Source organism: Anaerostipes sp. (assembly GCF_018381315.1).
In the GTDB taxonomy this organism is placed as follows: domain Bacteria; phylum Bacillota; class Clostridia; order Lachnospirales; family Lachnospiraceae; genus Anaerostipes.
In genome coordinates, this window is the sequence record NZ_JAGZSD010000014.1 from 1 (window position 1) to 57671 (window position 57671).

The 57671-nt window shown below is 44.2% G+C and carries 56 protein-coding genes and 1 pseudogene; 50 read left to right on the forward strand and 7 right to left on the reverse strand.

The features are described 5' to 3' along the window. From KH180_RS11145 to KH180_RS11190, 10 genes and pseudogenes are all read left to right on the forward strand, one after another. Positions 1 to 205: pseudogene (locus tag KH180_RS11145) on the forward strand (hypothetical protein); the annotation flags it as partial. A gap of 98 nt (positions 206 to 303) precedes the next feature. Then, positions 304 to 1140, forward strand: a complete 837-nt coding sequence (locus KH180_RS11150) for a class II fructose-bisphosphate aldolase (RefSeq protein ID WP_290760260.1) — start codon at positions 304 to 306, stop codon at positions 1138 to 1140. Positions 1141 to 1173: 33 nt separating this feature from the next. Then, complete coding sequence (locus KH180_RS11155; protein ID WP_290760261.1) at positions 1174 to 1695, forward strand: YjbQ family protein; 522 nt, start codon at positions 1174 to 1176, stop codon at positions 1693 to 1695. 16 nt (positions 1696 to 1711) lie between these two features. After that, positions 1712 to 2401, forward strand: a complete 690-nt coding sequence (locus tag KH180_RS11160) for a triose-phosphate isomerase (RefSeq protein ID WP_024729217.1) — start codon at positions 1712 to 1714, stop codon at positions 2399 to 2401. A 313-nt stretch (positions 2402 to 2714) separates the two neighbouring features. After that, positions 2715 to 3419: a ComF family protein gene (locus KH180_RS11165; RefSeq protein WP_290760265.1), complete on the forward strand. Its 705-nt coding sequence runs from the start codon at positions 2715 to 2717 to the stop codon at positions 3417 to 3419. 351 nt (positions 3420 to 3770) lie between these two features. Then, positions 3771 to 4823, forward strand: a complete 1053-nt coding sequence (gene mutY / locus KH180_RS11170; RefSeq protein ID WP_290760267.1) for an A/G-specific adenine glycosylase — start codon at positions 3771 to 3773, stop codon at positions 4821 to 4823. Between the two features lie 50 nt (positions 4824 to 4873). Next, entirely contained in the window at positions 4874 to 5689 is an 816-nt protein-coding gene (locus KH180_RS11175; RefSeq protein WP_290760269.1) for a MetQ/NlpA family ABC transporter substrate-binding protein, read from the forward strand. Positions 5690 to 5728: 39 nt separating this feature from the next. Further along, positions 5729 to 6526, forward strand: coding sequence for a basic amino acid ABC transporter substrate-binding protein (locus KH180_RS11180; RefSeq protein WP_290760271.1), 798 nt, complete (start codon positions 5729 to 5731; stop codon positions 6524 to 6526). A 25-nt stretch (positions 6527 to 6551) separates the two neighbouring features. Then, positions 6552 to 7229, forward strand: coding sequence for an amino acid ABC transporter permease (locus tag KH180_RS11185; RefSeq protein ID WP_009290044.1), 678 nt, complete (start codon positions 6552 to 6554; stop codon positions 7227 to 7229). Further along, positions 7216 to 7938, forward strand: coding sequence for an amino acid ABC transporter ATP-binding protein (locus KH180_RS11190; protein WP_290760275.1), 723 nt, complete (start codon positions 7216 to 7218; stop codon positions 7936 to 7938). Before KH180_RS11185 ends, KH180_RS11190 begins: the two co-directional genes overlap by 14 nt. A gap of 232 nt (positions 7939 to 8170) precedes the next feature. On the opposite strand, the gene gdhA is transcribed toward KH180_RS11190, so the two are convergent. After that, positions 8171 to 9505: an NADP-specific glutamate dehydrogenase gene (gene gdhA, locus KH180_RS11195; RefSeq protein WP_290760277.1), complete on the reverse strand. Its 1335-nt coding sequence runs from the start codon at positions 9503 to 9505 to the stop codon at positions 8171 to 8173. Positions 9506 to 9707: 202 nt separating this feature from the next. On the opposite strand from gdhA, the gene KH180_RS11200 reads away from it, so the two are divergent. The 19 genes from KH180_RS11200 (at position 9708) to KH180_RS11290 (ending at position 28749) form a co-directional block, all read left to right on the forward strand. Beyond that, positions 9708 to 10439, forward strand: a complete 732-nt coding sequence (locus KH180_RS11200; RefSeq protein ID WP_290760279.1) for a glycosyltransferase family 2 protein — start codon at positions 9708 to 9710, stop codon at positions 10437 to 10439. After that, entirely contained in the window at positions 10423 to 12981 is a 2559-nt protein-coding gene (locus tag KH180_RS11205) for a YfhO family protein (protein ID WP_290760281.1), read from the forward strand. Before KH180_RS11200 ends, KH180_RS11205 begins: the two co-directional genes overlap by 17 nt. A gap of 305 nt (positions 12982 to 13286) precedes the next feature. After that, entirely contained in the window at positions 13287 to 14162 is an 876-nt protein-coding gene (locus KH180_RS11210; protein WP_290760282.1) for a DUF1002 domain-containing protein, read from the forward strand. A 62-nt stretch (positions 14163 to 14224) separates the two neighbouring features. Beyond that, a complete protein-coding gene (locus tag KH180_RS11215; RefSeq protein ID WP_290760283.1) occupies positions 14225 to 14491 on the forward strand; it encodes a pro-sigmaK processing inhibitor BofA family protein in 267 nt (88 codons plus the stop codon). 187 nt (positions 14492 to 14678) lie between these two features. Continuing rightward, entirely contained in the window at positions 14679 to 16754 is a 2076-nt protein-coding gene (locus KH180_RS11220; RefSeq protein WP_290760285.1) for a BglG family transcription antiterminator, read from the forward strand. Further along, positions 16748 to 17023 carry a PTS sugar transporter subunit IIB gene (locus KH180_RS11225; RefSeq protein ID WP_290760287.1) on the forward strand — a complete coding sequence of 92 codons (276 nt, stop codon included), beginning with the start codon at positions 16748 to 16750 and terminating at the stop codon, positions 17021 to 17023. The genes KH180_RS11220 and KH180_RS11225 overlap by 7 nt, the downstream gene beginning before the upstream one ends. Positions 17024 to 17048: 25 nt before the next feature. Then, the gene (locus KH180_RS11230) at positions 17049 to 18329 is read left to right on the forward strand and encodes a PTS ascorbate transporter subunit IIC (protein ID WP_290760289.1); all 1281 of its coding nucleotides are present in this window, start codon (positions 17049 to 17051) and stop codon (positions 18327 to 18329) included. Position 18330: 1 nt separating this feature from the next. After that, positions 18331 to 19047, forward strand: a complete 717-nt coding sequence (gene trpA, locus KH180_RS11235; protein ID WP_290760291.1) for a tryptophan synthase subunit alpha — start codon at positions 18331 to 18333, stop codon at positions 19045 to 19047. Positions 19048 to 19084: 37 nt separating this feature from the next. Further along, positions 19085 to 19582, forward strand: a complete 498-nt coding sequence (locus KH180_RS11240; protein ID WP_290760293.1) for a prepilin peptidase — start codon at positions 19085 to 19087, stop codon at positions 19580 to 19582. After that, positions 19579 to 20388 carry a hypothetical protein gene (locus KH180_RS11245; protein WP_290760295.1) on the forward strand — a complete coding sequence of 270 codons (810 nt, stop codon included), beginning with the start codon at positions 19579 to 19581 and terminating at the stop codon, positions 20386 to 20388. The genes KH180_RS11240 and KH180_RS11245 overlap by 4 nt, the downstream gene beginning before the upstream one ends. Before the next feature lie 104 nt (positions 20389 to 20492). Continuing rightward, positions 20493 to 21668, forward strand: a complete 1176-nt coding sequence (locus KH180_RS11250) for a CpaF family protein (protein ID WP_290760297.1) — start codon at positions 20493 to 20495, stop codon at positions 21666 to 21668. Beyond that, a complete protein-coding gene (locus tag KH180_RS11255; protein ID WP_290760299.1) occupies positions 21592 to 22392 on the forward strand; it encodes a type II secretion system F family protein in 801 nt (266 codons plus the stop codon). Before KH180_RS11250 ends, KH180_RS11255 begins: the two co-directional genes overlap by 77 nt. A gap of 2 nt (positions 22393 to 22394) precedes the next feature. Continuing rightward, a complete protein-coding gene (locus KH180_RS11260) occupies positions 22395 to 23696 on the forward strand; it encodes a type II secretion system F family protein (RefSeq protein WP_290760301.1) in 1302 nt (433 codons plus the stop codon). Positions 23697 to 23733: 37 nt separating this feature from the next. Next, positions 23734 to 23895, forward strand: a complete 162-nt coding sequence (locus tag KH180_RS11265; protein ID WP_137329962.1) for a Flp1 family type IVb pilin — start codon at positions 23734 to 23736, stop codon at positions 23893 to 23895. Then, the gene (locus tag KH180_RS11270) at positions 23892 to 25346 is read left to right on the forward strand and encodes a DUF5702 domain-containing protein (protein WP_290760304.1); all 1455 of its coding nucleotides are present in this window, start codon (positions 23892 to 23894) and stop codon (positions 25344 to 25346) included. Before KH180_RS11265 ends, KH180_RS11270 begins: the two co-directional genes overlap by 4 nt. 143 nt (positions 25347 to 25489) lie before the next feature. Then, entirely contained in the window at positions 25490 to 26224 is a 735-nt protein-coding gene (locus KH180_RS11275; RefSeq protein WP_290760305.1) for a TadE family protein, read from the forward strand. Continuing rightward, entirely contained in the window at positions 26203 to 26610 is a 408-nt protein-coding gene (locus tag KH180_RS11280) for a hypothetical protein (protein WP_290760306.1), read from the forward strand. Before KH180_RS11275 ends, KH180_RS11280 begins: the two co-directional genes overlap by 22 nt. Continuing rightward, a complete protein-coding gene (locus KH180_RS11285; RefSeq protein ID WP_290760307.1) occupies positions 26603 to 27778 on the forward strand; it encodes a DUF6382 domain-containing protein in 1176 nt (391 codons plus the stop codon). Before KH180_RS11280 ends, KH180_RS11285 begins: the two co-directional genes overlap by 8 nt. 41 nt (positions 27779 to 27819) lie before the next feature. Further along, positions 27820 to 28749 (forward strand): rhomboid family intramembrane serine protease, encoded by a 930-nt coding sequence (locus tag KH180_RS11290; protein ID WP_290760309.1) that lies wholly within the window; start codon positions 27820 to 27822, stop codon positions 28747 to 28749. Here KH180_RS11290 and KH180_RS11295 read toward each other — a convergent pair. Next, on the reverse strand, positions 28715 to 29395 hold the full coding sequence (locus KH180_RS11295; RefSeq protein ID WP_290760310.1) for a sensor histidine kinase: 681 nt from the start codon (positions 29393 to 29395) through the stop codon (positions 28715 to 28717). The genes KH180_RS11290 and KH180_RS11295 overlap by 35 nt on opposite strands. A gap of 166 nt (positions 29396 to 29561) precedes the next feature. On the opposite strand from KH180_RS11295, the gene dnaX reads away from it, so the two are divergent. From dnaX to KH180_RS11360, 13 genes are all read left to right on the forward strand, one after another. Next, positions 29562 to 31160: a DNA polymerase III subunit gamma/tau gene (gene dnaX / locus KH180_RS11300; RefSeq protein ID WP_290760311.1), complete on the forward strand. Its 1599-nt coding sequence runs from the start codon at positions 29562 to 29564 to the stop codon at positions 31158 to 31160. A gap of 30 nt (positions 31161 to 31190) precedes the next feature. Then, the gene (locus tag KH180_RS11305) at positions 31191 to 31544 is read left to right on the forward strand and encodes a YbaB/EbfC family nucleoid-associated protein (RefSeq protein ID WP_290760312.1); all 354 of its coding nucleotides are present in this window, start codon (positions 31191 to 31193) and stop codon (positions 31542 to 31544) included. A gap of 15 nt (positions 31545 to 31559) precedes the next feature. Beyond that, positions 31560 to 32156 carry a recombination mediator RecR gene (gene recR, locus KH180_RS11310; protein ID WP_290760313.1) on the forward strand — a complete coding sequence of 199 codons (597 nt, stop codon included), beginning with the start codon at positions 31560 to 31562 and terminating at the stop codon, positions 32154 to 32156. A gap of 828 nt (positions 32157 to 32984) precedes the next feature. Beyond that, complete coding sequence (locus tag KH180_RS11315) at positions 32985 to 33401, forward strand: HIT family protein (protein ID WP_290760316.1); 417 nt, start codon at positions 32985 to 32987, stop codon at positions 33399 to 33401. Positions 33402 to 33409: 8 nt separating this feature from the next. Then, positions 33410 to 34009: a flavin reductase family protein gene (locus KH180_RS11320; protein ID WP_290760318.1), complete on the forward strand. Its 600-nt coding sequence runs from the start codon at positions 33410 to 33412 to the stop codon at positions 34007 to 34009. After that, the gene (locus tag KH180_RS11325) at positions 33987 to 34496 is read left to right on the forward strand and encodes a shikimate kinase (RefSeq protein WP_290760320.1); all 510 of its coding nucleotides are present in this window, start codon (positions 33987 to 33989) and stop codon (positions 34494 to 34496) included. Before KH180_RS11320 ends, KH180_RS11325 begins: the two co-directional genes overlap by 23 nt. Positions 34497 to 34680: 184 nt before the next feature. After that, complete coding sequence (locus tag KH180_RS11330) at positions 34681 to 35976, forward strand: UDP-N-acetylglucosamine 1-carboxyvinyltransferase (protein ID WP_290760406.1); 1296 nt, start codon at positions 34681 to 34683, stop codon at positions 35974 to 35976. Between the two features lie 18 nt (positions 35977 to 35994). Next, entirely contained in the window at positions 35995 to 36633 is a 639-nt protein-coding gene (locus KH180_RS11335) for a hypothetical protein (RefSeq protein ID WP_290760322.1), read from the forward strand. 78 nt (positions 36634 to 36711) lie between these two features. Continuing rightward, the gene (gene metK, locus KH180_RS11340; protein ID WP_290760323.1) at positions 36712 to 37902 is read left to right on the forward strand and encodes a methionine adenosyltransferase; all 1191 of its coding nucleotides are present in this window, start codon (positions 36712 to 36714) and stop codon (positions 37900 to 37902) included. 9 nt (positions 37903 to 37911) lie between these two features. Next, positions 37912 to 39582, forward strand: coding sequence for an adenine deaminase (gene ade, locus KH180_RS11345; protein WP_330624535.1), 1671 nt, complete (start codon positions 37912 to 37914; stop codon positions 39580 to 39582). Between the two features lies 1 nt (position 39583). Further along, positions 39584 to 40447, forward strand: a complete 864-nt coding sequence (locus KH180_RS11350) for a polysaccharide deacetylase family protein (protein ID WP_290760325.1) — start codon at positions 39584 to 39586, stop codon at positions 40445 to 40447. 285 nt (positions 40448 to 40732) lie between these two features. Beyond that, complete coding sequence (locus KH180_RS11355) at positions 40733 to 41260, forward strand: N-acetylmuramoyl-L-alanine amidase (protein WP_290760327.1); 528 nt, start codon at positions 40733 to 40735, stop codon at positions 41258 to 41260. A 90-nt stretch (positions 41261 to 41350) separates the two neighbouring features. Beyond that, complete coding sequence (locus KH180_RS11360) at positions 41351 to 42211, forward strand: AraC family transcriptional regulator (protein ID WP_290760329.1); 861 nt, start codon at positions 41351 to 41353, stop codon at positions 42209 to 42211. Positions 42212 to 42362: 151 nt separating this feature from the next. Here the strand turns inward: KH180_RS11360 and KH180_RS11365 are convergent, their stop codons facing one another. Next, the gene (locus KH180_RS11365) at positions 42363 to 43406 is read right to left on the reverse strand and encodes a ribonucleotide-diphosphate reductase subunit beta (protein WP_290760331.1); all 1044 of its coding nucleotides are present in this window, start codon (positions 43404 to 43406) and stop codon (positions 42363 to 42365) included. A 21-nt stretch (positions 43407 to 43427) separates the two neighbouring features. Next, entirely contained in the window at positions 43428 to 45629 is a 2202-nt protein-coding gene (locus KH180_RS11370; protein WP_290760410.1) for a ribonucleoside-diphosphate reductase subunit alpha, read from the reverse strand. 423 nt (positions 45630 to 46052) lie between these two features. Here KH180_RS11370 and KH180_RS11375 point away from each other — a divergent pair, with 423 nt between their 5' ends. Both KH180_RS11375 and KH180_RS11380 read left to right on the forward strand, forming a co-directional pair. Further along, complete coding sequence (locus KH180_RS11375; protein WP_290760333.1) at positions 46053 to 47609, forward strand: alpha-glucoside-specific PTS transporter subunit IIBC; 1557 nt, start codon at positions 46053 to 46055, stop codon at positions 47607 to 47609. 29 nt (positions 47610 to 47638) lie between these two features. After that, positions 47639 to 48121: a hypothetical protein gene (locus KH180_RS11380; RefSeq protein WP_290760335.1), complete on the forward strand. Its 483-nt coding sequence runs from the start codon at positions 47639 to 47641 to the stop codon at positions 48119 to 48121. Positions 48122 to 48196: 75 nt separating this feature from the next. Here the strand turns inward: KH180_RS11380 and KH180_RS11385 are convergent, their stop codons facing one another. Both KH180_RS11385 and KH180_RS11390 read right to left on the reverse strand, forming a co-directional pair. Continuing rightward, on the reverse strand, positions 48197 to 48436 hold the full coding sequence (locus tag KH180_RS11385) for a hypothetical protein (RefSeq protein WP_290760337.1): 240 nt from the start codon (positions 48434 to 48436) through the stop codon (positions 48197 to 48199). 122 nt (positions 48437 to 48558) lie between these two features. Further along, on the reverse strand, positions 48559 to 49479 hold the full coding sequence (locus KH180_RS11390) for an AraC family transcriptional regulator (protein ID WP_290760339.1): 921 nt from the start codon (positions 49477 to 49479) through the stop codon (positions 48559 to 48561). 237 nt (positions 49480 to 49716) lie between these two features. Between KH180_RS11390 and KH180_RS11395 the strand changes: the two genes are divergently transcribed. From KH180_RS11395 to KH180_RS11420, 6 genes are all read left to right on the forward strand, one after another. Next, the gene (locus KH180_RS11395; protein WP_290760341.1) at positions 49717 to 51051 is read left to right on the forward strand and encodes a 6-phospho-alpha-glucosidase; all 1335 of its coding nucleotides are present in this window, start codon (positions 49717 to 49719) and stop codon (positions 51049 to 51051) included. Positions 51052 to 51070: 19 nt separating this feature from the next. Beyond that, positions 51071 to 51556: a PTS sugar transporter subunit IIA gene (locus KH180_RS11400; RefSeq protein ID WP_290760343.1), complete on the forward strand. Its 486-nt coding sequence runs from the start codon at positions 51071 to 51073 to the stop codon at positions 51554 to 51556. A gap of 134 nt (positions 51557 to 51690) precedes the next feature. Then, complete coding sequence (locus KH180_RS11405) at positions 51691 to 52476, forward strand: MurR/RpiR family transcriptional regulator (RefSeq protein ID WP_290760345.1); 786 nt, start codon at positions 51691 to 51693, stop codon at positions 52474 to 52476. After that, positions 52454 to 53224 (forward strand): MurR/RpiR family transcriptional regulator, encoded by a 771-nt coding sequence (locus KH180_RS11410; RefSeq protein WP_290760347.1) that lies wholly within the window; start codon positions 52454 to 52456, stop codon positions 53222 to 53224. Before KH180_RS11405 ends, KH180_RS11410 begins: the two co-directional genes overlap by 23 nt. A gap of 53 nt (positions 53225 to 53277) precedes the next feature. Further along, the gene (locus KH180_RS11415) at positions 53278 to 54048 is read left to right on the forward strand and encodes a DeoR/GlpR family DNA-binding transcription regulator (RefSeq protein WP_290760349.1); all 771 of its coding nucleotides are present in this window, start codon (positions 53278 to 53280) and stop codon (positions 54046 to 54048) included. A gap of 185 nt (positions 54049 to 54233) precedes the next feature. After that, entirely contained in the window at positions 54234 to 55694 is a 1461-nt protein-coding gene (locus tag KH180_RS11420; RefSeq protein WP_290760351.1) for an ATP-binding protein, read from the forward strand. Between the two features lie 61 nt (positions 55695 to 55755). Here KH180_RS11420 and KH180_RS11425 read toward each other — a convergent pair whose 3' ends face one another. Beyond that, entirely contained in the window at positions 55756 to 57285 is a 1530-nt protein-coding gene (locus KH180_RS11425) for an ABC-F family ATP-binding cassette domain-containing protein (protein WP_290760353.1), read from the reverse strand. Positions 57286 to 57671: the final 386 nt, after the last annotated feature.

Sequence of the window (57671 nt, forward strand, 5' to 3'; positions counted from 1 at the left end):
AACACACGGATCAATCGCGGAAGCAAAAGAATCTGATGAAAAAGGATATGTACCATTCGGACTTGTGACAAACAAGGCAGTGATGAAGAGAGACGTGAAGAAGGGTGAACTGCTCACTTATGATGATGTTGAATTAGATAAGTCTACTTTGATCTATCAGCTGAGAAAAGAACAGGACGCTATGTACGGAAGAAACGTTTTATAGGCATAAGCCAGAGGCATAATTGACAGAAGCTGTGTCCGGGGAACCGGTGAAACGGCACCGTTCCCCGGGTGCACTTATATTTAAGGAGGAAAGAGAAGATGCTGGTAACTTCAAAAGAATTGTTTAAAAAAGCGCAGGAAGGAAAATTTGCAATCCCTGCACCGAACTTCATTGATCTGGAGTCTCTCCGCTGGCATGTGGAGACAGCTGAAAGACACAATCTGCCGCTGATCCTTGCGTTAGCTGAAGCCCATATCGGGGAAAACATTACATTGGAAGATGCAGCTTTGGTAGGAAAGAAATATGCTGAGGAAGCAAAGGTTCCGGTTGTGCTGCATTTAGACCATGGAACAACACCGGAAGTCATCAAAAAGGCAATTGATCTTGGATTTTCTTCTGTTATGATTGATGCCTCACAGGATACTTTTGAAGAAAATGTAAGAAAGACAAAAGAAATTATTGACTATGCACATCCGAAGGGTGTGGTAGTGGAAGCAGAAATCGGCCACGTTGGAGCCGGTGAAAATTATGAGAACCATGAGACATCTGATTCTCAGTATACAACAGTAGAGGAAGCTAAGAAATTTGCCGAGGAAACAGGCGTGGATTCTCTTGCGATCTCTATCGGTACAGCACATGGAATGTACAAAGGCATTCCGGAAATCAACTTCGACAGACTGAAAGAAATTGCCGCGGCTGTTGACACTCCCCTTGTCCTTCACGGAGGATCTTCTTCAGGAGATGAAAACTTAAACCGCTGTGCAGTAAATGGAATTACGAAAATCAATATCTTCTCTGACCTTTTGGTTGCAGCAAAAGAGGAGATTGACAATAATAAACCGGAAACTTATCTGGATATAAAAGCATTATCAAAACAGGGTATGCAGAAATGTCTGGAGCACTATTATGCCGTATTTGAAACAAAGGAAGCATAACCCCCAAAAGGTATTTAAGGAGGAACATCAATAATGACTGTATATAAAGAACAAATTAGTCTTGAGTCTCATGGAACAACACCGACTTACCTGGATATTACACCTCAGGTAAAAGAGGCAATTAAAAACAGCGGGATCAAAAGCGGAACCTGCACTGTTATTTCACCTCATACAACCTGCTCTGTTTTTTTTGAAGAGTTTGTCCATGATTATAATGAAGCCGGAGATGAATTTCTCCAGGAAGATTTAAACAATGTGCTTGAAAAGATCATCCCAAACCAGGATTCTAAAGATCTCTACATTTATCCGGGAGAAAAGCATTATGAGGCTGTGGAGGCATGGCCGAACGCTGCAGAATATCTGCCGGACGGGGACAGAAAAGCTCTCTGGAACTGTGATGCCCATCTGAAGGCTACGATACTCGGCTCCAGCCAGGTATTTGACGTGGAAGACGGAAAATTAGGTGTAGGATCCACCGGATATGTTTACTTTGTAGATTTTGACCGTACACGTGCCCGCACAAGAAAATGTAAGATCATTGTAATGGGCGAATAGGAAGGGATGGCATAGCATGAAGAAAGAACTTAGAGTACCATTTTTAATCGTCAATCCAAAAGCATATATTTATGGGGAAGAATCCCTGGAGCTTGCAAAAGTCTGTGACCAGCTTGCCGAGGAATATGATATTGATATTATCTTCACCGGGCAGCATGTAGATCTGAAGCAGATTGCACAGGAGACCAAAAATCTGATTGTGACAACACAGCACATGGACGGACTTGTTCCTGGAAGAGGAATGGGATTCATTCTCCCGGATGCCCTGAAAGCAGCCGGAGTGGACGGTGTTATTTTAAATCACGCAGAGCATCCGCTTTCTATGTGTGATCTGGATAAGACAATCAAACGTGCCAATGAGCTTGATATGATTACTATCGTGTGCTCTGATTCTGTAGAACAGACCAGAGCAGTTGCAGAGCTTGGTCCGGATGTCATGATCTGCGAACCAACCAGTCTGATCGGTACAGGAAGCACCAGCGATGATGCCTACATAGAAGCAACGAATGAAGCAGTGAAGTCTGTTAATCCTGATATTAAGATTATCCAGGCAGCCGGAGTCAGCACCGGAGATGATGTGTACAGAGTTGTTGTGGGCGGAGCTCACGGAAGCGGCGGAACAAGCGGAATCTTAAATGCCCCGAGCAGAAAAGGCAAGATCGAAGAAATGCTTCAGGCACTTGTAAAAGCAAAAAAAGAAATATAAGAATTAATTAAAATACTACCATGAATAAATCCTTAAAAGCCGGAGAACCTGATACCTTCTCCGGCTGTTTTTTGCTGAAAATTTCCCAACCACGCTGTATGCGAAAGTACTGATAAACCGCATAAAATCGCAGGTTTGAGATGTTGTTTGAAAAAATCATAAAAAGCACAATCGGTTGGGAAAAACAAAGGTAACGTTGATTTTATGGGGAAAAGTTACTATAATAAAAACAAGAAACCCACGTATTGTCTTTCGTAGAACCTGTTGTTATAATGTAAAAATAAGGAATTCCTTGCTTTCGGAAAGGAATTCTATGTTTTCTTTATTTTTATCCTGTTTATTTCCAAGGCGCTGTCCAATCTGCTGCCATATCTTAAAAAGTCCCCAAAATCTTATATGTCCAGAGTGTTATAAAAAAATCGAATTTGTCCGGGAGCCGGTCTGTTTTTGCTGCGGGAAACCGCTGGAAGACGAAGGAACAGAGTTCTGCAGTGACTGCAGAAAGCATCCAAAATCGTTTCAAAAAGGGGTGGCTTTGTGCCTGTATAACAATGAAGTTAGAGATTCTCTGGCAGCTTTGAAATATGAGAATCAAAAGGAGTTTGCCGAATTTTATGTAGAGGAAATCAGAAGGAAAAAGGCCGTTCTTTTGAAAAAACTCAACGCAGATCTGGTTATTCCTGTTCCGCTGCATAAGAGAAAAAAGAGACAGAGAGGGTTTAATCAGGCCATGCTGTTTGCAGAAGGTATTGGCAATATACTGAACTGTCCTGTCAGCGAATATGCGCTGATACGTACAAAGTATACCAGACCTTTGAAAACACTCACACCGAGAGAGCGCCAAGAAGCTATGGAACACAGCTTTTGGGCATCAGATGAAGTGAGAGGAAAAAGAATCCTTTTAGTAGATGATATTTATACTACCGGCGCCACGGCAGAGTGCTGTGCTAAAGAACTGAAAGACAAAGGGGCATCCGCGGTATATGTATTCTGCATAGCCATAGGACGGGGGTTGTAAAAGGTAGGACATGTTCCGCATGATTTCCGTTCGGCTCTTAGAATGCCTCACTCCAATCATGCAGAACATGGACGTAGTGTCTGCTGGATAATGATGACGGCTGAACAGAAGGTGCCATCCTGCGATAGTTTTTCTTCATTGTCGGAAGGAGGCCTTTCCAGAGCCGATTGGAGATAATGGAGAAAAGCTCATATCCACAGGGCATCCCGTATTTTATGCCCTTCGGGCAGGCGTGCTCCGCACGATAAGGTATAAGTTTTCAAGAATCTCACAGTAGAAAAATATCAGTTTCCCTGATATAATAAACCGTCGGAGATATTTGACTATATTTATATAGAAGGGATACTGAAAATGGAATTGACAAAGGAAATCGGAGAAGCTTTGCTTTTCTGGTATGATCATAATGCAAGAATCCTTCCCTGGAGGGCCGACAAGAATCCATACCGTATCTGGGTATCTGAAATTATGCTCCAGCAGACAAGAGTGGAAGCGGTAAAACCTTATTTTGACCGATTTATGGGCGAACTGCCGGAAGTGAAAGATCTGGCGGAGGTGGATGAACAGAAGCTGATGAAGCTTTGGGAAGGGCTTGGGTACTATAACAGAGCAAGGAATCTTAAAGCTGCCGCTCAGACCATCGTGGAGAAATATAATGGACAGCTTCCGGCTGACTATGAAGCATTGCTTGGCCTAAAGGGAATCGGCATGTATACGGCGGGAGCAATCGCATCGATTGCTTATGATATTCGGGTCCCGGCGGTGGATGGAAATGTGCTGCGGGTGATGGCAAGGCTTCTCGGAGACGATTCTGATATCCTGAAGGAAAAAACAAAGAAAGAGATGGCCGCCAGGGTCATGGAGATCATGCCGGCTCAGAGAGCAGGAGATTTTAACCAGGCTTTGATCGAACTGGGAGCCATTGTCTGTGTGCCGAATGGAGAGCCGAAATGCAGCGGCTGTCCGTGGGATACGGTGTGTACTGCGTACAGACAGGATCTGATCGATAAGCTCCCGGTAAAGAAGCCCAAAAAGAAGAGGAAAATCGAAAAGAGGACAGTGTTTGTTATAGAATCAGACGGCATGGTAGCTCTTAGCAAACGGGAGGATAAAGGGCTTTTGGCGGGCCTTTGGGAATTCCCCAATGTACTCGGAAAGTACAGCCAGAAACAGATAGATGAAAAACTGAGGAGCTGGGGAATGAACGACTGCACTTATGAATTTACCCACGAGGGAAAGCATATTTTCAGCCATATAGAATGGCAGATGACAGGAGTTTTGGTTTCTCTGAAAGAACCAGTAGAAGCAGAGAATCTAACTTGGGTCAATAAGAGGCAATTAGAAGAGGAATACGCCATTCCATCAGCGTTTGAAATGTTTCGGGAGTCTTTACAATCTGCCTATTAAAGGGTACAATTACAGAAGCTATATATTATTATAAGGTAAGGAGAGTAACAATGAAAAAGTTAATAGCAGTAGCACTGTCTGCTGTTGTCTGCTTTGGAGTGCTGGCCGGATGCGGCAGCTCCAAAAAAGAGGACAAGACAATCGTAGTCGGTGCAAGCCCATCACCACACGCAGACATTTTAAAAGTTGCAGCGAAGGAACTGGAAAAGGACGGCTATAAGCTGGAGATCAAAGAGTATTCAGATTATGTCCAGCCGAACAATGCATTAGGTTCAGGAGATCTTGATGCAAACTATTTCCAGCACATCACCTATTTGAAGAATTTTGCAAAGGAACATAAACTGGACTTAGTTTCAGCGGGAATGATTCACTACGAACCGTTCGGCATTTTCCCAGGCAAGGCAAAATCATTAAAGGATGTAAAAAAAGGTGCTGTAGTTGCAGTTCCAAATGACACTACAAATGAAGCAAGAGCTCTTCTGCTTTTGGAGGCTCAGGGGCTGATCAAGCTCAAAGACGGGGCAACTCTGACAGCAACGAAAAAGGATATTGTAAAGAATCCAAAGAACATCGAGATTAAAGAACTGGAAGCAGCCCAGCTGCCGCGTTCTCTGAAGGATGTAGATTATGCAGTTATCAACGGAAACTATGCACTGCAGGCTGGTATGACGGTCAACAAGGATGCTTTGGCTGTGGAAGACGAGAAGTCTGTAGGAGGGGCAAAGACTTACGGCAATGTAGTTGCAGTAAAAAAAGGCAATGAGGACAAAGACTCTATAAAGGCCCTGATCAAAGCATTAAAGAGTGACGCCGTGAAGAAGTACATGGAGAAAGAATATAAAGGTGCGGTTGTACCGTTATTCTAAATCCATTGCAATTAAATTAAGTTTAAGAAGGAGAAGATCATGAGAAAAATTTTAACTGTAGCACTGGCTGGTGTGTTAGCAGCAACAATGTTGTTTGCAGGATGCAGCAAAAAAGAAGAAGCAGCGATACCTGAAAAAATTATTGTGGGAACAAATGCGGAATTTCCTCCGTTTGAGTATGTTGATGATAACAAAAAAGTTGATGGTTTCGACATTGCGCTTATGAAAGAAATTGCGAAACGCATGGATAAGAAGATTGAAATCCAGAACATGGAATTCAAATCATTGATCGGATCTATGGAATCCAAGACAATTAATGTGGTTGCAGCGGGAATGACGAAGACAGAGGAACGTCAGAATGCAGTTGATTTCTCAGACAGCTATTATACATCCAATCAGGCTATCATTGTTAATAAAGACAGCAAGATCACAAAACTGTCTCAGCTGGACGGAAAGAAAATCGGCGTTCAGGAGGGAACGACAGGTGACCTTATTTCATCAGGAGACAAATTCGGTGAGCCGGGAAAAGAAAAAGTTGTTGTTAAAAAGGCAAAGGTAAAAAGATTTAAAAAAGGTGTAGATGCAGTCATGGATCTGAAAAACGGATCGGTAGACGCAGTTGTCATCGATGAAAAGCCTGCTCAGGAATTTGTAAAAAACAATAGCAAGAAGCTGAAATTAGTCATTGACTCTGCGGGAGCAGAATACTACTGTCTGGCACTTCCGAAAGGAAACGAAGAGTTCAAGAAAGAAATTAACAAGCAGTTAAAGGCAATCAAAGAAGATGGAACTTATGATAAACTGAAAGCAAAATACATCGACAATGCCAATAACTAGCAGACGGGAAAGGTAAGATATTGACATGTTAGATTCATATTATCGGGCTTTTATAGCAGAGCAGCGGTACCTTATGTATTTAGATGGACTTAAGATGACGCTGCTGGTATCACTGCTGGCAATTATTCTGGGAGTAGCACTGGGCACAATTCTTGCTCTGATGCGTATGACAGCAGAGCGGAGAGGGAAAAGTACACTTTTATCAAAAATTGCATATGTATATATTGATATCATCAGAGGAACACCTACAGTTACTCAGCTGTTAATTATGTATTTTGTAGTGCTGAAAGGGGTGGACGGTCTGATTGTTGGTACTGTGACCTTTGGACTGAATAGTGCAGCATATGTCGCGGAAATAATCAGGGCAGGGATTCTTGCAGTAGATCATGGACAGATGGAAGGTGGACGTTCTCTGGGCCTGTCTTATGGACAAACAATGAAAGATATTATCCTTCCTCAGGCAGTAAAAAATATTCTTCCTGCATTGGGAAATGAGTTTATTGTCTTAATTAAGGAAACTGCAATATTGGGATACGTATCTATTGTTGACCTCACAAAGGTCGCAGATTTTGTGACTTCACGGACATATGAAGCATTTGCTCCGCTGATCGGAACTGCAATTATCTACTATTTGGTTGTTAAGGTTCTGACCCTTGTTTTAGGGGCTGTGGAAAGGAGGCTGAGACAAAGTGATAAACGTTAAGAATTTACACAAATATTTCGGTTCTCTGGAGGTTCTTAAGGGCATTAACTGTCATATAGAAAAAGGTGAATGTGTTTGTATTATCGGCGCTTCCGGTTCTGGTAAAAGTACATTTTTACGCTGTCTGAATTTATTGGAGACACCGACAAAAGGTGAAATTATCATTGACGGCATGGACATTATGGAGAAAGGCTCCGACGTGGACGAACTGCGCAGGAAAGTAGGGATGGTGTTTCAGCATTTTAACCTTTTTCCGCATTTGTCTATTCTGGACAATGTAACGCTGGCTCCGATCAGACATAAGATGATGACGCCGGACGAAGCCAAGAAGAAGGCTATGGAACTTCTGAACCGCGTAGGTGTGGGCGATAAAGCAGACAGTTATCCTGTACAGCTGTCCGGAGGACAGAAGCAGCGTGTGGCCATTGCAAGGTCTCTTGCATTGTCACCGGATGTTATGCTGTTTGATGAGCCTACTTCAGCATTGGACCCGGAAATGGTCGGGGAAGTTCTTGAAGTTATGAAACAGCTTGCAAAGGAAGGTATGACCATGGCGGTTGTCACCCATGAGATGGGGTTTGCAAGAGAAGTTGCGGACAGAGTTTTGTTTATGGATGGAGGGATCATTCTGGAAGAAGGAACACCGGAACAGATCTTTGATCATCCGAGAGAAGACAGAACGAAAGAATTTTTAAGTAAAGTTTTGTAAGATTGTCATTTCATATAGACTATAAAACAAAAAACATGTTGTTATTTCGCAGCATGTTTTTTGTTTTTCAATAAATTTGTGTTAGGTGGCTGCTTTAACTTTATGCCCAATTAAAAAAGTGCCGAGGATACAAGTTTCCCCGGCACTTTTGTTGTTTAGTTTTTTAGTATAGTTTTTCTGCATTGTCGGAAGGAGGCCTTTCCAGAGCCGACTGGAGATAATGTAGAAAAACTTACACAATCCCCTGTGCTGTCATTGCATCTACAACTTTTTCAAATCCTGCAATGTTAGCACCTGCAACATAGTTTCCTTCCATACCGTAACGTTTTGCAGCGTCATCTAAGTTGTGGAAGATATTGACCATAATATTCTGTAATTTTCCGTCTACTTCCTCAAATGACCAGCTTAAGCGCTCGCTGTTCTGAGACATTTCCAAAGCGGATGTTGCAACACCGCCGGCATTGGCTGCTTTTCCAGGAGCAAATAAGATGTTGTTTGCCTGAAGGTATTCTGTTGCTTCCAGTGTTGTAGGCATGTTTGCACCTTCTGCCACAGCATAGCATCCGTTAGCAACTAATGTCTTGGCATCTTCAATGCCCAATTCGTTCTGAGTTGCACATGGAAGAGCAACATCACAGGCTACAGTCCAAACACCTTTTCCTTCATGGTATTCAGCGCTTGGACGTGCTTTTGCATATTCTGTAAGACGTGCACGTTTTACTTCTTTTACCTCTTTTAACAGAGCCACATCAATTCCATCTTTGTCATAGATCCAGCCAGTGGAGTCAGAAACAGTTACAACTTTAGCGCCTAACTGCTGTGCTTTCTGAGTAGCGTAGATGGCAACGTTTCCGGAACCGGAAATACATACCGTGGCATCTTTCAGGGATTTTCCATTACATTTCAGCATTTCATCTGTAAGATAGAGAAGACCGTATCCGGTAGCTTCTGTACGTGCAAGGGATCCGCCGTAAGACAGGCCCTTTCCTGTGAGCACGCCTTCGTATACACCGCGGATTCTTTTGTACTGTCCGAACATGTAGCCGATTTCTCTGGCACCTGTACCGATATCTCCTGCCGGCACGTCAGTGTCTGCACCGATATATTTGCAAAGCTCTGTCATAAAGCTCTGGCAGAACGCCATAACTTCTCTGTCAGATTTTCCTTTTGGATCAAAGTCAGATCCGCCTTTTCCTCCGCCGATCGGAAGGCCTGTAAGAGAATTCTTAAAGATCTGTTCAAATCCTAAAAACTTGATGATACCAAGATTTACAGACGGATGGAGTCTTAATCCGCCTTTGTAAGGCCCGATGGCACTGTTGAACTGAACACGGTAACCAGTGTTTACCTGTACCTGTCCTTTGTCATCTACCCAAGGCACACGAAATTTGAACTGGCGTTCCGGATTTACAAGACGCTCTAATAAAGCTTCTTTTCTAAACTTTTCCTCATTGGCTTCTACGACTGCGCGAAGAGATTCCAGTACTTCTTTGACTGCCTGATGGAATTCCGGTTCTGCAGGATTCTGGGCAACCACTTTCTCAATTACTTCATCAATGTATGACATTGTGTATCCTCCTTAAACAATACATTAGTATTTTGCTATGCGTGGACTTTTGTCGATAACATTATACAAGAAATGTTTTCAGAAAACAATAGTAAATTACTGCTTTAATGTGCTAAAGCAAATATAAGAAAGGGATGGGGAATTGTTTCATGTTTTATGAAGGGTATGATATAATAACAAAATATATGGAAAGGAAATAATTATGAAAAGTTCAGTTGTCATTGCTTACTATAATGGAAAAGAATATATAAAGGAACAGGCAGATTCTATACTCAGACAGCTTGGATCTGAGGATGAACTGATTATTTCTGTGGATTCTGACCAGGATGGATCTGGAGATCTGCTGAAAGAATTGGCCGAAAATGATGAAAGGGTTCAGGTCATCAAAGGGCCGGGACTGGGGGTCGTAAAAAATTTTCAGAACGGATTATTCCGCTGCACAGGGGATGTGGTCTTTTTGGCTGACCAGGATGATGTGTGGGTTCCTGAGAAAATTGAAAAGGTAACAGCCTGCTTTGAGGATCCGTCTGTCACCGTAGTGGTCCACAATGCACAGATTTCAGATGAGAATCTGAAAAGCCTGAATGAGACAACCTTTCAGTGGAGAGACAGCGGCCCCGGGTTTTGGAAAAATATAAAGAAGAACTCATATATCGGATGCTGCATGGCATTTCGCAGAGATATGCTGAAGCGCCTGCTTCCGGTGCCGGATTCTATCTGGATTCATGATCAGTGGATCGGACTGCTTGCTGAACAGCTGGGCAGGGCAGTATTTTTAGACGATATTCTGTTACTTTACCGCAGGCACGGCGGAAATGTAACAGAACTTACTCACGGCAGTGTCATATCCATGATGAAAAAGCGATATGCTATGATTATTGAAGTCAATCGGCGCATCAGGAGGTGGAAGAGAGAAGATGCCAAAACGAAATAATTTTTACCGGAGAAATAAATCTTTAATTTGGGCATTTCTTGCCCCATTTTTCATACTGGAAGGTATTGCAGTTGTGATGGGAGTACAGCCATTCGGAGACAACTCCTTTCTGATTGTGGATGCACTGCATCAGTATCTGCCGTTCTTTGCAGATTACCATGATAAACTGCGGTCCATGGACAGCCTGTTTTATTCTTTCCACGGGGGCCTGGGATATAATTTTCTGGGATTGTGGGCGTACTATCTGTCCAGCCCGCTGAATCTTGTAATCGTACTGTTTCCCAAAGAGATGCTGAATATGGTTCTCAGCCACCTCTATATTATAAAGATAGCCCTGTGCGGACTGACGGCAGCCTATTATTTCAGATCCAGGGATAAGAAAAGACAGGATATCAGCACTGCGGTATTCGGGCTTTGCTATGCACTGAGCAGTTATATTGTTGGATACAGCTGGAATATTATGTGGCTGGAAGTTATGATGATGCTTCCGCTGATCCTTGCCGGGACAGACCGTCTTATAAAAAAGCGGGACGGCAGGCTTTACTGTGCTGCGCTGTTCTTTTCACTGCTTTGTAACTTCTACATGTCATTTATGACCTGTCTGTTTCTTGTGTTATGGTACCTGCTGTATGACCATAAAAGGGTGAAGGACTTTTTTGTAAACGGATTGAAATTTGCAGGCTATTCCATTCTGTCAGCCATGATGGCAGGCGCGGTTCTGCTTCCGGCTTACCTGGGAATTATGAAAACATCTTCTGCTAAATGGGATTTCCCGAAGGATCTGTGGTATGGCAGCTTTGCAGATCTTTACTGCCGCCAGTTTTTAGGAACAGCCCCGATTACCAACTCTGTAAATGATGGGGAGATCAATCTTTACTGCGGCATCCTGACTCTGATCTTTGTGCTGTTTTACTTTATGGCGTCAAGGATTTCGTGGAAGACAAAGATCAAAAGAGCACTGCTTTTGCTTTTATTGTTTTTCAGTTTCAATATGCCGCTTTTGGGCTATATCTGGCATGGATTTCATAATCAGTACGGAATTCCGAACCGGTTCGCATATCTGTATATTTTTCTTCTGCTGATCATGGCTTATGACGGGCTTTTGGTCATAAAAAGAGAAGGGCGGCAGCAGGCGTGGAAGCTGTGCATATCCTGCGGTATTTTCTGCATGTCTGTGGGCATTGCCAGCCTTCTGAATACAAAGGCTTTTGACCGAAAGGTGCTGGCACTCACCACAGCAGCTGTGTTCCTTTATCTTGTTGTGTTTGCACTGTATGACAGAAAAACGCTTTCCAGGCGCGGAATGGTAGTGATCTGTTCTGTGGTGCTGGCGATAGAAGTGGCTGGCATGGCTGTTTACGGCTTTTCAGAAAATGGTCAGGTAATGGTCAGTGAATACTTCGGCGATACAAAAAACATCCAGAAAGTAAAAGATAAATATAAGACCGGGCCGGACCGGAGAATGGAACTGATGAAAGGGAAAATGCTGGATGAGAGTATCTGGCATACCTTGTACGGAGTGACCATGTTTGGTTCCACAGCTCTTGGAAATGTTGTGGATATAATGGATGATTTAGGGTTTTACACAGGCATCAATGAATATCTGTATGAGGGGGCAACTCCGTTTACCAATAATCTGCTTGGGGTGCGGTACAATCTTCTCAGGACAGCGGATACGAATACGACAGATTTTCAGTATCTGGATCGGATCGGAGACATCAATGTATATGGTAATTCTTACACCACGTCTGTGGGCTATGGCATGAAAAAGTCCGCATACAAATGGAAGTATGATGACGTAAATCCATTCCTGGTTCAGAACAGGCTGTCCGCCGATGGATTTGGCGGAAATGATATATTTCATATGATTAAGACAGCCAAGCCTAAGACCAATGCCTGTAAGATCACTCAGAGCAATGACGGGGAATATGTTTTTGAAAACACGGCCAGTCTTTCTAACAATATGATCTTTGAGATTCCGGTTACAGAGGACGGTAAGCTTTATTTCCATTTTGACGGAAGCCAGGTAGAGGATACGGTCATTTACCGCAATAATGAAGTGTATGCAAGCGGACGCCTGAATGCACAGTGCATTTATCTTGGAGAACTGAAAAAGGGAGATCATATCACAGTCAATATGAAGCTCAAACAGGATGACCTCATGTCCGGAGTGGTCAGGGTTACCCTTGCGTCACTGGATGAGGATGCTATGAAGGACCTGGACGGCAAAATGCAGCAGCAGGCATTCCGGTTAAAAAATTCCTCCAGCAGCACGCTGAAAGGATCTGTAAACATGGAAGAAGCAGGACCGGTATTCTTCTCTGTCCCTTATGACAAGGGCTGGAAAGTGCTTGTGGACGGTAAAGAGACAGAAGCAAAATCTCTTGGAAAGGCATTTCTTTGTGTGGATGTTTCGGAAGGTAAACATGAGATCAAGCTGGAATACTGCCCGGAAGGATTTAAGGAGGGTATTGTTCTGACGGCTTTGGGATGGCTGATATTTGCAGCTGTCTGCCTGAGAAAACGAAAAAAATCCGCCTAAGCGGAGAGGAAGCCGGGAACAGTTAAGTTCCCGGCCGGTTATGAAAAAATTTTAAAAGCCTAGCAATCAAATATGTTTGGTTACTATGATTTTAGTATAAGCGTAAAATGTGAGGGGAATTTGACAAGAATATGAACAAACTGTGAACACAAATATGATTTTTGCCGGTGCCGCTGTCCGCTTTTGCGCGGAAGGTTTAATATTTGAGACAGAAGTGTAAGAAAAAAATAAGTTTTTTATTGCTATTTGCGAAGAAATGATGTGTTAAACTAAGCGGGTAAGAATAATTTACGGAGGAAAATGAGATGAGAAAAAGAAAAAGTTTATTCAGAGCGGCGGCCGCAGTTATGGCGGCAGTCATGGCATTTTCATTTATGCCGTCGAAATTCGTTAAAGCAGACAGTGTGGATGGTGAACAATATCTGGCATTGGGAGCGGATTTAAGCTCAAAAGAGAAACAGACAGTGCTGGAATTGCTGGGCGTAAGCGATACAGCAAGCTATACGATGATTCAAGTCACAAATAAAGAGGAGCATGAATATCTGGGAGACTATCTGTCCAGCAAGGTCATTGGCAGCAGAGCGCTGTCTTCTGTCACTGTCAAGAAGACGGACAGCGGAAGCGGCGTCAATGTTCAGACAGAGAATATTACATACTGTACGGAAGGGATGTACAAGAACGCTCTTGTAACCGCAGGTATCAAAGATGCAGAGGTGAAGGTGGCCGGACCTTTCAAGATCTCCGGTACTGCTGCACTGGTGGGAGTTATGAAGTCCTATGAGGCCATGACTGGAAAGAAAATTCCTGAGAAGAGCAAGGATGCGGCAACAGATGAGCTGATCACTACCGGTGAAGTGGCAGAGAGCATCGGAAAAGAGGATGCAGAAAAGCTTATCGCCGATGTAAAGCAGAAGGTGGCAGAGGACAATTTAAAGACTCCGGAGGAAATCGGCAATGCGATCAACGAGTCTGCAAAGGATTTAGAGATCAATCTTTCTGAGGCTGACCGTCAAAAGATTCAGGATCTGATGGATAAGATCTCTGATCTGAACCTGAATGTGGATCAGTTAAAGGAGCAGGCAAAGGATATTTATAATAAACTCAATGACAGCGGTTTTTTTGAGAAGGTAAAAAACTGGTTTTCAGGATTTGTGGATACCATTAAAGGATTATTCAGCTAATTAAAAAAATTGGATTAACCCTCCTTATGTTTACATACATTAGACATAAGGAGGGATTTTTTATGGATCAGAATCAGATGCTTTTGTACATAATGGTGGGAGGCTGCGGCCTCTGCGTGCTTTACGGAATACTAAAGAGGCCGTCTTACCTCCTGGTCTTGCTTGCAAGAGGAGGGTTCTGTGCGGCTCTCGTATTTGTCATCCATGCCTATTGCCAGAAAAATGGAATCCATGCGCCTGTGGATTTAAATATAGCATCAATAGGGACAGGGGCTCTTTTGGGACTGCCCGGAATCGTAGTATTGTATGTCTTGGGATGCATCGTATGACATGCAGAACATGGACACCGTGTCTGCCAGATAAAGAGATCTGCTGTAAAATTTAATATCTGTTTCAGAAAACTGCACAAACCCGTGCAGTTTTTTGGCGTTCAGAGTATTGCAGGCGAACTTGAAAATATTTGGTTTTGCACGGATATGAATACAAACATATAATGATTTTAAGGAGGGGGAAGAAGTGAATAATCGATTAAAAACTATTTTCTTATTCTTAATACAAAATGATGATCAGCATGTGACAGTGAAGGACCTTTCACACAGGTTTTCGATCAGCATGAGGACTGCTTACAGTGACTTAAACCAGATTGACGATTTTCTTTTAGAAAACGGCTTTATGTCTCTGACCAGAGAAAAGAGCAAAGGAGTTATGCTGCAGCTGGACAGCCAGGCGAAAAGGCAGCTTCAGAAGATTTTATGGAGCGGTAAGGACACAAATTATTCTCCCAGGGAACGAAGTCTCCAGATTATCCGTTATCTGCTGGAAGGACCGGACTATATTACTATTGATGAGATATCCAACCATTTTCAATATTCCAGAAACACCATTGTCAATGATTTGAAAAAGGTGAAAAGCTGGCTGGATGGACATGATTTGAAATTGATGACGTATCCGTATAAAGGGATCTGCATTGAGGGCAGGGAACGTTCCGTGAGAGCTGCATGGACATCCTGCCTCACAGAAGACAGTGGAGTGAAAAATCTTACAAATGAGCTGAGGAATTTGAATAAAACCAAGAGTGAAGCTGAAGCATTAAAACTGATTCAGACCATATCTGATCTGGAAGAGGAACTGAACACAAGACTTTCGGATGAAGCCTATGGGCGGATCGTGCTGTGCCTTGGATTTTCCGTTTACAGAATCCGGAATGGAAAGGAAATAGAAAAGACATTCCTGTACCCGGGGTTAGAAGAATCAAATGAGTATCAGGCAGTCTCAGACAAAGGAAGTGAGATTGAAGAAGCTTTTGGCATACAGTTTTCCGGAAATGAAAAGGCTTATCTTGCCTCCCTTTTTATCGCCAGCAGTCTGCAGGATGAAAAGAATTTCGGTAAGATTGTGAACCAATGGCTGCCGCTTCAGATAGTGGTCAGAAAATTAATCATGGCTATGGAAGCAGAGCTGAATGCAGAATTTATGTCAGATCAGCAGCTGTTTTACGGCCTGCTGGCACACTTGCGGCCGGCATATTACAGAATTCTCTGTGGTATGCCCACCGACAATCCTATGTATGAATATGTCACAGAGAATTTCAGCCTGATCCATGAGAGCATGATGGACCGCATTTCTATTGCAGAGCAGGACCTTGGCATCACGTTTCCGGAAGAGGAGGTTTCCTTCTTGACAATCTGTTTTGCAGCAGCGCTGGAGCGGCAGAAAAAGAGAAAGAAAAGGCTTCCTTTTGTCATGGTGGTGTGCAGTACAGGGACAAGCACATCTCAAATGCTCTTATCCCAGTTAAAAAGCAGATTTCAGATTTCTCTTCTCGGTGCCTTTCCGGCAAGAAAAGCGGATGAAATCCTGCAAAAGCAAAAAGTTGATCTGATTATTTCCACAGTGGAGCTGATCCGGGATGATGTGAAGATTATCAACGTAAGTCCTGTGCTGGAAAAACATGATATAGAACGGCTGAGTGATGTGCTGAGCACTATTGATACAAACATCAGTATAGATGAAATTTTGGGAATCATGAAACGCCATGGATCCATTCAGGATGAAGGAGGGCTGAAGGAAGAACTTAGACAGTATTTTGAACCGGAGATGATAGATTCAATAAAGACAGGAAAGGACAGAGATCCAATGTTGATAGAAGTATTAAACGAAGACTTGATTGAGACAAACGCAGAAATACAGACCAGGGACGAAGCGGTCAGAGAAAGCGGGCGGCTTCTGTGCAGACAGGGGTTTGCCAGAGAAAGCTATGTGGAGGCTATGATTCAGAATGTAAAGGAGAACGGAACCTATATTGTCATTGCGCCGGGAATCGCCATGCCTCATGCCAGACCGGAATGCGGTGCAGAAAAAATAGGCATCAGTCTTATAACATTAAAAGAGCCGGTGGTATTTGGCCATAAGGTCAACGATCCGGTAAAAATCGTGATCGGCCTCTGTGCCATAGATCACCAGACTCATTTGACCGCACTTTCAGAGCTGGTGGAAATATTAAATGACAAAGAGAAGATAGATATGATCTTAAAAGCCGTATCACCGGAGGAAGTGATGGATGTAATAAAGAAAGGAGCAGCCTTATGTTAAATATAGTCACAGTTTGCGGAGCGGGAGTCGGAAGCAGTATGATGATGCGCCTCTATGCGCAGCAGAGCCTGTCGGAGGAAGGAATCGAGGCTGTTGTTGAGGCGGCGGATATCGGATCGGTCAATCCGGATGCCTACGATGTGGTAATCACTACATCTGATTTTGCAGACCTGCTGCACGCATCAAAAGCAAAAATTATAAGAATTGACAACATGATGGACAAGGGATACTTAAAGGAACAGCTTTTAAAGACGCTGAAAGAGCTTTAGGCGGGGATGAAAGAAAGGATAAAATATGAATATATTGATGTACTTGATCAACAACGTTTTTAATCAGGCGGTGTTTGTCATAGGAATGGTAGTTTTTCTGGGAATGCTTGTGCAGAAGACAGAGTTATCCAAAATTGTTGCAAGCACAGTAAAGACAATGATCGGATTTCTGCTCATAAACACAGGAGGGCAGACTCTCGGTGTGGCACTGCTGCCTCTGCAGCCTATGCTCATAAAGGTCTTTCATCTGCAGGTGCAGGTACAGGATCTGGGCGCGGCCCAGGCGGAGAGCCTCGGAGATATAGGAAGTGAAATGGCGCTGATCTTTGCCCTGGGATTTCTGATGAATATTTTTCTGGCAAGGATCACGAAATATAAGTATGTGCATCTCTCTGCCCATGTGTCATTTTTCTATTCCGGCCTGATTGCAGCTGCGTTAAAATTCGGAACCAATTTAAGTTTTCTGCCGCTGGTTCTTCTGGGTGCTGTTTTGCTGGGAAGTTATATGACATTTACTTGTGCATATGTAGCACCGCTGATGAAAAATATCAAGGGAGGGGAAGGTTTTACTTTGGCACATTCCAGTTCCTCCGGTGTGTGGCTTGCCGCAAAAATCGGCGGACTTGTGGGCAATAAGGAACATGACCTGGAAGATATTAAAATACCGAAGAAACTTAACTTTTTAAGAGAGATGACCATCGCTCTGACGGTTGTTATGACCCTCATGTTTTTTCTGATTTCCCTGATCAGCGGGCCGGGATGGGTTATGCAGAATGTCAGTGAAGGGCGTGATATCGTTACTTTTTCTCTGCTGAATGGCCTGCAGTTCGGTCTCTGGATCACAGTGATTATCACCGGTGTAAGGATGCTGTTATCTGAGATCATCCCTGCATTCCATGGGATCGCAGACAAAATCATTCCAAATGCAGTGCCGGGACTGGATGTGCCGCTGCTGTTTCCGAATCATCCAACCTCTGTCATCTTTGGCTTTTTGGTAAGTCTGGCAGCAGGATTTGTGGGTATGGGTATTTTAGGAATGATTAACTATCCGGTTGTTGTGTTCCCGGCCCTGATCCCTACCTTTTTTACCGGTGCTGTCACAGCTATTTTCGGAAATTCCACAGGAGGAATCAGAGGTGCTTTTGCCGGATCTTTTTTAAACGGCATGATCCTGATCGTAGGACAGGCCCTTTTGCTTCCGATGATCGGAACCTATGCCCCGATTATGAGAATTTTAAGCGAGACAGACTATTGCCTGTACGGCCCCATTTTAGGAGGAATCTTAAAACTTTTGGGAGGTATATAAGATGAGGGATCTCGTATTGTATATGACAGCCGGATATCCTGATGAGAATACGTTTTTCAGTATATTGGACATAATGGACGAAGAACATGTTCCTGTACTGGAACTTGGCATCCCGGCAGAGGATCCGTTTATGGACGGTGATCTGATCAGACAGAGCCACCGGGAGGCACTTGCATCCGGGATGGACTGGAGAATACTTGAAAGTTTGCTTGAGAAAATACGCAGAAGATATAATTTCCGCATCATATTAATGACGTACCGGGAGGGTATCGGAAGATTCTGTCTGTCTAAACTGAACACTGCACTTTATGACGGTGTTTTATGTGTGAATGACACTTTGACTATATCGTCCGGGATGAAGCCGGTGCAAATATATAATGAGACAATGGATGAATCTGAAATCCGGGATCGTTTGAAAGAAAATATGAACTTCGCATATGTCATGAGCGGAAGCGGGAAGACTGGTTCATTTTCTTGTCTGCCTGACAGATACATAGAAACTGTGAAACTTTTAAAACAAATGACGAAACTGCCTTTATATGTTGGATTTGGAATACGGACGCCGGAGGATGTAAAGACGGTATGCAGCCATGGGGCAGACGGGGTAATTATTGGCTCACATTTTATGAAAGTATTCAGAGACGGCGGAATTGGCAAATGTAAAAAATATATAAACAGCATAAACAATTATTTACAAAAAACAACTTTACAACCATAGGGGATAATTGTAAAATAATACCATAGGAAGGAGGCCTATGGTATTATTATTTTATTTACTGGCGGCAGCTGTGTGGGATCTGGTCCAGTTCCGGGTACCGAATTATTTTATACTTTGCGGACTGGTTCTGGGATATCTGCTGTGGCCGTTTCATGATTTAAGTATCCCGGAAGTTCTGCTGGGGAGTATGTGTCCGGTGATCTTTTTATATCCCCTGTTTGCTGTGGGAGCGTTCGGGGCAGGAGATATTAAGCTTTTTATTGTCACAGGACTTTTTCTCGGCCGTCTGAACCTGTATCTTGTTACAGTTTCGTTTTTTACCGGCGGGATTCTTGCGCTGTTTAAGATGATTTCTGACCGAAGTCTGATCCCGCGCCTAGTCTATTTCTATTCTTACATGATTCAATGTATCAGTCAGAAGAAAATCAATACTTACTTATCCTATTCCCCTGAAAAGGGAAAAAACAGAATTCACTTTACTGCGGCAATATTCCTCGGATACTTGCTGCTGTCTGCCTGGAGGGAATGCCTATGAGCCATATCTTGATAGGAATTTACGATGAAGATACTGTCTACGGAAAGCGCCTGATGGAGTATATCAACCGCCAGAAGGTTTATCCTCTTACAGCGGCGGCCTTTACAACGGCAGAGGGGCTGAAGGAGTTTATGGAACAGCAGGACGTAAGAGGAGCAATTCTTGCGGAAGGAACCCCGGTCAGCACAGACAAACCCGTCTATTATCTAAAAAGAGATCAGTCATCAGAGTCCTGCCGGTATGGGAATGCAAGACAGATTATAAAGGAGGCTTACAGTGTTTTTAATCCCGGCAGACAGAGAGCTGCAGGAGTGACAGGAATTTATTCTCCTGCTGAAAACCGGAAGCGGACAGGCTTTGCCCTTCAGACTGCCAGAGAAACTAATGCCCTATATTTTGGAATGGAATCTTACGGACGGGCTGGTACTGAAGGAGCAATGGAAAATCTTTTGTTTGCAGTAAAGGTACGGAAAGATCAGATTGCGGATTTGGTCAGGGAGTCATCTAAAGATATAAATGGGGTGAGAGGATTTCCGTCTGCCCGGTGTTTTTTAGATTACCGCGAAATCTCCGCGGAAGATTACCGGTGGCTGTTTCAAAAGCTGGCGGAGGCAGACATATCAGCGGTACTGGATATGGAGACAGCCTGTATTTATGATTTTTCACTCTTTTCGCTGTGTGATTATTTGTATCTCCCGGTATGGGAAGAGGACATGGAAGATCCAAGGCTTTTGGGCTTTAAGGAAGTATCAGAACAGCATCCTATACTTTCTGCACTTAACTGGAAGGAGGTCTTTTTATCATAGAACCAGAGCTCAGAGAACAGAACAAGGCATCCCTCAGAGAGATATTAAAGGAAAGAGTTCTCAGCCGGGCAGATCTCATCTGCGATATAAGCGACAGGCAGCTTTTGGAATTCATTGAGGAAGAACTGTATTTGATGTCGGGAGAGTCGTATCTTTCGCTAAAGGACAAATATGAACTGTTAAAGGAGGTGTATAACGCTCTGCGCAGACTGGATATTCTTCAGGATCTTCTGGAGGATGATTCTATTACAGAGATCATGATTAATGGATATAAAAATGTATTTATAGAGGTAAACGGAAAGCTTGGCAGATGCAGCAAATCATTTTCATCAGAAGAAAAGCTGTACCAGGTCATCCAGCAGATTGTCGCAGGGGCAAACCGGATTGTCAATGAGTCTAATCCCATTGTGGATGCAAGGCTGCCGGACGGCTCCAGAGTGAACGTGATGCTGCCGCCGGTTTCCTTAAACGGAGCCACAATGACGATCAGAAAATTTGCCAGAGAACCTATGACTATGGAATGGCTGAGAGCAAAAGGGGCATTTTCAGCTTTTACGGAGAGGTTCTTAGAGATTTTGGTCAAGGCAAAGTATAACATTTTTATTTCGGGAGGAACGGGCAGCGGCAAGACAACCCTGTTAAATGGGCTGTCCAACTGTATTCCGGCGGACGAAAGAATTATTACAATCGAAGATTCTGCAGAACTGAGGCTTAACGGCATTGAAAATCTGGTGCGGCTGGAAATGCGGAATGCCAATATTGCCGGAGAAAATCAGGTAACCATAGCCCAGCTGATTAAAGCGGCCCTGAGGTCCAGGCCGGACCGGATTGTCGTGGGAGAAGTCAGAGGAGAGGAGGCTCTTTCCATGCTGAATGCTATGAATACGGGACACGATGGATCCATATCGACAGGGCACTCCAATAACCCTGAAGACATGCTGAAGCGTCTGGAGACCATGGTGCTTATGGGAGTGGACATGCCGGTTTCAGCCATAAGGGGGCAGATTGCATCTGCTATTGATATTATCATCCATCTGGGCAGGATCAGGGACGGAAGCAGAAAGCTCATGGAGATTGATGAGATTCTGGGAATGGAAGACGGACAGGTAAAGATGAAACAGCTTTTTGTATATGACCAGGAGACAGGGCTTCTGCCTGCCGGATCTCTGAAGAATATCAAAAAACTTAAGGAGTATGGCCAATATGAAGCATATGAAAGATTATTGTCAGAGTATCAGGAGGGAAATACGGAACAAACCGGGGATAAGAACGATCTTTAAGAGCCTGGGCACCGGGAAGGCCGTGTTTACAGCGGTGCAGGGATTGGTTTTGGTTTTTGTGGCTGCCTATTTGTTTTATGACCGGATCTGGCTGGGAATATCCTACATTGTTTTATTTTATCCTTACATGCTTTATCAGTTTAAAGAACAGGAAAAGAAACAAAAAAGGCAGTCCAGGCTGGAATTTAAGGAAATGCTGCTTTCTGTTTATAACAGCCTGAGTGCGGGATATTCTCTGGAAAACGCTATGAGAGCTGCAAGGGATGATCTTAGAGCAGTCAATGGAGGGAAAAAGACGGTGCTGGAGCAGGAACTTTCTATTCTTTGCTCCGGATTGGAGATGAATCAGCCGGTTGAGGTGTTGATGGAAAAGCTGGCATCAGCTCTGGGTGTGGATGAAGCAGAACAATTTGCCCAGGTACTGTGGATTATTAAAAGAAACGGAGGGAATCTGATTCAGATTATTAAAAAGTCTGTGGAACATATGAACCAGAAAATCCAGGTAAAAGAGGAAATCCTAACAATGGTGTCTGCAAAGAAAATGGAACAAAAGATTATGTCCGTCATGCCTTTTTTTATTCTGCTGTATGTACGCCTTATGAATCCGGGTTATTTTCAGGTTTTATATGAATCTCCGGGAGGCGTTTTATTGACAACTGTCTGCCTGGCCGTTTTAACTGTCTCTGTAATCTGGGCAAAAAAAATTGTAGAGATTGAGGTGTGACAATGATTGAAAAATGGATTCGCCGGCTTCCTGACAGTGCTGTAAGGAGCCGCAGGATGTGCATTCAAAGCTATTTCTGCGGGACGAAAGAGGAGCTGGAAAAGGAAGTGTGGCGTTCGTTTAAAGAGCAGTGGAAAAAGGTAATATGGGTTTTTCTGGTTTTTCTGGCGGTCATATGCCTTGCGGCGGCATCAGAGCTGCTTGCAGGGCAGGAAATTATTATTCACAGAAACGCCGAAGGAGAGGAAATAAATCAGGAATTAAGCATTGATACAGGCAGAGAGAAGGAACTGTATGAGCTGAATGTCCAGCCAAAGGCTTACAGCAGGGAGGAAGAAAAAAAGGCTTTTCAAAAAGGAGCCGAATACTTAAAAAAGCATATGAAAGGTAAAAACAGTTCATTAAATGAGGTGAAAGAAGCTTTGGACTTTCCGAACCGGATTCCGGGTACTCAGATTAAAGTAAGCTGGGAGACAGAGGATCTCAGTGTTATTGATGAAGAAGGCAATGTGTTCAGCGAAGGACTAAAACAGCCGGTGATTTTAAAGACAACGGCAGTTCTGTCGTATGGGGACCACAGGGAGCTGATAACAGTGCCGGTCCGTGTTGTTCCAAATCATGCAGGAAAGAAAGAATCAAAGCTGGAAGGTACGAAAAAGGAGCTGAAAAGTATTGAGAGGGAACATGCCCAAGAAGAGTCTTTTGCTATTCCGTCCACGGTTAAGGGAAGCAGCGTCAGGACAGGAGAGCAGGTTCAGGGGCGTCTGCCGGTTCTGGCAGTCATGGGAATTCTGTGTCTGGGGCTTTTATGGTATACGGAAGAGGAGAGACAGAAGCAGAAAAAAGCAAAGGCTTTAAAGGAGACAAGGGATGAATATCCGCTGATTATCAGTAAGCTGGTTTTGCTGCTTGGAGCCGGAATGACAATACAGGGTGCAGTTCATTCCATCGCATTATCCTATGATACAAAACATCCTAAATTTATATATAGGCAGTTTCAGGAGGCGGATAAGAAGATCACTCTGGGAATGCCTCAGACGCAGGCTCTTAAGGAATTGGGCAGCAGTATTCAGATGCCTTGCTATAAGAAATTGGCAGTCTTGATGTCCCAGAGCCTGGTCCGGGGATCAAAGGATCTTTTGGGCCGTCTGGAGGAAGAAGAGGCAGCCGCATTTGCTGAACGTAAGGAAACAGCCAGGCGCAAAGGCGAGGAGGCAAGTACAAGGCTTTTAATGCCCATGATCCTTATGCTTGTAGTGATTCTTACTCTGCTGATGGTGCCTGCATTTTTATCATTTTCATAGTCTGCCCAATGAAAGGCAGAAGAAAGGAGTTTAATCAATGAATAAGTTTATCAGAGATGAGTCCGGTATGGGTGTGGTCGAAGTCATTTTGATTATCGTTGTACTGATAGGGCTTGTTATCATTTTCCAAACCCAGATTAAAAAAGTGGTGCAGAACATCTTTAAAACAATCACGTCCAAAACAGGACAGGTTCAATGAGGCTGGACAAGAGAGGAAGCGTGACAGTTTATGTAAGTCTGCTGTTTCTCGTATTTCTTCTGCTGTTAAGCATGTGTCTGGAAGGAGCTTATCTTTATCTGGGAAAAGGCAAAGCCTCCGGAGCTTATCTTGCATCACTGTCCAGCACAAGAGGTAATTACCAGAAGGAATTAGAACAAAAGTATCATTTGTTTGGTTTAGATGTACGGTATGCAGCACAGCTGGATGAACAGATTGGAGAGACGCTGAACTACGGCCTGACAGCCGGAAGGGACCCTTTTATATTTCACACGGGTTCCACAGAGATAAGCAAAAAGGTTTCTTTGGCAGACCGGCAGGGAGAGATCCTGAAAAAACAGATTGAAGATTTTATGAAGTATGATCTGGGAAAAGACGGAATTAATGCGTTAAAAGAATATGTGCTGAAGCTGCCGGAGGGAGGGGATGCTTCCCAGGCAAAGCAGGTGATTGACCGGGCAAATGAACAGGACACCGATGAAAATGAGCAGAGCCAGAAGCAGGAAAGTACAAAGCCTGCAGAGAAAGCAAAGGATCCGAGAAAAGGATTGACCAGACTGCTGCGGGAGGGAACTGTATCGATTGTTTTAGGAAAGGATGCAGATGTGTCAAAGCAGGAGGTTCCGGTAGTTTACGGCGGCGGAGGGAAACAAAAAGAAAAAAAGCTTAATTTTTTCCGTGCAGAGTCTGTCAGTGAGAGTCTGGATGAACAGATAAAAGAGACTGCCAAGACAGGTATCAGGACTGAGCTTATGTCCATAGCTTATGCATCCAAATATTTTCACAGCTACACATCCAAAGAAAAAAAGAAAGGGCTTCAGTATGAAATAGAATACTTGATTGCCGGAAATTCATCTGAAAAAGAAAACCTGGGAGCAGTATTTTCTAAAATTCTTTTGCTTCGATTTCTTCCGAACTTAATCTACGTCCAAAAGGATCCGTCAAAACAGACACAGGCAGAAGCATTGGCCGCTGCAGTACTGGGCATTACGGGGCTGACGCCTGCGGTTAAGCTTGTAAAGGAGCTTTTACTGGCCGCTCTCGCCTATGGGGAATCGGTTATAGATATAAGAAACCTTGCAGAAGGAAAGAAAATTCCGATGTGGAAGTCAAAAGACACCTGGCAGATGGAGTTTTCAGGCCTGGCGTCACTTTCAGCCGGGAGAAAACCTGTGAAACAGGGACTTTCTTATACTGATTATCTGTGCCTTCTTTTGGCAGTGCAGACAAAGAAACAGGAAAAGTATCTGAGAATGATGGACCTCATCGAAGCCAACATCAAAATGGAGGTTCCGGAATTTTCAATGAGAGCATGCTATGTTTCGTTTCAGGCAGAGACAGAGATGATACTGGAGCCTTTTCATTTTGGAGGCGTCAGCTTACCGGTAAAGAACAAGTATCATTGGAATCTGAAGGAAATATCAAAATATTAATTGACAATGAGAGGGGGAGAGCAGAGGTGTTCCTCAATTGCATAAAAAAACATTTCTCCAAGCCAACAGCCAACAATACAAATTTATCAATTGAATACAGGCAATCTGAGAGGACATCTCTGCTCTCCTCCTCTGAGGGGAGCATGACACTGGAGGCAAGTATTCTGGTGCCTGTGTTTCTGTTTTTGTTTCTGGCCTTAGCCTCGGTGGGCGAGACCTTATGGATTCATGGACAGGTATTTCACGGAGTATCTGAGGCGGCAAAGGAGGAAGCTGTATATGAATATATTCTGGAGAAAAAGAAGACACAGTCCATGCGGCCTGTGATCCTCAAGCAGAAGTTTCTTTCCGCAGTAAATCAAAGTGCCCTGAACCGTTCTTCTTTGTCAGGAGGTGCACAGGGGGTATTGTTTACAGGCTCCCGGTTTAAAGAGGACCAGGCAGTTTATGAGATTACCGCACATTACAGGATTACCTACCGTCTTCCTTTCCTGCCGTCATTTTCAGGAAATTACCAGCAGAAGATAAGACAGAAAGCTATGACCGGATATGTCTGCATGCAGAAGGAGTCCGGGGACGGGATGGTGTATGTTACGCCTTACAAAAGTGTATATCACAAGGACGCAGACTGTACACATCTTTCGCTGTCTATTCTGCAGGACAGTGATGCAGTGAAATATCTCAGCGGAAAAACAAAATACCGGGAATGCCAGCACTGCACTAAGTATCATAAAGGAAAAACAGCCGTCATATTTATTGCTGAGGATGGAGATGCCTATCACACAGATTTAGGCTGCAGCGGACTGACCAGGACAATCAGGAAGATAAAGAAAAGCGAAGCAAAGGGGATGAAGCCATGCGAAAGATGCGGGAGGTAGACGGTTATATAACATTGGAGGCAAGCCTTTTAATACCGCTGATCTGTTTTTTGCTTGTGCTGCTGTGTTCATTCTTCTTTTATATTATGAATCTTGGCATCACATCCGGAATGGTAAAGGAGGCGGGCCTCTGCTCTGTGGATGGAGACCGGGAAGGGGTACTTTCAGCAGATCTGGAGAAGAAGATTATGATGGGAAAAATAAGCTCCGTAACAATATCGGATTCAGAAGAAAAGAGAAGCATTACAGCACAGGCAGAAGTAAAGGTGCCGGTGCTTGGGAGTGTGGACCTATTCGGGCTGCATTTGTTCCGCATCAGGGAGCAGCAGAAATTTATGCTTCCGAAGGAGGCGGATAAGATCAGGAGGTGGAGCTTGATTGAATGAACAGTGGACTCGGGAAGGATTTGATCACTATTATGTGGCGGCAAAGACAGAGGGGGAAGTCTTTGAGGAACAGGTACTGCTGTCTCATATGATCCGGGGCATTCTTCCCTGCGAAGTGCGGCGGATCGAGGAAGATGAAGCGTATTATTTTAACCTGGGATCCTGCGGCCTGTATATTGATCAGATTGGAAAACTGGATGCCAGAGGGTTTATCAGGGAACTGATCTGCATCATTGAAGAAGCGGAAGACTATCTGCTGAATCCGGACAATTTTATTTTGACAGACAGACATGTATATGTCAGAGATGGCAGGCCTGCTCTTTGTTATGTGCCGGGCTGCGGCTCAGATATTACCCTGCAGCTGAAAGAGTTTGTACAGTCCTGTACTGAGCAGCTCGATTACGGAAATCGTGAACAGGTCACATTTTTCTATGAACTGCATAACAAACTGAGGAAAGGTTTTATATCCCTCAGTGAACTGAAGGGATTTGTGGAGCCTGCGAAGATAAAAATATCAGATGCAGATGTAATGGAAGCCAGCCCTCCCGGGGAAAGGGAGGGCACAAAATGCCAGGTGCCGGAGGAGCAGAAGGAGGAAAAAGGCAAAAGGATGATATGGCCGGTTTTACTGTATATTCCGCTTGTTTTTTCGACAGCTTATTTTGCGGTCAGGTCATGGAATGAAGGAATGACATATCCAAATATGAGAGGGATACTGACAGGAGGGATTCTGCTGGCAGTCAATACAGGCTGCCTGTGGGCAGCTGTCAGGAAAAAGAATAAAAAGATGCAAACAGTCCAAACGCGGGATGAGGGCGGGGCATTTCCGGGGGATCAAACCGAACTGTTAAGTGATGAGACTGTCCTGTTAGTTTCGGAAAGTGTGCCTGTGCTCAAATTATCCGGGCAGGAAGGACAGGAGATTCCGGTACAGAGCAGAGAGTTCACAGTGGGAAGACAGCAGGGTTCCGTGGACTTCTGTCTGCCTCAGCCCGGTGTCAGCCGGCGTCATTTTCAGATTCTTACGGACGGAGGAAGTTATTTGATTCGGGATTTGGGCTCCAGAAACGGAACATTTGTTAATGGAGAAAGGGTTTGGAAAGAATCAGTGCTCCGGAACGGAGATGAGATAAAAGCCGGTACAGAACAATTAAAATTTATGGTATAATTCCAGTAGAATTGAAAAGGCTTTCTACTGGAGGACATGTCATGTACCAAAGAATTTTAAATTTATTAAATATCAGGGGATATCAAAAAGAAATGACTCCTCTGGGCCCCTGTTATATAAAAGAAGAACAGGGAAGAAAAAAGGGGGTGTTCATGACCTATGAACACAAGCCCGACGGAAGTCTGTATACGCAGGAGGAAGCCGGCCGGCTGGATGAAAAGCTCAAGCAGTATATCGGGCCGGGAGCCTCTGTGCTTGTACTCATCCTGTCCGACAAGGGGAGATCTACATGGACTGACCCGGACAGGGCTTTTGAAGAACTATATGACCCGGTTTGTATGATCCTGTCTGCATCAGACAGAGGGAAAGAGAGGGACGGCACATCCGGAGGGATCCGTTTCAGAAAACCGGGAGAATATAAGGCTACGGCAGTCATTCTGATCATAAATGTTTTTATGTACCTGTGGACACTGGCGAGCCATGAGATCATTAACTGGGGAGCTCTTACATGGATGCACGCATTCCAACAGGGGGAAGTTTACCGTCTGGTAACCAGCGTGTTTCTGCACTATGATTTTGATCATCTGCTGAATAATATGATTGTTTTTCTTCTGGTAGGCAGCCGGCTGGAACCCATATTCGGCACGGCCCGGTATACAGCGCTGTATCTGGGGGCCGGCATCGCAGGGAGCATAGTATCCGCTGGTTATTACATGAATACCGGTGAAATGGTTGCTTCCGTGGGAGCATCGGGAGCAATTTTCGGCCTTATCGGAGCCATGCTGTGGATACTGGTCAAAAACCGGGGATACCAGAAGGAGTTCTACGGAGGAGGCGTTGTGTTAATGATCGCAGGAAGCCTTTATCACGGATTCTCTACTATGGGAATTGACAATGCAGCCCACATCGGGGGCTGCATCGGAGGATTCCTTCTGGCTATTTTGCTGTATCGGCAAGACCGGGGAAAATAAGAGTAAATGTAGTGCCTTGATTTAAGGCAGAATCCATATGGATTGAAATATCCAGGTCCTTGGCAATCTCACTTACTACAGACAGGCCGATGCCGTTTCCTTTTGGCACAAAGGATACACCCCGGTAAAATGCCCGCGCCTGCTGTTCCTTTGTCATTCCGATTCCTGTATCGGAAAGGCTGCAGACGACAAAACTGCCTTCACGGCTTAAATGAACAGAAATCAGAGGCTCTCTTGCAGTCTCTTTTTTTCTGCTGATAGCGTTGACTCCATTAGAGATCAGGTTATTAAAGATCTGCAGGAATTTGGTCTTGGAGCCTTTAATATAATAAGGGGAAGAATCTTCTGTCAGGACAGAGAATGTTATCCCATGTTCATTCAGTTTGGTACTCCAGGAATATTTGATCTCTTCCAAAAGAGAGGAAAGATCCACAGGTTCCAGAGCAGCAGAAGCATCTGACGCAGGAGACAGCATATGGCGCACCATGTCAAACACAGAAGAAAAATCATCTTTGATGCCGGACCAGTGAAGGTCGGAAAGAAGCTCAGGATGTGTTTGTTCTATGTACTGAAGCTGGCTGTAGATTAAAGTCAGAGAGTTTTTTAATTCATGGGAAAATGTTGTCAGTTCATTTTGATTCTTCATAATTACTCTTCTTTCTATTACAAATTTCATGCAGCGACAACTATAAGTTTATATGGGAGCTTGTGTAAAAGGCAACGGAAAACAGAGGCAAAAGTTCGACGATTTTTTTCCTTTTCCAATTTCAGAGGTTATGATACAATAAGGAAATGATGCAGGAGGAAAGAATATGTCATATATGGCTTTATATCGAAAGTTTCGGCCGTCGGCCTTTGATGAGGTCAAGGGACAGGATCATATCGTCACAACGCTGAAAAATCAGCTGGAAGCCGGACGTATCGGCCATGCCTATCTGTTCTGCGGAACCAGAGGGACCGGTAAGACGTCGGTTGCAAAGCTGCTTGCCAAGGCAGTGAACTGTGAGCACCCGGTGAACGGGAATCCGTGCGGAGAATGTGAAAGCTGCAGGGAGATCCAGGAAGGCAGTTCCATGAATGTGATGGAGATTGATGCAGCGTCTAATAACGGCGTGGACAATATCCGTGACATCAAAGAACAGGTTCAGTATTCTCCGGCTTCGGGAAAATATAAAGTGTTTATTATCGATGAGGTGCATATGCTTTCCATGGGAGCATTTAATGCCCTGCTTAAGACTTTAGAGGAACCGCCGGAGTATGTGATTTTTATTTTGGCTACAACAGAGGTGCATAAGATTCCTATCACGATCTTGTCCCGCTGTCAGAGATACGATTTTCATCGCATAACGTCGGATATCATTGCTGACCGGCTTATGGAGCTGATGTCAAAAGAGCAGGTGGAGGCGGAAGACAAAGCGCTGAAATATATAGCCCGGATGGCAGACGGTTCCATGCGTGATGCCCTGAGCCTGCTGGACCAGTGTATCGCATTTTATCTCGGCAAAAAATTAACCTATGAAAATGTGCTGGAGGTTCTTGGAACAGTAGATATCAGTGTCTACGCAGATCTTCTGGACTGTATCCTGGCAAACGATGTGACGGGCGTCATCGGTATCATCGGCAGGATTGTAGAACAGGGAAGAGAACTCACTCAGTTTATCACAGACTTTATCTGGTATCTGAGAAATCTTCTTCTGGCAGGCAAGGGTGATGCATCCATGGAAGCGCTGGAGATCTCTGCGGAACAGCTGAGTCTGATGCAGAAAAAAGCTGCACAGGTTAATGAGGAGACTGTGATCCGGTATATCCGTATCCTGTCAGAATTACTGAACCAGATCCGGTTCGCAACATCCAGGAGAGTGCTGGTAGAAGTGGCCATGATTAAAATGTGCCGTCCGCAGATGGAGACAGACATGTCCAGTGTCCTTGAGCGGATGCGTATGCTGGAAGAATCACTGGAGCAGATAAAGTCTCAGGGTGTGGCAGTGGCAGTGCAGCCCCCGGCTGAGGAATCTGCACCGAAGCCTCAGAATGAAGAAAAAACAACGGAACAGATACTGGATGAAAGGCTTCCCAAGGCCAGGGCCCAGGAGCTTAAGGAGATCATCAAGCATTGGAAGCAGGTAAAGCTTTGCCAGCCTCCGATGATTAAAAATCTGCTGTCCAAGGGTGTCCTGACTGCGGATGAATCCACTGAGGTGCTGAGACTTATGTTTAAGCCGGAAGGCAGCATGAATATGGGCAAGGACTATTTTCAGAGACATCCGGAAAAGATTGAGGCTCTGGAGGAGGAATTGGCTCAGAGGTCAGGATTCCAGGTAAAGATCGAGATCGGAGAGCTGGAGTCTGAGAAAAATGAGGACACCATTAATCTGGACTGCATTCACATGGATGTGACAATAGAAGAATAAAAAGATATTTATTTTTAGGAGGTATAAAAGATGGCAAAAAGAGGCGGATTTCCGGGTATGGGCGGAAATATGAACAATCTGATGAAGCAGGCGCAGAAGATGCACAAGCAGATGGAAGAAACTACAAAAGAGCTGGAGGAGACCACATATGAGGCAACTGCCGGAGGCGGAGTTGTGAAGGTAGTGGTATCCGGGAAAAAAGAAGTTGTAGGTGTAAGCCTGGACGAGGAAGTAGTGGATCCGGATGATATTGAAATGCTGGAAGACCTGATCGTAGCTGCTACCAATGAGGCACTCCGCAAGATGGAAGAGGACTCACAGAGTAAGATGGGGAAAATCACCGGAGGACTTGGCGGAGGACTCGGAGGCGGATTCCCGTTTTAAGGATGGATAATTGATATGGATTATTACAGCAGTCAGATCACAAATTTGATCGAAGAATTGGGGAAGCTTCCGGGAATTGGACCTAAGTCAGCCGGAAGGCTTGCTTTTCACATCATAAATATGCCGCTGGACCAGGTAAAGCATTTGTCCGAGAGCATTATAGATGCAAAGGAAAATGTTCATTACTGCAGAGAATGCTGTACCCTGACAGACCAGGATATCTGTCCGATCTGTTCCAGCAGCAAACGCGATCACAGCACGATCATGGTAGTGGAGAGCACCAGGGATCTGATGGCCTATGAAAAAACAGGAAAATACGAGGGCATTTACCACGTTCTGCACGGAGCAATCTCTCCGATGCTTGGAATCGGGCCTTCGGACATCCGGCTGAAAGAACTGATGGCCAGACTTCAGGGGGATGTAAAAGAGCTGATTATTGCTACCAACTCAAGCCTTGAAGGAGAGACCACGGCAATGTATATAAGCAAGCTTGTGAAGCCGACCGGCATCAAAGTGAGCAAGATTGCCAGCGGAGTACCGGTGGGCGGAGATTTGGAATATATTGATGAGGTTACCCTTCTTCGGGCACTGGAAGGAAGAACTGAATTATGAAATGAAAAAGAGCAGCCGGGCAGGCTGCTCTTTTTCTGTAAGTAACTTTAAAACTTTAAAACAATAAGGAGAGGATATTCATCCTCAAGAGGGGTAGGATTTGAAAGTATTTAAAAATGTTTAACTACTTTACATTTCTTATTCTACTTGATAAATGTGAACAAACAGTGAAGAAACTGTGGATAAAATAAAAACAGGAGATTAAATTATCAGAATATTTAGAATAAAAAGAAGAATAAACAAAAAACACTGTATACATACTTAAATTGCTTGACAATAGAAGCGTTCTTTTTTATAATAAGACCATAAAGAGGAACAAGTAAATGGATTGCTAAAAAGAATCGATGGGAGGCGATATTGTTTGGATATTATGTCGCAAGACATAGAAGACATTCTATATACAGTAAGTAAAAAATTTCATACAGTGAGCCTTCAGAATATAGAATAAGTTGTCCGGTATAGATTTTATACAAAGATCGGAGAGACAGGACAGGTAGAACGTCATACGAAGAGTCAGTTGTATATAGAAGAGAACGGAACGAAGAGAAATGAAAGATCAAGAAGTTTGATATGTGAGTCGCAAAGACTCAGAGTTCGGATTGATTGAGAAATTGAAGGGAATACAGAAGTTGTGTATGGCATGTATGAAATAGGGCGTTTCAAAAATAAGCCTCCGATGAATAACAATTAAATATTAAAAAGGTGAGTCGCAAAGACTCACCTTTTTTTGTGGTGCGAATACTATAGTAATAATTTCACACTTCATTTTTGGATTCTTGAAAAAGGCCTATAAATAAGATACAATACTTACCAAAGGAGATGATAATAATGAAGAAACAAGATTGTGTATTTTGCAAGATTATAAGCGGGGAGATTCCCTCATCTACAATTTATGAGAACTCAAAGTTTAAGGTAATTATGGATATTGCTCCTGCCAACAAAGGGCATGTGCTGATCCTGCCAAAAGAACATTTTGATAATATCTATGACATAGACACGGCAACGGCCGGACAGCTGTTTGAACTTACAGCTATGGTTGCAAGAGCAATAAAGTCAGTGCTTGACTGTGACGGAATGAATATTCTGCAGAACAACGGAACAGTGGCAGGCCAGACGGTTTTCCATTTCCATATGCATATCATTCCGAGATATGAAGGAGACTCTGTGAATGTGGGCTGGAAAGAACTCAGCTATCAGGACGGAGAAATGGATCAGCTCAGGGAAGCCATACTGAAAGCACTGTAGGAGGCAGCATGTCAAAAATATCTTGGAAGCCGGGCAATATGATATACCCCCTGCCTGCGGTTATGGTAAGCTGCGGAGCAGAAAATGAGGCTGATAATATTATCACTGTGGCATGGACCGGAACGATATGTACGAACCCGCCTATGACTTATATTTCTCTGAGGCCGGAGAGGCATTCTTACCATATGATTGAAAAAAGCGGTGAGTTTGTAATCAACCTGACAACGGCAGAACTTGCCCGGGCAGCAGACTTCTGTGGTGTACGGTCCGGCAGGGATTTGGATAAATTCAAAGAAATGGGCCTTACAAAGGAATATGGTCTTTTACAGCATGCGCCTTATATAAAAGAAAGCCCGGTGAATATTGAGTGCCGGGTTGAGGAAATTACTCCCTTGGGATCCCATCATATGTTTACAGCCCGCGTGGCAAATATACTGGTGGACGATACTTATATGGAAGAAAACGGACGTTTTGCCCTTGAGAAGACCAATCCTCTGATCTATTCCCATGGAGGATACTTTGAGACGGGAAAACAGATCGGTACTTTTGGATACTCCGTGAAGAAGAAAAAAAGGAAGAATAGAAATGACAAGCCAAAAAGGAAGTAACTACATTTTAATTGGGATGCCGGGGGCCGGCAAAAGCACGATAGGGGTTTTGCTGGCGAAAGCACTGGGGGCTGAATTTATTGATACGGACCTGGTCATCCAGCAGAAGACCGGAAAGCTTCTGAAAGACATTATCAGTGAGGAAGGAAATGAGAGATTCAAACAGATCGAGGAGGACGTCAATGCATCTGTTGAAGCTGAGAACTCTGTGATTGCTCCCGGGGGAAGCGCCATCTACAGCCCGAGAGCGATGGAACACTTTAAGGAGATCGGTACAGTCATTTATTTGAAGCTGAGTTATGCTGCAGTTTCTGAACGGCTCGGCGATCTGGCAGACAGGGGTGTGGTGCTGGACAGCGGCCAGACTCTATATGATTTATACCATGAAAGAATACCTCTCTATGAAAAATATGCAGACATTACTGTTGATACCGATGATTTAAAGATCGGGGAAGCCTTAGAAAAAGTGTTGGAAAACTTAATATAGTGTGATATACTGATAAATATGCGAGTAAGCGGCATGGAACTTCTGGACTTATGCCAGGGTATTTTATGCCTGCCCGAGGGTATGTATTTAAAAAGATACGCTTATTTTTTTGCAGAATGGACAGATTATTGATAGAGAATGAATGATTCGATAGATTGAATAGAGTTTTATATAGAGGTGTATGATGGAACAATATATCATTAAAGGCGGAAACCCACTGGTAGGAGAAGTTGTTATCGGAGGCGCAAAGAATGCTGCCCTGCCTATTTTAGCAGCAGCAGTTATGACGGATGGAACGTGCGTTATTGAAAATATGCCGGACGTTAGAGATACAAACGTTTTGCTCCAGGCTATGGAAGGCATCGGAGCTACAGTAAAAAGATCAGGAAAGCATGAAGTAGTGATCAGCGGCAGCGGAATGAATGCAGACTGCGATGTTGATAACGAGTATATCCGAAAGATCAGGGCATCTTACTATCTGATCGGTGCACTATTAGGAAAGTATAAAAGAGCGAGAGTGGCTCTTCCGGGAGGCTGTGAGATAGGCAGCCGTCCGATTGACCAGCATATCAAGGGCTTTAAGGCATTAGGAGCCAGAATTGAGATTGAAAACGGCATGATCACAGCTGCCGCAGATGAATTGATCGGCTGCCACATTTATATGGATGTGGTGTCTGTTGGTGCGACCATCAATGTCATGATGGCAGCAGCTTTGGCCAAGGGCAATACAACGATTGAAAATGTGGCAAAAGAGCCGCATGTAGTTGACGTGGCCAATTTTCTGAACAGTATGGGTGCAAGCATACGCGGTGCAGGTACAGATGTGATTAAGATCAAGGGTGTAGAGAAGCTCGGAAACTGTGAGTATTCTATTATCCCGGACCAGATTGAGGCGGGGACCTTCATGACAGCGGCTGTTGCTACAAAAGGCGACATTACGATCAAGAATGTTATCCCGAAGCATCTGGAAGCGATCAGTGCCAAGCTGGAAGAGATCGGTGCACAGGTGGATGAGTTTGATGATGCAGTGAGAGTCGTAGCTACAAAAAGGCTGGATTCAACTCAGATCAAAACTCTGCCATATCCTGGATTCCCGACGGATATGCAGCCTCAGATGGCTGTATCGTTAGCCCTGTCCAATGGGACCAGTATTGTTTCAGAGAGTATTTTTGAAAACCGTTTCCGGTATGTAGATGAGCTGACCAAGATGGGAGCCAGGATTCAGGTGGATGGAAGAACAGCCATTATCACCGGAGTTGACCTATTTACCGGTGCAGATGTTTCAGCACCCGATCTGCGTGCAGGGGCGGCCCTTGTCATTGCAGGTCTTGCGGCTGACGGTTATACTACAGTCAGCGATATCGGCTATATTTACCGCGGATATGAAGGGTTTGAAAAGAAGATTCAAAACCTCGGCGGAGATATTAAACTGGTGAATGACGAAAAAGAAATTGCCAGATTTAAGCTGCGTATCGTATAAATTAAGGGGGAATTGCCGGTGCGACAATACCTAAAGAATGAAGTTTTTAAAATATCCAAATGGATAGAGTTTTATTTATCTGCCCTGATCACGATTGCAGTTATCGGAGGCGGAGTGTGGATGATCAAGGATTTGATCGCCATATTATCAGGCAGTCCAGAGTCTGATGCGATTTACCAGTTTGTACTCAATGTATTTAACCTTGTGATCTGTGTGGAGTTCATCAAGATGCTGTGTAAGCATACGGCTTCTACTCTGGTGGAGGTTCTTATGTTTGCAATTGCCAGACAGATGATCGCGCAGCATACAAGTCCGGTGGAGAATCTGCTCTGCATTTTTTCCATAGCGGTTCTCTTCATTATAAGGAAGTATTTCCTGGACCGTTTTGAGGATATTGATAAGACAGTTTTTCTGCCTAACCAGAAGATTGCAAAAGTAAATCAGCTGGTGCATGTGAATATCCCTGAGGATTATAAGGGCGAATCAATCGGAGAGGCAGTGCTTAAGGGCATTGATCTGGAAAATGAAGAAGTAAAATGCGGGCATTGCTATTATTTCCCTGGAGGAGCGCTCCGCGTATCTAAAGTTGCCGCAGGGCAGGTGAAGGAAGTGGAAGTTATCCGCAGCAGAAATGTAAATATTATGCCGAACTTATGAAGTTAAATTGAAGCAGGTCCGATCAGTTCGGGCCTTTTTCGATACATATGAATATGTTTATGAACGAAAGGAGCAATTATGGAAAAAATATTATTTACATCAGAATCTGTCACTGAAGGACATCCGGACAAAGTCTGTGATCAGATTTCAGATGCCATTTTAGATGAACTTTTAAAGCAGGACCCGATGAGCCGGGTAGCGTGTGAAACCTGTACCACTACAGGTCTTGTGATGGTTATGGGAGAAATCACGACCAATGCCTATGTGGATATTCAGAAGGTTGTAAGGCAGACGCTTACGGATATCGGGTATACAAGAGCAAAGTACGGGTTTGATGCAAGTACCTGCGGCGTTGTCACTGCTATTGATGAACAGTCTAAAGATATTGCTCTTGGCGTGGACAAGGCATTGGAGGCAAAGGAATCTGACATGTCAGATGAAGAGCTGGATGCCATTGGGGCAGGGGACCAGGGCATGATGTTTGGTTTCGCCACAAATGAGACTGAGGAATATATGCCTTATCCGATCTCTCTGGCACATAAGCTGTCAAAGAGGCTTACGCAGGTGCGTAAAGAGGGAATCCTTCCATATTTAAGGCCGGACGGCAAGACGCAGGTCAGCGTGGAATATGATGAGAACGGGAAACCGCTCCGTCTGGAAGCAGTTGTGCTGTCTGCCCAGCATGACCCTGAAGTCAGCCAGGGCCAGATCCATGAAGACGTAAGGAGAGAAATTTTTGACAAGGTACTGCCGGCAGAGATGGTAGATGAACACACAAAATTCTTCATCAATCCAACCGGACGTTTTGTCATAGGAGGGCCACAGGGAGATGCAGGCCTCACAGGTAGAAAGATTATTGTGGATACTTACGGCGGATATGCAAGACATGGCGGAGGTGCTTTCTCCGGCAAGGACTGCACAAAGGTAGACCGGTCTGCGGCCTATGCGGCGAGGTATGTGGCTAAAAATATTGTAGCTGCAGGACTGGCGGACAAGTGTGAGATCCAGCTGTCCTATGCTATAGGAGTTGCACATCCAACATCTATTAACGTTGATACATTCGGAACAGGAAAAATATCCAGTGAAGCTCTTGTGGAACTGATCAGAAAGAATTTTGATTTAAGGCCTGCAGGAATTATCAAGATGCTGGATCTCAGAAGACCGATCTACCGTCAGACATCCAATTACGGACATTTTGGAAGAAATGATCTGGATCTTCCGTGGGAACGTCTGGACAAGGCTGAACTGTTAAAAGAGCAGGCCAGATAAGAGGACAGTATGATGGCATATGATCTGGTATTTAAAAACGGGACAATTGTAGATGTCAGAAACAAAACCTGCTTTAGGGCTGATCTTGCCGTTTCAGAGGGGAAGATCGCAGAGATCGGAAATCTCTGCGGAGAGAAGGAAATAGACTGTACCGGAAAAGTGCTCTGCCCCGGATTCATAGATGCCCACGTGCATATAGAATCCAGTATGGCAGCTCCGCGTGAGTTTGCCAATGCAGTTCTGCCCCACGGAACGACAACTGTGATTGCGGATCCGCACGAAATGGTGAATGTCAGAGGAAATGAGGCCATGAGATATCTTCTTGATGCGACCGAAAACCTGCCGATTTCTGTCTATGTGATGCTTCCGTCATCAATTCCTTCTACACCGTTTGAAACTAATGGGGCTGATTTCACGTCTAAAGATATGGAGGCATGGATCAATCACCCAAGGATACTTGGCCTCGGAGAAGTGATGTGTTATCCGGATGTCCTGGCTGGACGCAGGGAGATCATGGATAAGATTGAGCTCTGCAGGCACAAGGTCATAGACGGCCATGCGCCGGGACTCACAGGAGAAGCGCTGAGAAGGTATGTAAAAGCAGGAGTCATGACAGATCACGAATGTACATCATTTGAAGAGGCGGAAGAGAAGCGGAAAGCTGGTATGAAGATCCTTGTCCGGGAGGGCAGTGCGGCCAGAAATGTGGAGGCTATAGTCAGGGGCCTTGCAGAAAAAGGCTCCGGCACAGACGGATTTCTCTTTTGTACGGATGATAAGCATCTGGATACGATCGAACAGGAAGGACATATCAGTTTTAATGTGAAGAAAAGCATTCAGCTGGGACTGAAACCAGAGGAGGCCATAGCCATGGCAACCTGGAATGCTGCACAGACCTATGGACTCCCCAGTACCGGGTGTCTGGAGAAGGGTTATGACGCTGATATTGTTGTCTTGAATTCCCTGGAGGATATAAAAGTTCTTCAGGTTTACAAAAAGGGGATTTCCTGCCGGGAGATACTCTCGGACAGCAGGGAAGCAGATGCAGATTATGGAGGAATGCTTCAAACGGTGAATCTAAAGCCGTTCGGCAGGGAAGATCTTTCGCTGCACACAGAAGGAAGAACTCCGGTCATCGGGCTGGTTCCGGGGCAGATCATAACAAGGTATCTGCTTGAGGAGGTTCCGTCAGAAAACGGATTATTCCAGCCGGATTCCATATATTCCAAACTGTGTGTGTTTGAGCGGCACCGGGGGACCGGCAGCATTACAGCTGCACCGCTGAAGGGATACGGCATCACCGGAGGGGCCATTGCCACTTCCGTAGCCCATGATTCCCATAACATCATAGCGGCGGGAGACTGTGATGAGGATATTATAAAGGCCGTGGAGATCATCCGGGAAATGCAGGGAGGCTATGCACTGGTCAGACACGGGAAAGAAGCGGGAAGGCTTCCTCTTCCCATAGCAGGACTTATGAGTACATGGCCGGCGTCAAAAATACAAGAGCGGATTGACACTATGGTGCAGACGGCCAGAGAGATGAACATATCAAAGGACTGCGATCCGTTTATTACACTGTCTTTTCTGGCGCTTCCGGTGATTCCGGAACTCCGCCTCACAGACAAAGGCTTGGTTGATGTAAGTAACTATCAGTTGATAAAGGACAAAGGAGAATAGAATGAGCAGAGCAAGGAGAACAAGAAGGAGATGGAATAAAGCCGGCATCGCTGTATGGGTTGTGCTGTTGGCATTGATCGCGGCAGGCGGTATCTGGTTTATCCGTTCCGGAAAGACAAATTACACAAGTGTAAATGACGGAATCGGCGAGATGATGGCAAAAGCCAATGAAGGTGTCATGGATAAAGACACAGGAGAAGAGTTAAAAGATTCCCTGTATGTGCCGAGAAAAATTGATAAGACGAAAAAGCTGATTGCGTTTTCTTTTGATGACGGTCCGGCCAGAGACAATACCGACAGGATTGTGAAGGCGCTGGAGAAAAATGATGCGAGAGCCACATTTTTTATGCTGGGGCAGAATGCGAATCTGTATCCTGAGCTGGTGAAGGAAGTTATGGATTCCGGAAATGAAGTGGCAGGACATTCATGGAATCATCCTCAGCTGACAAAGATCGGGGCTTCCGGGGTTCAGCAGCAGATGAGTAAGATGAACAGTGCTATCTCAAAAGTAACCGGATCCGATGTAGGACTTTTAAGACCGCCATATGGCGCCATTAATGATATGGTAAAAGCGAATATTGATGCACCTTTACTTTTATGGAGCATTGATACTCTGGATTGGAAGACTTTAAACACAAATTCCACAGTCAATGCAATTTTAAAACAGGCCAAGGACGGGGATATTGTACTGATGCATGATATTCATAAACCTACTGTGGCCGCAGTGGAAAAGGTTCTGCCTCAGTTAAAGGCAAAAGGATTTGAAGTTTGTACAGTTTCAGAACTCCTGGAAGCCAAGGGCATAAAGGTCGGCAAGGGTGATGTGGTCATTAGTGCAAATCAGATTAACAGATATAAGAAATAATCTACATAAGGTCAGTGATTCGCTGGTTGTAAGAAGTGATTCACTGCAGGATGATTGAAATTATTTCAAATGAATTATATAATAAACCTAAACATTATCGTGCGGAGTCTTAAAGGGCATAGTTTGGGTTGAATATTTAGGGCAGAGCCGGTTGACGGTTTCTGCCCTTTCTTAATTCAGAAGAATAAGAAAGCATATTGCACTTGGCACTGAATATTTTAGGGCTTATGAGAGGGAGAGTATCATTTTAAGGAACAGCATAACAAGTAAAAGGAGGAAACAAAAATGAAAAAAGCAGTGATATCAGTGGGACACAGTATTTTAAAAAACGGCATGTGTACATCAGCCAGCGGAACCGTAAATGAATATCAATATAATAAAAAGCTTGCGCCCGTTCTAAAAGAATGTCTGGAAAAGAACGGATGGCAGGCAGATGTCATCGTATGCCCGGAAAAGAAATTTGCGGCAAAGACAGAAGAGAAATCGTACAAGCTCCCTTTAATCAATAAGGGCGGATATGACCTGGCAGTGGAACTGCATCTCAATGCCAGTGACGGGGCCGGACACGGTGCAGAAGTATATTATAAGACGGAGACAGGGAAAGCATATGCACAGAGGGTCCAGAAAAAATTAGCCACTGTATTCCGGGACAGAGGGGCAAAAAAAGATGATCATCTGTATTTTTTGAACGGCACAAAACCGGCAGCTATCCTCGTGGAAAGTTTTTTCTGCGACAATAAATCAGACTGTGAATGCGGAAAAGATATAAAAAAGGTGGCAAAATTAATCGCAGACGGAATTGCAGGAAAATAAGCCCTCAGCTTCTCTTTTTGGTGCACAGAATGAGAGGAACGATATGAGGCAGAGGTGTATTCTTTTATTGTAAGGAGGAGACAGAACAGAATGGATTGGATTAAGCGGCTGAACGAGGCGGTATCATATATTGAGGATCATTTATCGGAGGACATAGACTATGAGGAACTTGCAAAGATTGCCTGCTGTTCCTCCTATCACTTCCAAAGGATGTTTTCCTATATTGCAGACGTTACGCTTTCTGAGTATATCCGCAGGAGGCGGATGTCCATGGCAGCGGCGGATCTGAGCAGCGGAAAAGAAAAAATTGTGGATATAGCCTTAAAGTATGGCTATGATTCACCTACAGCTTTTAACCGCGCATTTCAGAGAGTTCACCATGTGGCGCCCTCAGCGGCGAAAAAGAGCGGAATTGTTCTGAAATCTTATCCTCCTATCAGTTTTCAAATCACAATAAAAGGAGATGCAGAGATGAATTACAGAATTGAGAAAAAAGAAAGCTTTCGTATCATAGGACCGTCCGCACCGATGGAAAAGGATGTGGAAAAGAACTTTCAGATGGTGCCGGGTCTGTGGGCAAAGGCAGCAGCTGACGGAACTCTTCAGAAACTGGTTTCAAAGATAGGAAAAGAACCGCAGGGGATACTTGGAGTCAGTGCATGTGTCGGCAGTTTAGAAAACTGGAAATATCTCCTGGCCGTTTCCAGTGAGGATCCGGCAGAAGAAGGCTGGGATGAATATATGGTACCGGCAGGTACTTGGGCTGTCTTTGAAGGAGAAGGCACTATGCCGGATTCTATCCAGCAGCTGGAAAAGAGAATCGGGACAGAATGGCTTCCAAATTCCGGATATGAATTCGGTGAAGCTCCGGATATTGAATTATATCTGAACGCAGACCCTGAAAACGCCAAATATGAAGTTTGGGTTCCGGTGAAAAAGAAAAGCGAATAAGCAGAGAGAAACAAAAAACGAATAAGGGGCTGTTGGGAAATAGGAAATTCATACAAGCTATTGATGCTGAGTTGAAAAACAGCAGCCATAGCCTGTAGAAAATCTCTATTTTGCGGCAGCCCCTTTTCCAATAAGAGTGTATAACAGCAATTTACAGATCATCCACTAAAGCCGTGCTTTTTGCATAAGCGGTGCTCTTTGCCTCGAAAAAATCGGTCTTAATCATGTTGGCATTGGAAAACCGGCTCACCCACGACATGGATGCAGGTTCAGACTCACCGCCGGGATAGATTGGCTCAAAACCAAGATTCCTGCACCTTAAATTTCCTAAATACTGAATATACTCTGTCACCATCTTTTTTGTAAGTCCCTGGATGTCATCGCCGATTACATAATGGCCCCAGCGGATTTCCTGTTCACATCCTTCCCGGATCATCTGCCGGTAAACATGGACCTTGCCGCTGTCAAACAAAGAAGGTTCTTCTTTTTTTAACTCCAGCAGAATATTTTTAAACAGCCATAAATGTGTATTTTCATCCCGGTTGATATAGCGGATTTCCTGTACCGATCCCGGCATACAGTGATTTCTGCCAAGGTTATAAAAAAACATAAAGCCGCTGTAAAAGTAAACACCTTCCAGGATATAGTTGGCAACCAGTGTTTTTACAAAAGACTCCGCATTTTTATTGCTTTGAAAGTCATTGTAAAGGTCACCTATAAATTGATTCCTCTCCAGCAGATACGGATCTTCCTTCCACTGGTACAGTACGTGGTTTCTCTCCTGAGGTTCACAGATCGTATCCAGCATATAACTGTAGCTCTGGCTGTGCACTGCCTCCTGAAACGCCTGGATGGACAGACACAGGTTTACTTCGTTGGCAGTGATATACTCGCTGACATTGGGCAGATTGGCAGTCTGAATGCTGTCCAAAAATATGAGGAACGAAAGGATCTTGTCATAGGCCCGGCGTTCCGGGTCCGGAAGATCTCTATAATCCTTGACGTCAGTCCCCAGGTTAATTTCCTCCGGTACCCAGAAATTATTCATGGCCTGCCGGTACCAGCCGCTGACCCATGGGTACTTCATATGATTAAAATCATTCAGATTTGTAGTATTTCCATTGATCATTCTGCGCTTTTGGACATCAGTATCCCCGTGAGGATTAAACAGAGGTTTTTTGATAAGTTGTGTCATTTCATTTCTCTCTTTCTAGGCTTAAGAAGAACAAACTTCGCAGTCTTCCACTTCCAGGCTTTTGGAGCGCATGTAATAAATAGTCTTCACTCCCTGTTCCCATGCCAGGATGTAAAGATCCAAAACCTTCCGGAAGGTGTATTCATTTGTTATATACAGATTCATACTCTGGGCCTGGTCAATGTGCTTTTGGCGGACTCCGCATGCACGGACCGACCAGGTCTGGTCAATATAATGAGCATTTTTATAATACCAGAAGGTGTCCATGGACAGTTCAGGAGCCACCCGTGGGATCAGGCCATATTTTTTCTCTTCTAAGAAATAGCGGTTCATAATCGGATCAAGGCCCGCTGTAGTTCCTGCAATAATGCTTGTGCTGCTTGTAGGAGCCGCCGCCAGCAGATATCCGTTGCGCAGGCCGTGCTCTTTTATACGGTTTTGGAGATCCTTCCAGCGTCCTTCTGTGAGATTTCTTTTGGAAAAATAAGAACCAGTCTGCCAGTCACTTCCCTGAAAGTAAGGATAGCATCCTTTTTCTTCCGCAATTTTAGAACTGGCCTCCAGTGCAGCATAATGAATATCAGAAAAAATCTTTTCCGCAAATTCAAGGTGTTCTTCACTTTCCCATTGAATCTTATGCTTTGCCAGCATATGGTGGTATCCGCTTACACCGAGCCCCACAGGCCGGTAGCTGCCGCTTGTAATTTTTGCATAGGGAACCGGAAAGAAATTCAGGTCAATGACATTGTCAAGAGCTCTTACTGCACTTTCCGTCACATAGGCAAGCTGTTCATAATCGGTCACACAAAGGTTTCCGAGAGAAAGACTTGCAAGGTTGCAGACAACAAAGTCCCCCGGTTTTGTAACGGTCACAACGACCTGTTCGCCGACGATGGTTTCGATGCGCTGTTCCGTCTGCTCAGAAGCACTCATATTTTGTGCAATTTCCGTACAGAGATTGCTGCAGTAAATGATACCCTTGTGCTGATTTGGATTTGCACGGTTTACATGATCCCTGTTGAATGTAAACGGAGTACCTGTTTCTGCTGCACTTTTGATGATGAGGCGGATAATATCCTTTATGGGGATTACGCGCTTTTGAATCCGTTCATCCCGGACGCAGTCCAGATATTTTTCCGTCCATTCTTCTCCCCAGCAGTCTTCCAGTGCATAACCTTTTACAGAGAGTATTTCATGGGGACACATTAAATTCCAGTTTCCTTCGATGTTGTCTCTGGCCTGTTCCCAAAAATAATCCGGATAGCAGACTGCCGGAAAGACGTCATGTGCCTTCATGCGTTCGTCACCGTTGTTTGTCCTGAGGTTCAGAAACTCAGGGAGATCTCTGTGCCATACATCCAGATAGACAGCCACAGCACCCTGCCGCATTCCAAGCTGGTCTACCGCCACTGCCGTATCATTTGCCAGCCGGATCCAGCGGATGACGCCGCCAGCCGCACCCTGAAATCCCCGGATGGAGCTTCCGCTGGCCCTGACCTTTCCAAAGTAAAGGCCCATACCTCCGCCGAATTTGCTGACCTTGGCAAAACTGTCAATGCTTTTGTATATGCCGTCCAGGCTGTCCGGCACTGTATCAATAAAGCAGGAAGAAAGCTGATGATAAGGCTTTCTGGCATTGGACAGAGTAGGTGTGGCCATGGTGACCTGAAGCAGGCTGAGCATATCGTAAAAACGTTTCACCCAGTGGTGTCTGTCCTTTGACTCCTTCATAGCCAGATGCATGGCAATGCCCATAAACATTTCCTGAGGTGTCTCCAAGGGCTGGCCCTGGCGGCTGCGGATTACATATCTGCCAAGCAATAACTCAAGACCTGAATATTGAAAAAGATGATTTCTCTCCGGCTTGATCCATGATTCAAATAACCGGATTTCGTCTTCAGAATAATGACGGAGAATATATTCTCCGTATAATTGCTGTTCCGTTAAAAATTGAATCTTATCATAGAAGCTGTGAATGTGATATTCTGCTAAATTATTTCGTACCTGATACTCGAATTCAGCCATTTTTATGCGTGCCGCAATGTTTTCCCATTTTGGGGCTTCCTGAGAAGTGAGCTCCGCTGCGGCTTTTACAAGCAGCAGGAGTTTTTTCTGATCCCCGTCCCCGGCTTTTAAATAACTTTGAAACTTTTCATATAAATATTTGAGACTGTATTCTTCCTGGGAAAACTCTTCTTGTATGGCTGTCAGCAGTCCTGCCATAGGAATTTCTTTGGAAAGAAAGGCCGCGCATATTTTTTCTCTCAGGCAGACAGCATTGCTGTGGTCCCCTGGCTTCTGATTATTTTTCATATTGATTGCTTCCCTTTCAACTATATGTAGCATGATAAAGTTATATTAACACAAGATATTGAACTTGACAACGACTATCAAGAATAAACTGCAGTGAAATTCAAAAGGGAAAATATACCTTCTGGGAATTTTCACAGGAATTGTGCAGCATCCTTGTTTGATAGCCCTGCTCCCTAAAGTCTTTGTATATATTGATTACATTTTCAAGGTCTGTTAGGATGAATTTGTTGAAAATAACAACACAGTGAAAAACAGCAGATTCCGGCTGATGTGTTGTGCTCAAAAGCCTGGCGCCGGGCTTTTCAGTCAGTTGACAAAGAAAGGATGAAAATTATGATGCAGAAAATTCAAAAATTCGGCGGGGCGATGTTTACACCAGTTCTCTTGTTCGCCTTTGCAGGAATTGTCATAGGAATCGGAACTCTGTTTACTACAGAGACTATTATGGGAAGTCTTGCGGCTCCGTCCAGTATGTGGTACAAATGCTGGAATGTGCTGCTGCAGGGCGGCTGGACCGTCTTTAATCAGCTTCCGCTGCTGTTTGTGGTGGGACTGCCGATCGGAATGGCAAAAAAGCAAAATGCCCGGTGCTGTATGGAAGCCCTGGTTTTATATCTTACATTTCACTATTTCCTGAGTACAATCCTTTCCCAGTGGGGAGGAGCCTTCGGTGTTGATTTTGCACAGGAAGTGGGCGGTACCAGCGGACTTACAATGATCGCAAATATCAAAACTCTGGATATGGGTATGATGGGAGCGCTTGCTATCGCAGGAATCGTTATTTACTTACATAACCGTTTCTTTGATACGGAACTTCCGGAGTGGCTGGGAACATTCAGCGGATCTACTTTCGTATTCATGATTGGATTTTTTGTGATGATACCTGTCGCAGTCCTTGCAGCATTATTATGGCCTAAAATCCAGCTTGGTATGTTCGCATTCCAGGGATTTGTAAAAGGAGCAGGAGCTCTCGGTGTGTGGGTGTTCGTTTTCCTGGAGAGGGCCTTGATTCCGTTCGGGCTGCACCATATCTTATATTCACCGTTTTATTATGACAACGTGGTTGTGCCGGGAGGACTTTATGCTTACTGGGCAACGAAGCTGCCTGAGATTGCAGCATCCACTGCGTCTTTAAAATCACTTGTCCCGATGGCAGGGTTTACATCTACCGGTTTTTCAAAAATCTTCGGATGTCCGGGAATTGCACTGGCCTTTTACTCAACAGCCAAGAAAGAAAAGAAAAAGAAGATTTTAGGTCTGCTGATACCAATCACGCTGACAGCTATTTTCTGCGGGGTGACAGAGCCAATTGAATTTACCTTCCTGTTTGTAGCTCCGGTATTATTTGTAGTCCATGCATTGCTGGCAGCTACCCTGTCAACTACCATGTATCTGGCAGGCATTGTGGGAATTCATTCCGGCGGCGCTATCGAAATGGCCTCTCTCAACTGGATCCCTCTGATGGGCAACCACTGGAAACAATATCTGCTGATGCTGGTGATCGGACTTGCGTTTACAGGAATCTATTTTGTAGTATTTAAATTCTTAATTCAGAAATTTGACTTTAAGACACCGGGCCGGGAGGACGATGATGACATCAAATTCGGTTCCAAGGAGGAATTCAGGGAGAAAAAAGGTTCCAAACAGGATCAGAAAATAGAATTTGCACAGCGGATCCTCGACGGACTGGGAGGAAAGGATAACATAGAGGATGTGACAAACTGTGCCACCAGGCTCAGGGTCAATGTAAAAGATGAGACGTTATGTAAGGATGATCCTTATTTTAAATCCATCGGTGCGCATGGCTGCTCTGTCAACGGAAAGTCCTATCAGGTTATCATCGGACTGAAAGTAGCAGGAGTCCGGGACGATTTTGAAAGTTTACTCTAATATGAAGATTTAAGAAAGCAGGGATGAAGATGATAAATGTAAAAAGCAGCAGATTAGACAGATATTATAATATTGCCAAGGTGCTCCTTTGCCTGACGCCCTTTGTGTGCCTTGCGTACCTTTCAATGGGAGCGGCAAGGGTGGGAGGTTCTGTCTCAGCAGCTATTGGAGAGGACCCGAAGCTTGCAGTGATGTTTCTTGTATCAATGATCAATCCGTTTATCGCTTACCTCATATCATTTATGCAAAAAAGATTAAATATGGATGCTGCCTATGCAGTTGTCAATCTCACCCTGCTTATTGCCGCAGAGGCCATGCTTCAGAATGTCTGGTACATCCTGCTCCTTGGATTTATCCTGTATAAGACGAAGCGGGAGTATGGTCTGTCAGTCACAGAGAGCTTCAGAAAATCATGGAAAGGAAATTTTCTGAGTATTATCTCAGGAAGCCTTGTAGTCATAGGATTTTGTTCTGTCTGCCTGTTCGCCACGATCAGGATTGCAGTACAGTGAGCAGATAAGGTCTTTAAAGGAAGCCGCAGAAGCTTTGTCTTCTGGGGCTTCCTTTCATTTTAACGAGATGTTAGTTTATAAATCTCCGATAGAGAAGTTGACCAGCTGAAAGTAGTCTTTTACTTCAGGAATATTCAGGCATAGATTTAAGCGCCCTCCCTGCAGGGCATGTTCTGCATATAAATATTTGCGAATTCCGCAGTTGTTTCTGATATCTGCGGTTTTTCCGTCTCCTGTCAAAAGGCTGACCGGACCGCTGCACTGGTCTGCAAGATCCAGAAATCCTTCTAAATTAAAAATATAAAGTTTTATCATTGCTCTGTCCTCCTTTCTCAATGCACAGGTATCTTTTGGGAAGGACAGAATCAAGGCCCTGTTTCTGTTCCGTTTATCTGTTACCCTAATGATAACGAAGCAGGGCATATAATAATATAAGATTACTGCTGATTAATATCAAAATCCTGCCATTTGCGGCGGTACTCTTTGGGTGTACATCCCAGGGCCTCCCGGAAGGCCTTGGCGAAATAGCTGCTGCTTCCAAGACCGCAGGACTGGCCGATAAAAGAAATAGACATGTTAAGATCGGACAGCATAATACAGGCCTGCTGGATCCGGAAGCTTTTGACATATTCCAAAGGAGTCATACCAAGATTCTGCCGGAAGATGCGGAAGCACTCCCGCTCACTGATATAGGCCGCAGAGGCTATCTGAAGAACGGTCAGTTTTTGGGCATAATGTTCCTGAACAAACTGCATCATAGATTTTATCTTTTCATCTGATCCGTTGTGCGGGTTTCTTTGATCCAAAAGGGGTTCGGATACAGAAAGCAGCAGGCACCAAAGCTTGGATAAAGCCGACCGGAGAAGCATTTCATAGCCGAATTCATCAGGAGACAGATAAAAAGAGTCCCTTAGCAGTCTCAAAAGACGTTTTTCTTTGGGCGTTTCGGGAAAGAAGCTGATCAGCTCCGCCTGCAGAGAACCAGTGACCGGCAGGATATACTTTTGTTCCAGCAGGCTTCCGCGCTGTCCGCTGATCAAGGCTGTGTCAAAGATGTGATTCATCTGTATGGTATCCTTTTTTTCATCCAGGGATTTTGTGGCGTGCAGAACGTTGGAATTGACCAGGCCGCCGGAACCTGCCGGAAAAATGATCCTGCCGCCGGGCGTGCTGTATTCCAGGGTTCCTTTTTCGATATAAAAGAGCTCTACCTCTTTATGCCAATGCCATGGGATCTGTCCGCCGATACACCGGTCAAACGCCACATAGGAAGAAGTATAGGGGAAATCCGGCCGTAAATCCGGAAACAACTCTTCCTTCAGATTATTTTTATACTGAATGCCCTGAACATGTTTCATAGGTCCACCGCCTTTCTTTAGAACTATCTTAATACAGCTTTAGAAAGAAGGCAAATCTCTGAACCGGAGAAAACAGGCCTTTTTAAGCCTGTGTGAAAATTCACAGTTTTTGTTCTGTATCACGGAAGCAAAGACCGCTCCCTAAACCCTTCAAATCTATTGTCACATCAGGCTTTCCGGGTGTACTATTTGCTCAGCGAAGAAAACAACAAAGCAAAAGCTAGGAGGATGTTGATTATGGCAAAGCAGAAATATGCAGTTACAGTGGCAGGCGGGGGAAGCACCTTCACACCGGGAATCGCACTGATGCTCTTAGAGCATATGGACCGTTTCCCGATCAGAAAGATTATGTTTTATGACAACGATGCAGACCGGCAGGAGGTAGTAGCAAAAGCGTGTGAAATTTACCTGAAAGAGCATGCACCGGAGATTGAATTCGGATATACGACAGATCCGGAGACAGCTTTTACAGATATTGATTTTGTACTTGCCCATATCCGGGTTGGGAAATATGCCATGAGAGAACTGGATGAAAAGATTCCGCTGAAATACGGAGTGCTTGGACAGGAAACCTGCGGACCGGGAGGAATCGCTTACGGAATGCGTTCCATCGGCGGGGTTATCGAGATTCTGGATTATATGGAACAGTATTCACCCAATGCATGGATGCTGAACTATTCAAATCCTGCGGCTATTGTGGCAGAGGCGACCAGAAGGCTGCGCCCTGACTCTAAGATCTTAAATATCTGCGATATGCCGATCGATCTGGAAGAAAAAATGGCTGATATGTGCGGACTTTCTTCAAGAAAAGAAATGCAGGTAGGATATTACGGACTGAATCATTTCGGATGGTGGCATAAGATTTACGACAACAGTGGAAATGATTTAATGCCTCAGATCAAGGAGCATATGAAAGCCAATGGTTTTGCAGATGCACTTTCAGACACAAACCAGCATGTAGACGAAAGCTGGGTACATACCTTCCAGAAAGCAAGAGATGTATATGCGGTTGATCCGGAAACGATCCCGAACACTTACCTGAAATATTATCTGTTCCCGGATTATGTAGTGGAAACCTCCGATCCGGAATACACAAGAGCCAATGAAGTTATGGACGGCAGAGAGAAGTTTGTATTCGGAGAGTGCAGACGTATTGTCGAAAACGGCACCAGCGAAGGATGTGCGTTTGAGGCAGATGCCCATGCAACCTACATTGTGGACCTTGCATGTGCCATTGCAGAGAATACACAGGAACGGTTTTTACTGATTGTACCTAACGAAGGGGCAGTTGAAAACTTTGACCGCACAGCTATGGTTGAGATTCCTTGCATCGTAGGATGCAACGGATATGAAAAGATCTGTCAGGGATCCATCCCTCAGTTCCAGAAGGGGCTTATGGAACAGCAGGTGAGCGTGGAAAAACTTACAGTGGAAGCATGGATTGAGGGAAGCTACCAGAAACTGTGGCAGGCACTGACTCTTTCCAAGACAGTTCCAAGTGCAAGAATCGCAAAGCTGATTCTGGATGATCTGATCGAAGCAAACAAAGACTTCTGGCCGGAATTAAGATAAGGATAAATGGAGGTATGGGATGTTCGGATTTTTAAAAGGAAAACATAAAGGGGAAAAAGTTTTTTATTCCATGGTGAGCGGAAAGAGCATTGATCTTTCAGAGGTGGACGATGAAATGTTCGCCGGCAGAGTATTAGGTGACGGAATCGCCGTGGAGCCAAAAGAGGACACATTTGTGGCCCCATGCACAGGAACAGTGACTACAGTGACAGACACAAAACATGCCATAGGACTGGAAAACGAAGACGGGGTCCAGGTGCTGATCCATATCGGTCTGGACACAGTAAAGCTTAACGGCAGAGGGTTTGACACCTATGTGGAACCCGGACAGAAGGTAAAGACAGGAGATCCCCTGGTAAAGGTGGACCGCGGAATGCTCAGGGAAGAAGGAATTCCGGACGTCTCTATGCTGATATTTGTCGAGCCAAACGGACACGAGCTTACAAAATTTTATACAGAGCAGGCGGTTGAGGCGGGATCAAGCGCTTTAGTGGAATACAAATAAACATCCGGGGAAACGGCAGATATCATGGGGTATCTGCCGTTTTGGCATCCATGGACAAAAGGCAGAAAATAGAGTAAAATTGGAACCAGATTCAGGTACGGAGACAGCAGAAGCAATAAGAGGTAGAGGTCTTTATGAAATTAGATGAATTGGTGAACAGCCATTACGGACAGCTTAACGAGAATGATTTATACATATGGAACTACATATCTTCCCACAGGAAAGAATGCGAAAAGCTTGCCATAGACCAGCTGGCGTATAAGTGCAGTGTTTCCAGAACAACTGTTTTAAGATTTGCACAGAAGCTGTCTTTAAAGGGCTACGGGGAACTGAAGGTTTTCTTAAAGCTTGATAATCAGGAGGCTAAAGAGAACATCGGACATGTGGACCTGGTCTGCGATTCTTACCGGCAGGTGATTAACAGTATGAAGGAGAAGGACTGTACGGAAATATTAAAGGTCTTCGATCAGGCAAAAAATATTTATGTATATGGAATCGGCATGATACAGTCCTCTGTGAAAAAGGAGTTAAAGAGAACCTTCATGATGAGCGGAAGGCTGATCTACGATCTGAGCGGATATGAGGAGGCGGAGAAGCTTCTCAGTATGGTAACGCAGGATGATCTGTTTATCATTATATCTGTCTCCGGGGAAAATGAGTTTATCAACAATTTTACAAAAAACTTAAAGATCCGGGGTGTGCCGGTACTGTCCATTACAAAGCTCAGGGAAAATACACTGGCCCATATGGCTGATTATGCCCTCTATGTGACGGAGACAGTGTTTTCACAGCCGTTCAGCCACATAGAATATGATTCCCTGACCTCATACTTCATTTTAATTGAGATCTTATTTTTAAAATACATGGAATATCAAACAAAAAAAGAGGAGAAAGCGGATGAGGCTGGAGACGCTGATTGAAGAAAACTATGATAAACTGAATGAAAATGATATGGGCATCTGGAATTATATTCTGCGCCATAAAAAGGAATGTCAGACGATGTCTATTCAGGAGCTGGCAAAGCAGTGCCATGTATCTCACACTACCGTCTCACGCTTTACCCATAAACTTGGGATGGAAGGATTTGGGGAGCTTAAAATCTTTTTAAAATGGGACAGCAGGGATCAGGAATCCTTTGACGCAAGAGAGATTGAACGTGTGTATCAGGATTATATCAAGACACTGGATATGATGAAGGAGCGGGACTGCTCCGATGTGTCAGAACTGCTTTCCAAGGCGGGCAGCATTTATGTCTACGGAAGCGGTGCAGTGCAGAAAAATGCAGCGAGAGAGCTGAAAAAGAATCTTCTTTTCCTGGACTATTTATGTAATCTGATCGAAGGCAGGGAAGAGATCAAGATGGTTTTGGAGATCGTCAGGGAAGAGGATGTGTTTTTTCTGTTTTCTCTTTCCGGCGAAAATGCGTTTGTCAATGAACTGGCCGGCCGGCTGAAAGCAAAGGGTGTTAAAGTTATTTCTGTCACAAAGGTCGGAAATAATGAACTGTCACGGCTCAGTGACATCAGCCTTCAGTTTTATGCCCATCCGGTTATGAAAGGAAGATATAATTCGGATGTATATATGACAGCCCAGTTTTTTGTCATCAACGAATTTCTGCTTTTGAAAGGCCTGGAGTATCAAAAAGATGCCCGGGTTAAGGAGCTGTAGTATACAGAGTCAAGGTGTGCTAAAATAAAAGAAAAACCAGGTGGGGTCATATCATGTTTGTAGAAGAAAGACAGCAAAAGATTCTTGAGCTTTTGCATGAAAACCAGAAAGTAAAAGTGAAAGAGCTGAGCCGGATGTTCGGGGTCACAGAAGACTGTATCCGGAAAGATCTGGCCAGTATGGAAGGCCGTCATCTATTAAAGCGTGCTTACGGAGGAGCAGTTTTGTCAGAGGGGCTGCATCCCGGGCACAGCAATGCGGTTTCTTCCAGGAAAGAAAAAAACTTAAAAGAGAAGCGCAGAATTGCAAAAAAAGCAGTAAAGCTCATAAAAGACGGAGATGTGGTGTTTCTGGACACCTCAACCACAAATCTGGAACTGGCAGGAGAGATCATCCGGTCGGGAAGGAAAGTCACGGTAGTCAGCTGTATGCTGGATATTGCAAATCTGTTTGCTGCCTCTGAATCCGCAGGACAGTTCATTTTGCTGGGAGGAGAGTTCAACCGGTCGCAGATTGGTTTTCTTGGTACCCTGACCCTGTCTATGATGGAGAGGTTTCGGTTTGATCTCTGTTTTATGGGGGTTGTGGGGGCAGATGTGAAGAAAAATGCAGTCATGACCTATGTACCGGAAGACGGAGCCATGAAGCAGAGTGCAGTGAGCAGAAGCCGCAGAGTATATCTGATGATGGAGTCAAAAAAATTCAGTTTTCAGGCCAACTATGTGTTTGCAGATTTTACAGAAATTGAAGGGGTTATATGTGAAAAAGAGCCGGAAAAAGAAATTTGTGATATGCTTGAGAAATATGAAGTGGAATTGATTTGATGAAAAAGGGCAGAGGATTTGATTTTCTGCTCTTTTTAAGAAAGAAACTAAAATAAAATTTGCAAAATTTAAAGAAACTAAAATAAAATCTTAAAAGAACAATTTAAAATTTTATTTTTTTATTTTAAATTCTTGATAAAAGTAAAATATTTTGATAAAATCTTAAATAAATGGAGGAAAATCAAATGACTTTTGAAGAATTAGAAGAAAAATTAAATACTGTTCAACAAATGAAATGTGAAACGCAGTTTTTAGAATTAAAAAGTGCCAGCAAAGGATGCCCTAAAAGATTATTTGATACTTTATCAAGTTTTTCTAATCAGGATGACGGAGGAATTTTGATTTTTGGAATAGACGAGGAGCAGGATTATAAAGAAGTTGGAGTATATGATGCACAGGATTTACAAAAAAAGATCAATGCTCAATGTCTGCAGATGGAACCAATAGTCCGTCCGCTGCTGACTGTTCTTGAAAAAAACGGTAAAAATTTTGTATCTGCAGAGATACCTGGAATTGATATTGTAGACCGCCCTTGTTATTACAAAGGGACCGGACGGATAAAAGGTTCTTATGTGCGTGTTGGAGACAGTGATGAACCTATGACCGAATATGAAATATATAGCTATGAAGCTTACCGAAAGAAGTATCAGGACGATATCAGAGAAGTTCGAAGAGCTACCTTTGCGGCAATGGATCAAGCTGGCCTGGATCATTATATAGAGCTGCTAAGAGAAGGCAAACCCAATCTGTCAAACCTTCCGAAAGAAGAATTATATGAATTAATGAGTATAACCAGAAATAATATATTTACTTTAAGTTCAGTTTTACTTTTTAATCCTTATCCCCAGGCCTATTTTCCGCAGTTATGTATTATTGCCGTCGTAGTGCCGGGAAATGAAATAGGTGAAACCGGACTGTTAGGTGAACGTTTCTTAGACAACCAGAGAATTGAAGGAAATATAAAGGAGATGCTTGAGCAGTCACTTCAATTTGTAAGAAAAAATATGAGGAATAAAACCATCATTAATCCAGACACAGGAAAAAGGACAGATCAGACAGATTATCCTCTTACTGCTGTCAGGGAGGCAGTGCTGAATGCATTAGTTCATCGGGACTATAGTATTAACACAGAAGGTATGCCTATCCAGATTTTTATGTATGAGGATCGAATGGAAATTCGAAATCCAGGAGGAATCTATGGAAGAATTAAAATCAATCAATTAGGAAAGATACAGCCAGATACGAGAAATCCTGTTTTGGCATCTGCCATGGAGGTTCTGGGAATTACAGAAAATCGATATTCGGGTATCCCGGCTATGCGAAAAGCAATGAAGGAATACCATTTGCAGGAACCTGAGTTTACAGATGAACGAGGGAACTTTGTAGTGAAATTTTACAAACAAAAGAGTACTCTGCCAGAGCAAGATAAGGATTTAACCCAGGAAACCAAAAACCTGTTAATTTTTTGCAGAACCCCTCGTACAAGAAAAGAAATATCTGAATATTTAGGCCTTACTTCTGTGACTTACGCGATACAAAAGCATATAAATCCATTAATTAAACGGGGGCTGATTCATTTGAGTATTCCGGAAAAACCAAGCAGCCCAAAACAATTATATTACAGTAATGAAAAATTTCATGAATAATATCTGAAAAAGGAATATATCAAATCCATAAATGTGATATATTCCTTTTTGCTTTTATCTGTCACTGTCCGATACAGATGATCCGGTCTGTCCAGTTCCGGTAAAAGGATTCTTCGTGGGACACAAGAAGTACCATGCCTGCAAAGTCTGCCAGAGAGGCTTTCAGAGATTCCTTTGCCTGAACATCTAAGTGGTTTGTAGGCTCATCCAGAATCAGAAAGCTGCAGGGCTTCATCGTAAGCAGACATAATTTTACCTTAGCCTGTTCGCCGCCGCTTAATGTGCCGATCTCCTGTCCTGCATGCTGCCTGGAAATGCCGCACCGGGCAAGATACTGACGGACTTTCTTTACCGGAAGAGAAGGGAAATTTTCCGATACGATCTGAACCGGTGTACGGGATGTATCCTCCCATATCAGGTCCTGTTCAAAATACCCTAAAGTGACCTGTTCTGAAAATGAAAAGGTTCCGTGAAGGGCAGGAATCTGTCCGGTCAGTGTTTTCAGAAGCGTTGATTTTCCGATTCCGTTGAACCCTGTGATTACAATTTTCTGGCCGCCTTTTACCGTAAAACCAAGACCTGAAAGTAACGGATACTCATACCCTACAGAAAGATTTCTGACAGACAAATGATCGGTGTTGGTCACTGGGAGCGGAGAGAAATCAAATTGAGGGCGGGGCTCTGTCAGGGCAGGATCTTCAAGCCGGCTGACCCGGTCAAGCTGCTTTTGGCGTCCTCTGGCCATTTTGGATTTGCGTCCTGCCATGTTTCTGCGGATAAATTCTTCCGTTTCTTTGATCTTTTTCTGCTGGGAAGCGTACTGACGGATGGATTCTTCCTGCAGAAAAGTTTTCTTTTTCAAAAACTCAGAGTAGGAACCATAATATTTTGTCAGGCTTTTGTTTTGTAGATCACATATGCGGTTCACGGTTTTTTCTAAAAAATCATTGTCATGGGAGACCAGCATAAACGCATTGGAAAGTCCCGACAGATAGTCCGACAGCCATGTTACATGTTCTTTGTCCAAAAAGTTGGTAGGTTCATCCAGCAGCAGGACAGCGGGCTGTTCTAATAAAAGTTTTGCAAGGATCACTTTGGCCCTCTGTCCTCCGCTGATCTGGGCTACTGAGCGGTCAAGCCCTATGGAAAGCAGCCCCAGACCGGATGCCACCTGTTCTATCCGGGTGTCAATCTGATAAAAATCGGCAGCTTCCAGCTGCTCCTGATACCGTGAGGCACGGGTCAGGGCTCCTTCATCCCCGGATGCAGCCTGTGAATACAGAAGATTCATCTGCTCTTCCAGGGCATATAATTTTTGGAAAGCTGTTTTGAGAAAGTTTCCTATGGCGGCATCTGTTTTCATCCGGGCATATTGATCCAGACATCCGCAGGATGTTTTTGGATGCCAGATGACCTGGCCTGTGTCGGGAGTGATCTGCCCTGTGCAGATTTTAATGAGGGTGCTTTTTCCTGCTCCGTTGGGCCCTACAATCCCCACATGCTCCCCTTTGTTTAGCTGGAATTCTGTATTTTCAAATAATATCTTATCGCCGTAGGCGTGGGATAAATCTTTTATTTCTAATAAACTCATGATAATCGTAATCCTTTCTGGTATATAAAAAGGCAGAAGGCGGGGATACATAAGTATCCTGCCTTCTGCCGGACGTAAAAGTCAGTATGTCAGGAAACAGCAAAAGGCTGCGGACAAAACATTGTCTGCAGCCTTTCCCTGCTCTGTAAGCTTTAAAGGAAATTATGATACCTTGGGGTTCTGCGGAAGACGGGTATCCAAATAAGGACTGCCGATGCAGTCTGGCCGGATACTTTATCTGTCTTCCGATGAAAGCTTAAAGCGTACCGCCGTACTCTGCACAATGTTTCATCGGTATGAATTGTACAGAGCTGTTTCGCCTGGTAAGCTGGTCTGTCATATAAACGCCCATGTTGGTATCTCCTTTAGTTCAAAATTCAATGACA

Excerpts from the sequence above, each read along its gene's own strand:
- KH180_RS11385 (WP_290760337.1), bottom strand. The coding sequence starts at position 48,436 with ATGATAAAACTTTATATTTTTAATTTAGAAGGATTTCTGGATCTTGCA.
- KH180_RS11160 (WP_024729217.1), top strand. The coding sequence starts at position 1,712 with ATGAAGAAAGAACTTAGAGTACCATTTTTAATCGTCAATCCAAAAGCA.
- KH180_RS11275 (WP_290760305.1), top strand. The coding sequence starts at position 25,490 with ATGACACTGGAGGCAAGTATTCTGGTGCCTGTGTTTCTGTTTTTGTTT.
- KH180_RS11200 (WP_290760279.1), top strand. The coding sequence starts at position 9,708 with ATGAAAAGTTCAGTTGTCATTGCTTACTATAATGGAAAAGAATATATA.
- KH180_RS11330 (WP_290760406.1), top strand. The coding sequence starts at position 34,681 with ATGGAACAATATATCATTAAAGGCGGAAACCCACTGGTAGGAGAAGTT.
- KH180_RS11245 (WP_290760295.1), top strand. The coding sequence starts at position 19,579 with ATGAGCCATATCTTGATAGGAATTTACGATGAAGATACTGTCTACGGA.
- KH180_RS11215 (WP_290760283.1), top strand. The coding sequence starts at position 14,225 with ATGGATCAGAATCAGATGCTTTTGTACATAATGGTGGGAGGCTGCGGC.
- KH180_RS11350 (WP_290760325.1), top strand. The coding sequence starts at position 39,584 with ATGAGCAGAGCAAGGAGAACAAGAAGGAGATGGAATAAAGCCGGCATC.
- KH180_RS11260 (WP_290760301.1), top strand. The coding sequence starts at position 22,395 with ATGATTGAAAAATGGATTCGCCGGCTTCCTGACAGTGCTGTAAGGAGC.
- KH180_RS11240 (WP_290760293.1), top strand. The coding sequence starts at position 19,085 with ATGGTATTATTATTTTATTTACTGGCGGCAGCTGTGTGGGATCTGGTC.
- KH180_RS11360 (WP_290760329.1), top strand. The coding sequence starts at position 41,351 with ATGGATTGGATTAAGCGGCTGAACGAGGCGGTATCATATATTGAGGAT.
- mutY (WP_290760267.1), top strand. The coding sequence starts at position 3,771 with ATGGAATTGACAAAGGAAATCGGAGAAGCTTTGCTTTTCTGGTATGAT.
- KH180_RS11355 (WP_290760327.1), top strand. The coding sequence starts at position 40,733 with ATGAAAAAAGCAGTGATATCAGTGGGACACAGTATTTTAAAAAACGGC.
- KH180_RS11225 (WP_290760287.1), top strand. The coding sequence starts at position 16,748 with ATGTTAAATATAGTCACAGTTTGCGGAGCGGGAGTCGGAAGCAGTATG.
- KH180_RS11410 (WP_290760347.1), top strand. The coding sequence starts at position 52,454 with ATGAGGCTGGAGACGCTGATTGAAGAAAACTATGATAAACTGAATGAA.
- KH180_RS11165 (WP_290760265.1), top strand. The coding sequence starts at position 2,715 with ATGTTTTCTTTATTTTTATCCTGTTTATTTCCAAGGCGCTGTCCAATC.
- KH180_RS11405 (WP_290760345.1), top strand. The coding sequence starts at position 51,691 with ATGAAATTAGATGAATTGGTGAACAGCCATTACGGACAGCTTAACGAG.
- KH180_RS11255 (WP_290760299.1), top strand. The coding sequence starts at position 21,592 with ATGAAGCATATGAAAGATTATTGTCAGAGTATCAGGAGGGAAATACGG.
- ade (WP_330624535.1), top strand. The coding sequence starts at position 37,912 with ATGATGGCATATGATCTGGTATTTAAAAACGGGACAATTGTAGATGTC.
- KH180_RS11305 (WP_290760312.1), top strand. The coding sequence starts at position 31,191 with ATGGCAAAAAGAGGCGGATTTCCGGGTATGGGCGGAAATATGAACAAT.
- trpA (WP_290760291.1), top strand. The coding sequence starts at position 18,331 with ATGAGGGATCTCGTATTGTATATGACAGCCGGATATCCTGATGAGAAT.
- KH180_RS11370 (WP_290760410.1), bottom strand. The coding sequence starts at position 45,629 with ATGGCAGGACTGCTGACAGCCATACAAGAAGAGTTTTCCCAGGAAGAA.
- KH180_RS11395 (WP_290760341.1), top strand. The coding sequence starts at position 49,717 with ATGGCAAAGCAGAAATATGCAGTTACAGTGGCAGGCGGGGGAAGCACC.
- KH180_RS11150 (WP_290760260.1), top strand. The coding sequence starts at position 304 with ATGCTGGTAACTTCAAAAGAATTGTTTAAAAAAGCGCAGGAAGGAAAA.
- dnaX (WP_290760311.1), top strand. The coding sequence starts at position 29,562 with ATGTCATATATGGCTTTATATCGAAAGTTTCGGCCGTCGGCCTTTGAT.
- gdhA (WP_290760277.1), bottom strand. The coding sequence starts at position 9,505 with ATGTCATACATTGATGAAGTAATTGAGAAAGTGGTTGCCCAGAATCCT.
- metK (WP_290760323.1), top strand. The coding sequence starts at position 36,712 with ATGGAAAAAATATTATTTACATCAGAATCTGTCACTGAAGGACATCCG.
- KH180_RS11265 (WP_137329962.1), top strand. The coding sequence starts at position 23,734 with ATGAATAAGTTTATCAGAGATGAGTCCGGTATGGGTGTGGTCGAAGTC.
- KH180_RS11420 (WP_290760351.1), top strand. The coding sequence starts at position 54,234 with ATGACTTTTGAAGAATTAGAAGAAAAATTAAATACTGTTCAACAAATG.
- KH180_RS11425 (WP_290760353.1), bottom strand. The coding sequence starts at position 57,285 with ATGAGTTTATTAGAAATAAAAGATTTATCCCACGCCTACGGCGATAAG.
- KH180_RS11280 (WP_290760306.1), top strand. The coding sequence starts at position 26,203 with ATGCGAAAGATGCGGGAGGTAGACGGTTATATAACATTGGAGGCAAGC.
- KH180_RS11315 (WP_290760316.1), top strand. The coding sequence starts at position 32,985 with ATGAAGAAACAAGATTGTGTATTTTGCAAGATTATAAGCGGGGAGATT.
- KH180_RS11295 (WP_290760310.1), bottom strand. The coding sequence starts at position 29,395 with ATGAAGAATCAAAATGAACTGACAACATTTTCCCATGAATTAAAAAAC.
- KH180_RS11230 (WP_290760289.1), top strand. The coding sequence starts at position 17,049 with ATGAATATATTGATGTACTTGATCAACAACGTTTTTAATCAGGCGGTG.
- KH180_RS11155 (WP_290760261.1), top strand. The coding sequence starts at position 1,174 with ATGACTGTATATAAAGAACAAATTAGTCTTGAGTCTCATGGAACAACA.
- KH180_RS11375 (WP_290760333.1), top strand. The coding sequence starts at position 46,053 with ATGATGCAGAAAATTCAAAAATTCGGCGGGGCGATGTTTACACCAGTT.
- KH180_RS11380 (WP_290760335.1), top strand. The coding sequence starts at position 47,639 with ATGATAAATGTAAAAAGCAGCAGATTAGACAGATATTATAATATTGCC.
- KH180_RS11270 (WP_290760304.1), top strand. The coding sequence starts at position 23,892 with ATGAGGCTGGACAAGAGAGGAAGCGTGACAGTTTATGTAAGTCTGCTG.
- KH180_RS11325 (WP_290760320.1), top strand. The coding sequence starts at position 33,987 with ATGACAAGCCAAAAAGGAAGTAACTACATTTTAATTGGGATGCCGGGG.
- KH180_RS11180 (WP_290760271.1), top strand. The coding sequence starts at position 5,729 with ATGAGAAAAATTTTAACTGTAGCACTGGCTGGTGTGTTAGCAGCAACA.
- KH180_RS11210 (WP_290760282.1), top strand. The coding sequence starts at position 13,287 with ATGAGAAAAAGAAAAAGTTTATTCAGAGCGGCGGCCGCAGTTATGGCG.
- KH180_RS11290 (WP_290760309.1), top strand. The coding sequence starts at position 27,820 with ATGTACCAAAGAATTTTAAATTTATTAAATATCAGGGGATATCAAAAA.
- KH180_RS11185 (WP_009290044.1), top strand. The coding sequence starts at position 6,552 with ATGTTAGATTCATATTATCGGGCTTTTATAGCAGAGCAGCGGTACCTT.
- KH180_RS11415 (WP_290760349.1), top strand. The coding sequence starts at position 53,278 with ATGTTTGTAGAAGAAAGACAGCAAAAGATTCTTGAGCTTTTGCATGAA.
- KH180_RS11400 (WP_290760343.1), top strand. The coding sequence starts at position 51,071 with ATGTTCGGATTTTTAAAAGGAAAACATAAAGGGGAAAAAGTTTTTTAT.
- KH180_RS11175 (WP_290760269.1), top strand. The coding sequence starts at position 4,874 with ATGAAAAAGTTAATAGCAGTAGCACTGTCTGCTGTTGTCTGCTTTGGA.
- recR (WP_290760313.1), top strand. The coding sequence starts at position 31,560 with ATGGATTATTACAGCAGTCAGATCACAAATTTGATCGAAGAATTGGGG.
- KH180_RS11205 (WP_290760281.1), top strand. The coding sequence starts at position 10,423 with ATGCCAAAACGAAATAATTTTTACCGGAGAAATAAATCTTTAATTTGG.
- KH180_RS11390 (WP_290760339.1), bottom strand. The coding sequence starts at position 49,479 with ATGAAACATGTTCAGGGCATTCAGTATAAAAATAATCTGAAGGAAGAG.
- KH180_RS11320 (WP_290760318.1), top strand. The coding sequence starts at position 33,410 with ATGTCAAAAATATCTTGGAAGCCGGGCAATATGATATACCCCCTGCCT.
- KH180_RS11365 (WP_290760331.1), bottom strand. The coding sequence starts at position 43,406 with ATGACACAACTTATCAAAAAACCTCTGTTTAATCCTCACGGGGATACT.